This window comes from Mixta sp. Marseille-Q2659 (genome assembly GCF_940807255.1).
Lineage (GTDB): Bacteria > Pseudomonadota > Gammaproteobacteria > Enterobacterales > Enterobacteriaceae > Mixta.
Genome location: NZ_CALNWY010000021.1, coordinates 1 through 57671 on the forward strand (window position 1 = coordinate 1; position 57671 = coordinate 57671).

Here is a 57671-nt window from a genome sequence, read left to right on the forward strand (position 1 = left end):
GACCAGACCAGACCAGACCAGACCAGACCAGACCAGCACCGTTCTGCTTTATAACCATCCTCTCTTCTTTTCCTGCTATTAATTTCCTTTTTGCTTTCTTGTATGAAACATTTTCAATTTCTGGCTGAAACCTCGACATTTTCACTGCATCACGCTATCTTCGGGCATCTGGATGTCTAAACGTATAAACGTATGTAGTGAGGAAGAGAGGCTATGCCAATTCGGGTGCCCGATGAATTACCAGCCGTAAACTGTTTACGCAACGAAAATGTGTTCGTTATGACCCATTCTCGCGCCAGCGTTCAGGAAATCCGACCGCTTAAGGTGCTGGTATTAAACCTGATGCCAAAAAAGATCGAGACGGAAAACCAGTTTTTACGTCTGCTCTCTAACTCCCCGTTACAGATAGATATTCAATTGCTGCGCATCGACAGCCGTGAATCCCGCAACACGCCAATGGAGCATCTCAATAACTTCTACTGCAACTTTGAAGATATCGAGCATGATAACTATGACGGACTCATCGTTACCGGCGCGCCTTTAGGGCTGGTAGATTTTCATGATGTCGCGTACTGGCCGCAAATAGAGCGTGTTTTGCACTGGGCGAAAGAACACGTCACTTCAACGTTATTTGTCTGTTGGGCGGTACAGGCGGCACTCAATATTCTGTACGGCATACCGAAACAGACCAGAGCGACGAAATTATCGGGCGTTTATGAACATCAGACGCTGCATCCTCACGCATTATTAACGCGTGGTTTTGATGACACCTTTCTTGCGCCGCACTCACGCTATGCTGATTTTCCTGCGCAGCTGATTCGGGATTACACCGATCTGGAGATCTTCGCCGAATCAGAGCAGGCCGGGCCTTATCTGTTGGGCAGTAAAGATAAACGGTTAGCCTTCGTTACCGGCCATCCTGAATATGATGCGCTTACCCTGGCCGGTGAATTCCAGCGCGACAGGGAAGCGGGGCTCAATCCGGTGGTTCCCTGGAACTATTTCCCACAGGACAATCCTGAACTGCCGCCGCGCGCCAGCTGGCGCAGCCATGGCAATTTGCTGTTTTCCAACTGGCTTAACTATTACGTTTACCAGATCACGCCATACGACTTACGTCGTATGAATCCCACGCTTGAGTAAAAGATAATATTCAGTGCATGAGTCGGATAAAAACTATGCCAGACTGTGCGGCAGACAGCAGACATAATAATCAGAACAGGTGAAGCAAGAGTGAGTAACAGAATCGACGCGCTGCATCAGCAGCTGGCGCAGCGCATTATGGTGCTGGATGGCGGAATGGGCACCATGATCCAGAGCTATCGACTGGAAGAGCAGGATTATCGGGGCGAGCGTTTCGCTGACTGGGCCAGCGATCTTAAAGGCAACAATGACCTGCTGGTACTGACCCAGCCAGACATTATTCGCGCTATCCATAATGCCTATCTTGAAGCTGGCGCTGACATTCTGGAAACCAACACTTTCAACGCGACCACCATTGCAATGGCGGACTACCATATGGAGTCGCTGTCGGCAGAGATTAACTACGAGGCGACAAAGCTGGCGCGCGCCTGCGCTGATGAGTGGAGTGCAAAGACGCCGCATCGCCCGCGCTACGTTGCTGGTGTGCTTGGCCCAACGAACCGCACCTGTTCCATTTCCCCTGATGTTAACGATCCCGCGTTCCGTAACGTTACCTTTAATCAGCTGGTGACGGCCTATCGTGAATCGACGCGCGCGCTGGTTGAAGGTGGCGCGGATATCATCATGATCGAAACCATCTTTGACACGTTGAACGCCAAAGCTGCTGTTTTCGCGATTCAAAGTGAATTTGAGGCGTTAGGGGTTACGCTGCCGCTGATGATTTCCGGCACCATTACCGATGCCTCTGGCCGCACGCTATCCGGCCAGACAACCGAAGCTTTTTACAACTCTTTGCGTCATGCGGAACCGCTCTCTTTTGGACTGAACTGTGCGCTGGGCCCGGATGAGTTGCGTCAGTACGTTGCGGAAATGTCGCGTCTGGCGGAATGCTACGTGACCGCCCATCCTAACGCTGGTTTACCCAACGCCTTTGGTGAATACGATCTGGACGCGCAAATCATGGCGGAGCAGATCGGCGAATGGGCGCAGGCCGGCTTTCTGAACATTGTCGGCGGCTGCTGCGGCACCACACCCGCGCACATTGCCGCTATCGCTCAGGCTGTAGAAGGCGTAGCGCCGCGTCAATTGCCAAAGGTTCCGGTTGCCTGTCGCCTTTCTGGTCTGGAGCCATTGAACATCGGCGCGGAAACGCTGTTTGTGAATGTCGGCGAACGTACCAACGTCACCGGTTCAGCAAAGTTTAAGCGGCTCATCAAAGAAGAGAAATACAGCGAAGCGCTGGATGTCGCGCGGCAGCAGGTTGAAAGCGGCGCGCAAATCATCGACATCAATATGGATGAAGGGATGCTCGACGCCGAGGCAGCGATGGTGCGCTTCCTGAATCTGATCGCTGGCGAGCCGGACATTGCGCGCGTGCCGATTATGATCGACTCCTCGAAATGGGAGGTGATTGAAAAAGGGCTGCAGTGCATTCAGGGCAAAGGTATCGTCAACTCTATCTCGATGAAAGAGGGCGTGGATGCCTTTATTCATCACGCACGGCTGGTGCGTCGCTATGGCGCGGCAGTGGTGGTAATGGCGTTTGATGAAGTGGGCCAGGCCGATACGCGCGCCCGTAAAATTGAAATCTGTCGGCGGGCGTATCGCATTCTCACGAAAGAGGTTGGCTTTCCGCCGGAAGACATTATTTTTGACCCAAACATTTTCGCCGTGGCGACCGGCATTGAGGAACATAACAACTACGCCATGGACTTTATCGGCGCCTGCGAGGACATCAAACGCGAGCTGCCACATGCGCTTATCTCTGGCGGCGTTTCCAACGTCTCCTTCTCTTTCCGCGGCAACGATCCGGTACGTGAAGCGATCCATGCCGTCTTCCTTTATTACGCCATTCGCAACGGCATGGATATGGGCATCGTTAACGCCGGTCAGCTGGCGATTTACGACGATCTGCCCGCCGAGCTACGCGATGCGGTAGAGGATGTCATTTTAAACCGGCGCGGCGACAGCACCGAGCGTCTGCTGGAACTGGCGGAAAAATATCGAGGCAGCAAGGCGGAAGATGACAGCACCAAACCGCAGGCGGAATGGCGCAGTTGGGATGTGGCGAAACGGCTGGAGTATTCGCTGGTTAAAGGCATTACTGAATTTATTGAAGAAGATACCGAAGCGGCGCGTCTGGCAGCGGATAAACCCATTGAAGTGATCGAAGGGCCGCTTATGGCGGGCATGAACGTCGTTGGCGATCTGTTCGGTGAAGGGAAAATGTTCCTGCCGCAGGTAGTGAAATCGGCGCGCGTAATGAAACAGGCGGTCGCCTGGCTGGAGCCTTATATTCAGGCCAGCAAAGCGGTCGGCAGCACCAACGGCAAAATCGTGCTGGCCACGGTAAAAGGCGACGTGCATGACATTGGCAAAAACATTGTTGGCGTCGTCTTGCAGTGTAATAACTACGAAATCATCGATCTTGGCGTGATGGTGCCAACGGAAAAAATCCTGAAAACCGCGCGCGATGAAAAGGCAGATATTATCGGCCTGTCGGGACTGATTACGCCGTCGCTGGATGAGATGGTCAACGTGGCAAAGGAGATGGAGCGCCAGGGCTTTACGCTGCCGCTGCTGATCGGTGGCGCTACCACCTCTAAAGCGCATACCGCCGTAAAAATCGAACAGAACTATAGCGGGCCAACGGTTTACGTGCAGAACGCTTCACGCACCGTTGGTGTGGTCTCCGCGCTGCTGTCGCCTGTGCAACACGATGAGTTTGTCGCGCGTACGCGCAAAGAGTATGAAACGGTACGCATTCAGCACGGCCGTAAAAAGCCGCGCACGCCGCCGGTTACCCTGCAGGCCGCGCGCGAAAATGATTTCGCCTTTGACTGGGAGCAGTACACGCCGCCGGTGGCGCATCGCCTGGGCGTAAGCGAAGTCAAAGCCTCGATTGATACGTTGCGTAATTACATCGACTGGACGCCGTTCTTTATGACCTGGTCGCTGGCGGGCAAATATCCGCGCATCCTTGAAGATGAGGTGGTTGGTGAAGAAGCGCAGCGCCTGTTTGCCGACGCCAATGCGATGTTGGATCGGCTCAGCGCCGACGGCAGCCTGACGCCACGCGGCGTGGTCGGCATTTTCCCGGCGAATCGCGTCGGTGACGATATTGAAATCTATCGGGACGAATCGCGTTCGCAGGTGATTGCCGTCAGCCATCATTTACGTCAGCAGACGGAGAAGGTGGGATTCGCCAACTACTGTCTGGCGGATTTTGTAGCGCCGAAGGCCAGAGGTAAAGCGGATTATCTCGGCGCGTTCGCCGTTACTGGCGGCCTGGAGGAGGATGCGCTGGCGGAAGCCTGGGATCGTCAGCATGATGATTACAACAAAATCATGGTAAAGGCCTTGGCCGATCGGCTGGCGGAAGCTTTTGCGGAATATCTGCATGAACGGGTGCGTAAAGTTATCTGGGGCTACGCTGCGAATGAAAACCTCAGTAACGAGGAACTGATCCGGGAAAACTATCAGGGAATCCGTCCGGCGCCAGGCTATCCAGCCTGCCCGGAACATACTGAAAAAGCCACTATCTGGCAGCTGCTGGATGTCGAGCGTCATACTGGCATGAAGCTGACTGAATCCTTCGCCATGTGGCCTGGCGCGTCGGTTTCCGGCTGGTATTTCAGCCATCCTGACAGCCGTTATTTCGCCGTGGCGCAGCTACAGCGCGATCAAATTGAGGATTACGCCGCGCGTAAAGGGATGACGGTCAGCGAAGTTGAGCGTTGGCTGGCACCTCACCTTGGCTATGACGCCGATTGATTTCTCTGGAAAAAGGGATAAATGCCAGCCGCAGGGCTGGCAACGATCGCCCTGGTGAAGCAGCATCGGATTAACGGATTAACGGACTAACAGGTAAACGGGTAAAGGGGTAAATGGACTAACGGCTAATGCTGCCTGATGTGCAGCGTGCCCGAACGTCGGAAACACTTATTCTTTTTTCGCCGGAAACTTGCCGCAGATAAAGCACAGCTGTGATCAACTTTACTTCCCGCCTGGATCTATTGGTCTACATTTAATAGGTTCGTCCCCGCATTAACTCACCTGAAAAATAAGCCAAAATATGCCCCAGCGAAGTACGCCGGGGAAAAGAACCGCTTCATTTGCTGCTTTTCCCGCCGGGCTGGCAGCAAAGGTTATTGCAGCCCGGCGTGAAGGAGCAGAAATCTGTGTTAATCCTGTTGAATCTACTTTCCGCTGTCGCGCTGCTGGTTTGGGGAACGCATATTGTGCGTACCGGGATCATGCGCGTGTACGGCGCCGATTTGCGGCGCGTTCTCAGCCGCAGCGTAGAAAAGAAACCGATGGCCTTTATCGCCGGGATTGGCGTGACGGCGTTGGTTCAGAGCAGCAACGCGACCACGCTGCTGGTCACCTCCTTTGTCGCACAGAACCTGGTCGGCCTGACGCCAGCGCTGGTGATTATTCTCGGTGCCGATGTCGGTACCGCAATCATGGCTCGCGTACTGACCTTCGATCTCTCCTGGCTGTCGCCGCTGCTGATCTTTCTGGGCGTGGCCTTTTTTCTTGGGCGAAAACAAACGCGAGCAGGACAGTTAGGTCGCGCCAGCATTGGTCTTGGCTTGATTTTGCTGGCGTTACAGCTGGTGGTGGAAGCGGCGCGCCCGATTACCGAAGCATCTGGCGTTCAGGTTATTTTCTCTTCGCTGACCGGCGATATTATGCTCGATGCGCTTATTGGCGCGGTATTTGCCATTATCAGTTATTCCAGCCTGGCGGCGGTGTTGTTGACGGCAACGCTGACGGCGACCGGCGTTATCTCTTTTCAGGTTGCGCTCTGCCTGGTGATTGGTGCCAACCTCGGCAGCGGGCTACTGGCGATGCTGAACAACAGCGGATCCAACGCGGCGGGCAAACGCGTGGCCCTTGGCAGTCTGTTGTTTAAAGCAATTGGCTGTGTGCTGGTGCTGCCGTTTATTCATGTGCTGTCGCCGTGGCTGGATAAGTTACCGGTACAGGATCAAGAACTGGTGATCTTCTTCCACGTTTTCTACAACCTGATCCGCTGTCTGGTTATGGTGCCATTTGCCGAACCGATGGCGCGGCTGTGCAAAAGGCTGATCCGCGACGATCAGGAAAACGATACGCGCCTCAAGCCAAAACACCTCGACCGCAGCGCGCTGGATACGCCTGCGCTGGCGTTAGCTAACGCGGCGCGCGAAACGCTGCGCATGGGCGACGTGCTGGAGATGATGCTGGATAACTTTAACAAAGTGATGCACGGCGAGCCGCGTCAGGAGCGCGAGGTACGGCGGCTGGATGATGATGTGGACGTGCTGTATACCGCCATCAAGCTCTATCTGGCGCGCATGCCGAAGGAAGATTTGCCGGAGGAGGATTCACGCCGTTGGGCGGAGATTATCGAAACGGCGCTTAATCTTGAGCAGGCGGGCGATATTATCGAACGTATGAGCGGCGACGTAGCTGACAAATCGTTGGCTGCGCGTCGCGCCTTCTCGCCGGAGGGACTGAGATCGCTGGAGCAGCTGCAGGAACAATTGCTGAATAACCTGCGGCTGGCGCTGTCGGTCTTTTTGTCACGGGATATCGCCAGCGCAAAGCGCCTGCGCCGCGCCAAACATCGCTTTCGCATTATGAATCGTCGCTTTTCCCATGAGCATGTCGAACGGCTGCATCAGAAAAACGTGCAAAGTATTGAAACCAGCTCGCTGCATTTGGGACTGCTGGGCGATATGAAAAGGCTGAACTCGCTGTTCTGCGCTGTAGCCTACAGCGTACTGGAACAGCCGGATGATGAGCGGGACAAAGAGTGAAAAGCGGCCAGCCTGCGCGGCTGGCCGTCTCTGTTATTTTTTATCGACCGGTTTGCCGGACCAGTAACCCGCCAGCAGCGAGCCGGACAGGTTATGCCAGACGGAAAATAGCGCGCCGGGCAGCGCCGCGAGCGGAGAGAAGTAAAGCTTGCCCAGCGTGGCTGCCAGCCCGGAATTCTGCATGCCGACCTCCAGCGCCAGCGTGCGGCAGGTTGACTCATCAAAGCCGAACAGCTTGCCGCCCCAGTATCCGCCCAACAGACCAATGGCGTTATGGAGAATAACCGCGGCAATCACCACCAGACCCACCGAACCGATAAAGCTCTGGCTACCGGCCACCACGGCACTGATGATCAGCAGAATACAGATCATGGAAAATGCGGGCAGCCAGGGTTCGATGCGCTTCACCACGCGGTTCATGCTGTGATGCACAATCAGCCCCAGGCCAATAGGGATCACTACGATTTTAATAATGCTCAGCAGCATCCCGACCACGTCTACTTCAACGTGCGTATCCACATAAAAACGCGTCAGCAGCGGCGTGGCAAACACGCCAACCAGCGCTGACACCGAAGAGATGGTAACCGACAGCGCCACGTCGCCCTTGGCCAGATAGATCATCACGTTGGACGCGGTACCGCTGGCTACGCTGCCGACCAGAATCATGCCGGCTGCCAGATCGGGCGGCATCTGAAACAACTTCGCCAGCAGCCAGGCGGCCAGCGGCATCACCAGATAATGCAAAAAAGTGCCGGCGATGACCGGAGCCGGACGCACCAGCACGCGTTTAAAGTCATCAATATGCAGGGTGACGCCCATGCCGAACATAATCAGCATCAGCAGCCAAGAGACCCAGGGGCCGATGCCAGTAAACGTGCCGGGAGAGAAATAGGCCGCCACGGAGAGCAAAATAGCCCATACCGGGAACAGCCGGGTGATTTTGGCGAGCATAGCCAGACTTCCTTATTAGAATGTAATGTTGGTTTGCCAATAGACAGTTCGCCTTAAGCCCGGAACCTGAGCAAAAAGCGAACGGAAAATCATAGCATTACGGTCGTCTGGGTAAAGGGGCGACAGAACGCCGCCCGAAAAAGAGGATTTATTCCTTCGTTTGCAGCAGTCCGCGGTACAGCAGACCGCCAACCACGCCGCCAGCCAGCGGGATTAACCAGAACATCCAGAGCTGATTCAGCGCCCAGTCGCCCTGGAAAAGCGCGACGCCGGTACTGCGCGCCGGATTAACCGAGGTATTGGTCACCGGGATTGAGATGAGATGAATTAAGGTTAATGCCAGGCCGATAGCTATTGGCGCAAAGCCCGCAGGCGCACGTTTATCGGTCGCGCCCATAATAACAATCAGGAAAATCGCGGTCAGCACCGCCTCGATCAGCATACAGGCTTCCAGTGAGTAGCCACCCGGGGAATGTTCGCCGTAACCGTTGGCGGCAAAGCCGCTCGCGACCGCATCGAAACCAGGCTTACCGCTGGCGACCAGATAGAGGACGCAGCTTGCCGCAATCGCGCCCAGCACCTGAGCGGCAATATAAGGAATAACCTGCGCCAGGCTGAAACGGCCGCCCGCCCACAGACCCAGCGTGACCGCCGGATTAAAATGACCGCCTGAAATATGGCCTACCGCGTAAGCCATCGTCAGCACGGTTAAACCAAACGCCAGCGCCACGCCGGTAAAACCGATCCCTAATTCCGGCCAGCCTGCCGCCAGCACCGCACTTCCGCATCCCCCTAATACCAAAACAAATGTTCCCAAAAATTCCGCCATTAATTTACGCATGTAAAAACCTCACTCTTATTATGTTTAAGCGAGGCGCATTATCTTTTTCTGCAATAAGTCTGCAATCGCTAAAACGCGTTAACAGCACCTGCATCAATATATGGCTAATATTCGAGACAGGTCCTGTAAGAAACGTCGCAAGCAAAGCGGGGCGGGAGAAGCAATACGTGCAGGTGAACAACAAAATGCCGGGCTTTTGGCCCGGCATTAATTCACTATTTTAAGCGATTATAGCGCCGCGTGTGCGCAACCTGAGTCAGCATTTGAACAGATTATGGTGCAGCGTACGCACCACCTGTTCGGCATCGTTGCCGGGCACTAAAAAGCAGAGATTGTAGCTGCTGGCGCCGTAACAGATCATGCGCAGATTGAAAGGTTCCAGCACGCCGAATACCTCTTTTCCCACGCCGCACGCCTGCGACAGCTTATTGCCAATGAGCGCGATCAGCGCCAGGTTCTCTTCCACTTCAACCCGACAGAGCGAGGAAAGTTCGGTCAGTAGCGCCTGCGTCAACAGGCTGTCGCCGGTGGAGGTTGAGCCGGTAGTATCCAGCGTCAGCGCCACGCTGACTTCAGACGTGGTAATCAGATCGACCGAAATATGATGGCGCGCCAGAATGGCAAACACCTCGGCCAGAAAGCCACGCGCATGCAGCATATTCAGGCTGTGTAAGGTCAGCAGCGTCTGTTTGCGGCGTAGCGCCAGCGCCCTGAACAGCGGAGGATTTTCCGTTTCATTACAGACCAGCGTTCCACCTGCTGCCGGATCCTTGCTGGAGCCGACAAACACCGGAATATCATTACGTACCGCAGGCAGCAGCGTGGCCGGATGCAACACTTTCGCGCCAAAGGTCGCCATCTCCGCTGCTTCTTCAAAAGTAATTTTATCGATGCGCTGCGCCGCCGGAACGATACGCGGATCGGTGGTGTAAATACCCGGCACGTCGGTCCAGATATCAATACGCTGGGCCTGCAACGCCTCGCCCAACAGCGCGGCGGTATAATCGCTGCCGCCGCGACCCAGCGTCGTAGTGCGGCCGTTGGCTTCGCTGCCGATAAAGCCCTGGGTGATGATCAGCGCCTTTTCCAGCCGGGGACGCAGTTGCTGTTGGCTCAGTTCGGCCAGCGCGCTCACGTCCGGTTCGGCGCGGCCAAAACGATCGTTGGTGCGCATAATTTTGCGCACGTCGAACCATTCGGCCGCGACATGACGTTCACGCAGAATTTCGACAAACAGCAGGGAGGACATCAGCTCGCCATGGCTAACCAGCTCATCGGTCAACGCCGCTGAAGGGTTAAGCGCCGCCGTTTCCGCCAGCATGGCAATATTTTCCAGCATGCGGTCGATCTCTTCGCGGATCACTTCCGGCTGCTGCAGGCGATCGACAATGGCGTACTGAATAGTACGAATGTCATTGAGCAGGGCATCGCGCTGCGGCGGCTGGTGGCCTTCGGCCAGCGCCACCAGCAAATTAGTGATGCCAGCGGAGGCGGACAGCACCACCAGACGCACATTAGCATTGGACAGCACCACATCGGCGCTACGGTTCATCGCGGTAAAGTCGGCGACGCTGGTGCCGCCGAATTTGGCGACTATCACTTCAGATTGCAACATAGATACCCCGTGTCAGGTTAAATTCCATCAGCCTTGGCACAAGGGAAGAGCAGAAACGGGGCAGACGTAGAGAGGACAACTACGATCACCCAGAAGCGCCCCACCTTGCGGCGCGTCCGACTGTCGCACGCGCCTGGTGACAACCCAGGGGATTCAGCCCCTGTAGTCGACATTTTTTCTGCCGTGGAAAAAACGCCTCGGCGTCGCTCCCCCTGATGTGTCTTCACCGGATACGGCTCCTCTGACACACTACCTGGGCGACGCGCCTCTTCTGGCCTGCGCACTGCTGCGCAAGTAACCGCTTACAAATATCGGGTTCTCGCGCCGCTGTCAACGGCTGGCATTTGAAGAATTCTCATTTTGTACCAGCGCAATCAGCGTACAGGGCGCCTCTGGCGGCGCCGAATTGCCTAAAATCTCCAGCTTTCCGCTCTCTTTTAACGCAAACAGCGGAATTACGCCGGGATGCTTTTCCAGATAATCGAGCCAGCCAAAATTTTCCGTCAGCTGGGTGGCTTTGATAATGGCGCCCTTTGCCAACAGCGCGCTGAGGTGGGAATAGGTTTGCTCGGCGCCGAAGAGAGTTTCATGGCGGCGGAAACGCGGGCTTTCGGTATCGCGCCGGCCCGCCAGCGTAGAGCCGGAACGGATAGAGGCGACTTTGCCCGCGCCGAAAATATGGCTGAAGTGATAAACGCCCAGCGCGTTTTGATGGCGATTCGGCGAAAGCGCCAGTACCTGGGCAATATCGCTCAGATCAAGGTAGTTCTCCGCATGTTCCGACCAGGCATTGCCGTAATAAGCTGGGATGCCGTCCATGCGCGCCTGACGATAATATTCCCAACTGCTGTCGGTGAGCATCACCGGAATATTGAGCCGCTGAAGCGCCAGCGCCAGCGCGCGCGCCACGGCGTTAGCGCCGATAATCAGCACGCCGCGCGGTTTTTGTTGCTGAACGCGCAACCAGCGGGCAAAGGGCGCGCTGGTCAGGCTCTGCAATACCACGGTGCCGATAATTATCGCAAACACCACCGTGACCAGACGATCCGCCTGCTGATAGCCGCTGCGCGCCAGCGTCAGGGCAAACAGCGAACTCACCGCCGCCGCCACAATGCCGCGCGGCGCAATCCAGCTCAACAGCACGCGGTCGCGCCAGTGCAGCGATAAGCCCCAGGTCGAAAAGGCGATACAGAGCGGCCGGGCGATAAACTGTACCACCAGCAGTACCGCTATCAGCGGCCAGCCCAGCGCCAGCAGCGCATGAATATCGAGCCGCGCGGCCAGAATAATAAACAGGCCGGAAATCAGCAGCGCCGACAGCTCCTCTTTAAAGGCGATAATGTCGCGTAAATCGACGTCGCGCATATTCGCCAGCCAGATGCCCATCACGGTTACGGTCAGCAAGCCTGATTCGTCCGCCAGCGCATTAGAAACGCCGAAGGTAGTCAGCACAATCGCCAGCACGCCAAAATTTTGCAGGTAGCCCGGCAGCCAGACGCGTTTTAGCGCCACGCCCAACAGCCAGCCGGCCAGCGCGCCGACGCTCAATCCGACTGCCGCCGTTACGCCTAGCGTCCAGAGCAAATGCGATAACGATTCAGCATGCTGACGCAGCACAATGAATTCAAATACCAGCAGGGTAAAAATAGCGCCCACTGGATCGATGACGATGCCTTCCCAGCGCAGAACCTGATTAATCGCGGCATTGGGGCGCACGACGCGCATTAGCGGTGCAATCACCGTTGGGCCGGTAACCACCGTTACCGCGCCAACCAGCGCCGCCAGTTCCGGCGGAAAATCCAGCAGCAGCCAGCAGGCGAGGCTGATAATGACAAAAGTGATCGGCATCCCAATGACTATCAGGTTGCGCACCACGCCGCCGAGACCGCGAATTTCATCGATGCGCAGCGTTAGCGCGCCTTCGAAAAGAATAATGGCGACCGACAGCGAAACCAGCGGGAACAGTAGATCGCCGAACAGCGCATCAGGCTGCAAAACATGGGTTATCGGGCCCAGTATGATTCCGAAAACCAACAGCGGTAAAATCGCTGGAAGCCGCAGTAACCAGGCGATCCACTGGGCTATCAGCGAGCTGAAGCCAATGATCACCAGTAATAACGGAGCAGAGAGCGGCATAAAAATTTTTCCTTTCAAGGGTAAGAATCGTCATACTGAAATACCTGGCGGCCATCATTGCCGCAGCCTGAATTATAATGAGTCCCGGGCAAAGGGTGAGAAAATGCCAGCGAGCGCTCACCGCTTCGATAGTCGTAACCTGTTGCAGGAAAAGGAAAGTGAGTCACGGTCAACAGGTAAGATGACGTCCGGTCAGAATTACGGTTGTTAAAACATAAGAGTGTTGCCATGAAAAATATCAATCCGACGCAAACCGCTGCCTGGCAGGCCTTGCAGCAGCATTACGAACAGATGAAAGATGTGCGCATTGCTGACCTGTTTGCCAAAGACAGCGATCGTTTTGCGAAATTCTCCGCCACCTTTGACGACCAGATGCTGGTGGATTTCTCAAAAAACCGCATCACTTCTGAAACCCTGGAAAAGCTACAGGCGCTGGCGAAAGAAACTGACCTGGCGGGCGCGATTAAGTCGATGTTCTCCGGCGAGAAGATCAACCGCACGGAAGATCGCGCGGTGCTGCACATCGCGCTGCGTAACCGTAGCAACACGCCAATTCTGGTTGACGGCAAAGATGTGATGCCGGAAGTGAACGCGGTGCTGGAGAAGATGAAATCCTTCTCTGAGCGCATCATCGGCGGCGAGTGGAAAGGTTACACCGGCAAGCCGATTACCGACGTGGTTAACATCGGTATCGGCGGTTCCGACCTCGGCCCGTACATGGTGACCGAAGCGCTGCGCCCGTACAAAAACCATCTGAACATGCACTTTGTTTCCAACGTTGACGGCACCCATATCGCCGAAACGCTGAAAAAAGTCAGCCCGGAAACCACGCTGTTCCTGGTGGCGTCAAAAACCTTCACCACCCAGGAAACCATGACCAACGCCCACAGCGCGCGCGACTGGTTCCTGAAAGCGGCGGGCGATGAGCAGCATGTAGCGAAACACTTTGCCGCGCTTTCCACCAATGCCAAAGAAGTGACTAAATTTGGTATCGATACCGCCAACATGTTTGAGTTCTGGGACTGGGTTGGCGGCCGTTATTCTCTGTGGTCGGCGATTGGTCTGTCCATCATCCTGTCCGTAGGCTTTGACAATTTCGTGCAGCTGCTGAGCGGCGCGCATGCGATGGATAAGCACTTCGCAGAAACTCCGGCGGAACAGAACTTGCCGGTACTGCTGGCGCTGATCGGCATCTGGTACAACAACTTCTTCGGTGCCGAAACCGAAGCGATCCTGCCGTATGACCAGTATATGCACCGCTTTGCTGCTTATTTCCAGCAGGGCAACATGGAGTCCAACGGTAAGTATGTCGATCGCAACGGCAATCCGGTTGATTACCAGACTGGCCCGATTATCTGGGGCGAGCCGGGCACCAACGGTCAGCATGCGTTCTATCAGCTGATCCATCAGGGCACCAAGCTGATCCCGTGCGACTTTATCGCGCCGGCCATCACCCATAACCAGCTGGGCGATCATCACGCGAAACTGCTCTCTAACTTCTTCGCGCAGACCGAAGCGCTGGCGTTCGGTAAATCACGTGAAGTGGTCGAAAAAGAGTTTGCCGATGCCGGTAAAGATGCCAAATCCGTAGAACACGTCGCGCCGTTTAAAGTGTTTGAGGGCAACCGTCCGACAAACTCCATTCTGCTGCGTGAAATTACGCCGTACAGCCTGGGTGCGCTGATTGCACTGTATGAACACAAAATCTTCACGCAGGGCGCAATCCTCAACATCTTCACCTTCGATCAGTGGGGCGTTGAGCTGGGCAAACAGCTGGCTAACCGTATCCTGCCTGAGCTGGAAGGCGCAGAGAAAGTCACCAGCCATGACAGTTCGACTAATGGTCTGATCAATCTCTACAAAGCCTGGCGTTAAGCGAAGCCGGTCTAAAACAGGGCGCCCTGCGGGGCGCCTTTTTTATGAGGTGGTCAAAGAGGCTATTATCAGAAACTATTTTTGCGACTGCTGTGGCGTTTTCGTTGCTGAATAGTAGCGAAACTGATTATTTTGCTCTAAGCATTTTCTTAAAATGTCGATTAGCGCCGAAAATTAACGCAGGATTAGTCCTAAACGGCTCTGGTTAAAATTGGGTCTAAAAAGAAAGAGTTAACAACTTAATTATTTGAAAATAAAACATAATAATGAAATTAATAGTTTAAAAATTACTTTATTAGGTTAATATTCATTCAAAAATCATATGAAATTAAAATAATCTAATTTTCCTCATTTAATTGGCATTATATTTTATTAATTTGATGTTATTTAGTTTTAAAAAGAACAAATATTTATTTTATCCAGCATAAAACACCACAAAAAACGTCCTGCCTGCTGCCCTCTTTATATCCTGATTTCTGGTAATTTGTTGCCCTATACTGGAGCCGCCTGAAACCATCCAGGCAGATAATCCATTCATTTCATGAAGGAAACTTCAGTATGAAAAAAATCGTTTGTGCCACAGCGGCTGCGCTGTTTCTGGCCTCAGGTTCGGCTGCATTTGCCGCTCCGGTTGAAGCTGGTGCCGCAGCGGGTGCTGAAGCGGGAGCTATCTCCGCCGGCAGCACCACCGCCGTGGGTATCGGCGCCGTCGGCGCGCTGTTAGGTGTCGGTTTAGCGGCATCCGGCGGCGGCGATGGAACCAATACCGGTACCACCACCACGACAACGACCAGTACCACCCGCTAAGGCGGTTTTTAATCATAACCACACGCCCGTGTGGTTATTTTCTGATTTGGCAGACTTCACACAGGGATACACAGGTGCGCCATATTCCATTGCTGTTTCTTTGCCTGCTGCTGCAAGCGTGTACAACAACGCAACAGGGGCTGGTTGATACCGCGAAGCTGGCGGTCATGGGCCCGGACGATGTGACCGTTGCGGATGAAGAGATAGCCTCCTTACCGTACGCCAGCATGTATTTACGCATTAATGACGGTCAGCGCATCTTCCTGGTGCTGGGCTATGCCGAAAACGGCCAGCAAAAATGGATAACGCAGGATCGGGCGATGCTGGTAACGCAAAACGGGCGTCTGGTTAAAACTCTGGGGCTGAGCGATCACCTGCTGGAAGTGAGTAATCTGGCGCAGGACCCGCTGGCGCATCCGCTGCAACTTCGTGATGACGCAGGCTGGACGCGCATAATGAGCTGGACGGAAAACGGTCAACTGCGTTCGGCCACGCTCACTTCGCGCTTCAGTCGTGGTCGGGATGAGGTGCTGAAACTTGGCGGCCATGAGATTGCCTGCCGCGTCTGGCATGAAACCATCACCAGCGCGGCAAACGGTGCCGAATGGCAAAACACCTTCTGGATTGACGCCCTGAGCGGCGAAATCCGTCAGAGCGCGCAGCGGGTGGGAGCGGATACGCTGCCGGTTGAAATCACCATTCTGAAGCCAGCCAAATCATGAAAAAGATGCACTTTTTAGCGGGCCTGGTTGCCTGCCTGTCATTTAACGCGCTGGCGGATAGCCAGGTTACCGTTTACTACCCTGATTCAGCGCAAACAGCCGTGGTCAGCCATGCGCAGACGCTGTCGCAGCTGCTTGCCAGTCCGGCGTTGGCGAATCGTAGCTGGTGGCCCGGCACGGTTATTGCGGAGCCGCTGGCGACGGCAGCGGCGCAACAGCAGTACCAGCAAACGCTGGCGCGGTTGCGCGCCTGGACAGCCAGCGAGGAGGGCGAGCGGGCGGCGGCGATCAATGCCGTTATTCAGCAGCTGACGCCGGTGCGGGTGACCGGACGGCAGTTCACCTCGCTCGATCCTGACTGGATCCGCCTGCGCCCTGAAGCGAATCGTCGGCTGGAGGGAGAATACAGCCTGTATACCCTGCAACGGCCCGACAGCATTATGTTGCTGGGCGCTATCGCCGGTAGTGGCAAAGCTGCATGGCAACCGGGGCGCGATACGCGTGATTATCTGGCCGGTCATGCACGTCTGAGCGGCGCGGAACGCAATATCGCGATCGTTATCGCGCCTGACGGATCTACTCAGGAAGCGCCGGTCGCTTACTGGAACCATCGTCACGTGGAAGTCGCGCCGGGCAGCATCATTTACCTCGGCTTTTCTTCCTGGGCGCTGCCGGACGAATACCGTGACCTTAACCAGCAAATCATCTCTGTTTTGACGCACCGGATCCCTGACTGATGAAAACAAAAATGCTTCTCAGCCTGCTCGCTGTGTCCGTCGCGTCTGCCTGTCAGGCTCAGGCGGCGACCTGGGGCGAACCCATTGGCCCGTCACAATCAGATTTCGGCGGCGTCGGCCTGATGCAGGTGCCAACGGCGCGCATGGCGAAAGAGGGCGAATTCAGCCTTAACTACCGTGATAACGATCAGTATCGTTTCTATTCCGCATCGCTGATGCTGTTTCCCTGGCTGGAAACTACCGTGCGCTATACCGATGTACGCACGCGCCTTTACAGCCGGGTTGAAGGCTTTAGCGGTGATCAAAGCTATAAAGACAAAGCCTTCGATCTGAAGCTGCGGCTGTGGCAGGAAGGCTACTGGCTGCCGGAAGTGGCCGTAGGAACGCGCGATCTGGGCGGGACCGGACTGTTCGACAGCGAATATCTGGTCGCCACCAAAGCCTGGGGACCGCTCGATTTTACGCTGGGAATCGGCTGGGGCTACCTTGGCAACAGCGGTAATATCAAAAACCCGTTCTGCTCTTATGACGATAAATTCTGTCATCGTCGTACCGGTTTCGGATCGGCGGGATCGGTAAACGGCGACGATCTCTTTAAAGGCCCGGCATCGATCTTCGGCGGTATCGAATACCAGACGCCGTGGCAGCCGCTGCGTCTGAAACTGGAGTATGAAGGCAACGATTATCAGGGCGACTATGCCGGCCGTCTGGAACAGCGTAGCAAGGTCAACGTGGGGGCGATTTATCGTCTGACCGACTGGGCCGACATTAATGCCAGCTACGAGCGCGGCAATACCTTCACCTTCGGCTTTACGCTGCGCACCAATTTCAATGCGCTGCATACCAACCATCTCGACAGTAAAAAACCGAGCTATCAGCCTAATCCGCAGCCGGAAATCCTGCAGCATACGGTAGCGGCCAACCAGCTGACGCAGCTGAAATATAACGCCGGGCTGGATGCGCCAAATCTGCAGGTTAAAGATCGCACGCTCTACGTGACCGGTGAGCAATATAAGTACCGCGATACGCAGGAAGGCGTTGACCGCGCAAATATCATTTTGATGAATAACCTGCCGGAGAATATCGATACGTTGCGCGTTACCCAAACGCGCTACAACCTGCCGCAGGTCACCACCGAAACCCGCGTTAGCAGCCTGCGCCAGCAGCTGGAAGGCTATCCGCTGGGGCACGAGCAGCCGCTGGAACAGCGCCGCATCGATCCGGTCGATCCGGGCAAAACCGAGCAGGGTTACTATATCGAAAAAGGGCGCTTCAGCTACGGCCTCTCGCCGGTACTGAATCAGTCGGTCGGCGGCCCGGAAAGCTTTTATATGTATCAGGCGGGCGTCAACGCCAATGCCGATTACTGGCTGACGCAGCATCTGCTGGTGGGCGGCGGCGTGTTTGCCAACCTCGCCAACAACTACGACAAATTCAACTACGACGGTCGCCCAATCGACTCCTCGCTACCGCGCGTGCGCACCCATATCCGCGACTATGTGAAAAATAACGTCTACGTGAATAACCTACAGGCGAACTGGTTCCAGTCATTTGGCAACGGCTTTTATGGTCAGATGTACGGTGGTTATCTGGAGACGATGTACGGCGGCGTGGGCGCTGAAGTGCTGTACCGTCCGCTCGATGCCAGCTGGGCAGTGGGCGTCGATGCCAACTACGTGAAGCAGCGTGACTGGGACAACATGATGAAGTTCACCAACTACAAGGTGCCGACCGGTCATCTGACCGCTACTGGCAGCCGTGGTTTATGAACAACGTGCTGGTGAAAATGAGCGTCGGCGAATACCTGGCGAAAGATAAGGGCGGTACCATCGACGTCTCGAAACGCTTCGACAGCGGCGTAACCGTCGGCGCGTACGCCACCTTAACCAACGTCTCCGGCGATGAGTATGGCGAAGGTGACTTTACCAAAGGTTTTTATATTTCGGTGCCGATGGATCTGTTCACTGTCACCCATAACCGTGGCCGCGCTCAGGTTAACTGGACACCGCTGACGCGCGACGGCGGCCAGATGCTGGGCCGTAAATATCAGCTGTACGATATGACCAGCGATCGCGATATTCATTTCCGCTAACCGCATCATTGCTTATCATTTGCTCAACGCCCTGGCTTTTGTCAGGGCGTTTTTTTTACGCTGGCTATACTGTGATCCTGGTCACATTCTGTCATGATGCTGATACGGCATTCGCCGGAAACATCGCATCGCAAAGGATACGAATAATGATGAGTGGAAAAATTATTGCCGCTGTTTTGCAGTGGGTATTAAACGTAGGCCTGCTTATTCTGGGCGTTATTTTAATCGTCTTTCTGGGCAAAGAGACGATTCATCTGGCCAATGTATTACTCAATACCGGTGAGGCGGCTTCCGCTTATTTGCTAGTGGAAGGTATCGTGATTTGGTTTCTTTATTTCGAGTTCATTGCGCTTATCGTGAAATATTTCCAGTCGGGCTACCATTTTCCGCTGCGCTATTTCGTCTATATCGGCATTACCGCCATTATTCGCCTGATTGTTGTCGATCATAAAAATCCGTTTGATACGCTCTGCTATTCCGCCGCCATTTTAATTCTGGTGGTTACGCTATGGCTGGCGAACAGCAACCGGCTGAAGCGCGAATAAAAAAAGGCGGCCAACGGGCCGCCAGAATATACACAGGGAACAACATAGCAGTGGCAATAACAACAAAGGCAACAAAAACAACAATGGCAATAAAAAACGGTTAACCCTTCACGCCGCCCGCGGTCAGGCCGCTAACCAGCCAGCGCTGGGCCAGCAGGAACACCAGCGTAATCGGCAGCGCCGACAGCACCGCGGCGGCGGCAAAATCACCCCACAGATAGTTCTGCGGATTCAGATACTGCTGCATCCCAACCGCCAGCGTGTAACTGTTCACATCACGCAATAGCAGCGACGCAACCGGCACTTCCGTCACGGCGGCGATGAAAGACAAAATAAATACCACGGCGAGAATCGGCACGGAGAGCGGCAACAGAATCAAGCGGAAAGCCTGCCATGGCGTCGCGCCATCCAGCGCTGCTGCTTCCTCCAGCGAACCGTCGATGGTTTCAAAATAGCCTTTAATCGTCCAGACGTGTAACGCGATACCGCCGAGGTAGGCAAAGATCAGCCCGGCATGGGTATTCAGGCCGATAAAAGGAATGTACTGCCCTAAACGGTCGAACAGAGCGTACAGGGCTACCAGCGAAAGTACAGCGGGAAACATCTGAAATATAAGCATTCCTTTCAGCAGCGTCGCCTTACCGCGAAATCGCATACGAGCAAAAGCATAGGCGCAGGTTGTGGAAAGCGCAACAATACCAATTGCAGTAATGGCCGCCACTTTTACCGAGTTCCACAGCCACAGCAGCACCGGAAATGGCGGCGGCGTTACGTTGCCGTTTTCATGCGTAACCGACATGCCGAGCGCCAGCTTCCAGTGATCCCAGGAGATATGCTCCGGCAACAGGCTGCCGATGGCATAGTTGCCGGGACGTAGCGAAATCGCCAGCACCATTAATAGCGGATACATGATCAGCGCGATAAAGCCGAGCAGCAGCAGGTGCGTAAGCGCCAAGCGCAGCTTTTGTGATTTAGGGGTAACCATCGCCATGTTTCGCTCCTTAATCCGTTTTAATGCGGGTGAAACGCAGGTTAAACAGCGCCAGCGCGCCAACCAGCAGGAAGATCAGCGTGGCGATTGCCGCTGCCAGGCCGAAGTCCTGTCCGCCGCCGCCTTCAAAGGCGATGCGCCACGTATAGCTCACCAGCAGATCGGTATAGCCCGCCGGCGTCGTGGTGCCCAGGCGATCCGGGCCGCCGTCGGTCAGCAGCAGAATCAGCACAAAGTTATTAAAGTTAAAGGCGAAGCTGGCAATCATCAGCGGCGTCAGCGGTTTGATCAGCAGCGGCAGCGTAATGCGGAAGAAATTCTGCATCGGCGTGGCGCCGTCCAGCGCTGAGGCTTCGTAGAGATCGTCCGGTATCGCCTTCAGCAGCCCCATACAGAGAATCATCATGTAAGGGTAGCCAAGCCAGGTGTTGACGATAACCAGCATGGTGCGCGCCATCGCCGGATCGCTGAACCAGGCGGGTTTAATGCCGAACAGGCCATCGAGCATCATATTGATCTCGCCAAAGCTCTGGTTAAACAGCCCTTTAAAGATCAGGATAGAGATAAAAGCGGGCACCGCGTAGGGCAGAATCAGCAGCAGGCGATAAACCGCGCGTCCTTTCAATGCTTCCCACTGCATCAGGCAGGCCAGCACCATGCCAACCGCGACGGTCAGGAACACCGTCAGCGCGGCAAAAATCACCGTCCAGATGAAGATAGCGATGAACGGCTGTTGAATGCCTTTATCGGTCAGCACGCGCAGGAAATTATCCCAGCCGACGGCGACCGTATAGCCGGGGCTCAGCTTTTCGCTGGTCCACTGCTGGTTAGCATCTTTGGTTTGCCAGAAGCCGGTATCGTCATTGGGATACCAGATTTTGCCGGTCTGCTTATCGGTCAGCGAGTTATCTTCAGCGAGGCGATAGAGCGGCTGGGTGCCGGAGAACTGACGCAGCGAACTCATGCGCAGCTGCGTGCCGTCGGGCAGCTGGGCGGTCAGCTGGGAAAGCGCCTGGCGGTTTTTGGTTATGTCGCGCAGCATAGCGCGTTCGCCTGTTGGCGGTTGCTGCGTTTCGGAAAGAGTAAGTGTTTGCTCACCTTTGCCAGAGAGTGCAAAGGGCGGAGAGATAAAGTGCTTACCTGCGCTGTCCAGCTGCAGCCGCCACTGATTATCTGCGGTTGACCAGAGCGAGAATGGATAGCTTTCCCCAGCCTGAAACTGGCGATCCAGCAGAACCTGACGCGCCCGCTCAAAAGAGAGCTGGTTGGTGCTGCTGTAGTTAGTAAAAGCGATGGCGATAGTACAGGCGAGTGGAAACAGGACAAACAGCACCATGCCCGCCAGCCCCGGCCAGACGTAGCGCCACGCCTGTGCGCGACGGCGGAAAAAGATCACCAGGCCGCTGCTAAGCAGTATCAATGTAACGATAGCGAACAGGTATTCGCCCTGAGCATACATCAGGACAACCAGGTAACCGGTTATCATCACACACAGGGCAAGAACCAGCCACTTCAGGGCGTCACGCTGCCACCACAATGCGGATTTTGCCATTTCAGGGTCCCTCTGGAACAGATTAAAAGAATACGGGCCAGCCGTAGCATCAGGTAAAATCCGGTCACCTGACGGTATAAACCGCAGGTGACCGGAAGCGAAGCGATAGCAAGTCCTTACTTAGTCAGACGGTTTTCCGCATCTTTCAGCGCAGCTTCTACAGACTGGCGGCCGTTAATCGCATTCAGTACCGCGCTGCGTTCCGCATACCAGAAGGCGGCCATTTGCGGCACGTTCGGCATAATTTCGCCTTTCTGCGAGTTCTCCATAGTGGCGGAGATTTTTTCATCCTTCGCCAGCTTCTCCTGGTAGGATTTCAGCGCCACGGCGCCCAGCGGTTTATCCGCATTCACTTTTGCCAGGCCATCGTCGGTCAGCAGATAGTTTTCGAGGAACTCTTTCGCCAGTTCTTTATTCGGGCTGGCAGCGTTAATACCGGCGCTCAGTACGCCAACAAATGGCTTCGACGGTTTGCCTTTAAAGGTGGGAAGCAGGGTGACGCCATAATTCACTTTGGCGCTGTCGATATTATTCCAGGCCCAGGGACCGTTAATGGTCATGGCGGTTTCGCCTTTATTAAACGCCGCCTCGGCAATGGCGTAATCGGTATCCGCATTCAGGTGTTTATTTTTAATCAGGTCGACCAGAAATTTCAGACCTTCCTGAGAACCCTGATTATTAACGCCCACCTCTTTTACGTTATAGCTGCCGTTCTCTTTCTTAAAGGCGAAGCCGCCGTCCGCTGCGATAAGCGGCCAGGTGAAATAGGGCTCCTGCAGGTTAAACATAATCGCGCTCTTACCTTTGGCGCGCAGCTCTTTATCCAGCGCCGGGATCTCTTCCCAGGTTTTCGGCGGATTCGGCAGCAGGTCTTTGTTATAAATCAGCGACAGCGATTCTACCGCCACCGGATAACCGATCAGCTTGCCGTTAAAGCGCACCGCCTCCCAGGTAAAGGGATAGATTTTTTCCTGCAGCGCTTTGTCCGGCGAAATTTCCGCCAACAGGCCGGACTGGGCATAGCCGCCGAAGCGATCGTGCGCCCAGAAAATAATGTCCGGGCCGTCGCCGGTAGCGGCAACCTGCGGATATTTCTCTTCCAGCTTGTCGGGATGTTCAACGGTAACTTTAATGCCGGTATCCTGCTCAAACTTCTTGCCCACTTCCGCCAGGCCGTTGTAGCCCTTGTCGCCATTAATCCAGATAACCAGCTTGCCTTCTTCGATCTTTGCCAGCGCTGCGCCCGGTAATAGCGCAGCGGTCATGGCGCATAACAACAGCGTTTTGCTATTCAGTTTGAACTTTGACATTTCCCTTACCTCTAAACGTGAGTGGTTGTCGTTAGGCAGAAGTCTGCTGATAAGCGACGGCTGACTCATCCTCCCTGTTTCTACGCCCCACCAGCAAGAAGTGTGATCCCGTTAGCTTTTTTGCCGCTTTCTGCGGGTCGGGACACAAAAAAGAGCCTCTTTTCCTGCCGTTTCGATCACGAAAAAGCCTGTCGGGCCTGCGGATCCCCCCTTTTCGCCATCCACTCATCCTCCTGCCTCCTCCCCCGCAAAAAAGCGCATGGTGGAGGATTTTTCCTCCCCGGCCTTCACGCACACTCCTGCCATTCGAAGGAAGTCGTGGAGACGGGAGAAGCCAATGACGAATGTGGTGCTGAAAGAGGTCACCAAATCCTGGGGCGATGTGGTGGTATCGAAAGATATTAATCTGACCATCACCGAAGGAGAGTTCGTGGTATTTGTCGGGCCGTCAGGCTGCGGCAAGTCAACGCTGCTGCGTATGATTGCGGGACTGGAAGAGATTACGTCCGGCGAGCTGACTATCGGCGGCAAGCGCATGAACGAGGTGCCGCCCGCAGAACGCGGCGTAGGAATGGTCTTTCAGTCTTATGCGCTTTATCCCCACCTGACGGTGGCGGATAACATGTCATTTGGCCTCAAGCTGGCTGGCACCAGCAAAGGTGAAATTCAGCAGCGCGTTTCGCAGGTCGCTGAAGTGCTGCAGCTGGCGCATCTGCTCGATCGCCAGCCGAAAGCGCTTTCCGGCGGCCAGCGTCAGCGCGTAGCCATCGGCCGTACGCTGGTGGCGGAGCCGCAGGTGTTCCTGCTGGATGAGCCGCTGTCCAACCTGGATGCCGCGCTGCGCGTGCAGATGCGTATTGAAATTTCCCGCCTGCATAAGCGCCTGCAGCGCACCATGATTTATGTCACCCACGATCAGGTCGAAGCGATGACGCTGGCGGACAAAATCGTGGTGCTGGAAGGCGGAAATATTGCCCAGGTCGGCAAGCCGCTGGAACTCTACCACTATCCCGCTAACCGCTTTGTCGCCGGCTTTATCGGCTCGCCGAAGATGAACTTCCTGCCGGTGAAAGTCACCGCGACCGCCATCGACCAGGTGCAGGTCGAGCTGCCGAACCGTCAGCAAATCTGGCTGCCGGTGGACAGCACCGGTGTGCAGGTCGGCGCCAATATGTCACTGGGCATTCGCCCGGAACACCTGCTGCCCAGCGAGGTAGCAGACGTCACGCTGCAAGGGACAGTACAGGTGGTCGAACAGCTCGGTCACGAAACGCAAATCCATATCCAAATACCTGCGCTGCGTCAGAACCTGGTTTATCGCCAGAACGACGTGGTGCTGGTTGAAGAAGGTGCCCAATACGCCATCGGATTGCCGCCACAGCGTTGCCATCTGTTCCGCGAAGATGGACGCGCCTGCCGTCGGTTACACAGCGAACCCGGCGTAGAAGCACACATAACAACAGTAAAATCATAACAGGAGAATCGCGATGATAACGCGCTCTAAGTACCCTCTGGCCGTGGCAGTGGCCCTCGCAGTTGTGGCTCCGCACGCCAGCGCGGTGGATTTCAAAGGTTATGCTCGTTCCGGTATCGGCTGGACCGGCAGCGGCGGCGAGCAGCAGTGCTTCCAGGCAACCGGTGCCAACTCTAAATACCGTCTCGGCAACGAATGTGAGACCTATGCGGAAGTCGAGCTGGGGCAGGAAGTCTGGAAAGAGGGCGAAAAAAGCTTCTACGTCGATACCATGATCGGCTACAGCGTTTCTCAACAGAATGACTATGAAGAAGATTCTCCGGCCGTGCGCCAGATGAACGTGGTGGGTAAAAATCTGTTTGATGCGCTGCCGGGCGCCAATATCTGGGCCGGTAAGCGCTACTACAAGCGTCACGACGTGCATATGATCGACTTTTACTACTGGGATATTTCCGGTCCTGGCGGCGGTATTGAAGATATCGATCTCGGCTTCGGCAAGCTGTCACTGGCGGCTACCCGCAGCAGCGAGTCTGGCGGCTCTTCAGCCTTCGTTACCGGCAATACGCGCGGTACGCCCAAGGATCGCGCTAACGATATTTTCGATGTGCGTTTAGGCGGCATGGAAGTCAACCCAGGCGGCTCGCTGGAGCTGGGCTTTGACTACGGCAGCGCTAACGATACCGACGGCTACAGCCCCAATAACGAAGACGCCTCTGATGATGGCTGGATGGCGACGCTGGAACATACCCAGACCTTCTACGGCACCAGCCTGAACAAATTCGTTGTGCAGTACGCTACCGATGCGATGACACAGAACCGCAACGGTCGTCCGGGCACCGCAGAGAACAATAACGGTTCTATGATCCGCGTGATCGACCACGGCGCCATTGACTTTAACGATACCTGGAGCCTGATGTACGTAGGTATGTACCAGGATGTGGATCGCGATAACAACAACGGCACCACCTGGTACACCGTGGGCGTGCGCCCGATGTACAAATGGACGCCGATCATGAGTACGTTGCTGGAAGCGGGCTATGACAACGTGAAGTCACAGCGTACCGGCGAACGCAACAGCCAGTATAAAGTCACCCTGGCCCAGCAGTGGCAGGCAGGCAACAGCATTTGGTCACGTCCGGCCATTCGCGTGTTCGCCACCTACGCCAAGTGGGATGAGAAATGGGGCTACGCCTCTTCTAACGAAAACGATCAGAACTACACCGGCAACCTGCCGGGCACCACTGCTGGCGTCGCCTACAGCGATAACGCTGCGCATACCTTCAGCCGTGGCGATAACGATGAAGTTTCCTTCGGTATTCAGATGGAAGCCTGGTGGTAAGAAACAATCTGAAAGGGTGTAATTAGCCCGGCGTCCTACCTTAGCCCGCCTCCCTATTGCCTGAGAGAGGCGGGTTTCTCTTGAGGATAAAAAAATGAAAAAACATCTACTCGCGCTTTGCCTGTTTCCGGCCCTGAGTTTTACCGTGCTGCCTGCCTTCGCCGCCAGCACCAGCCTCAATCCGCAAAATGTCGCGACCGCGCCATCTATTGCGCCGGAAAAACTCCAACGCCTCTCCTGGCTGCCGATGACGCCGCCGGCGAGTCAGGACATTGTATTGAACGCCGCCTCGGTGAGCCTGAATGAAGGCGACATCAGCGGCCCGGTAGCCGCGATCGCGCTGCCCGCCGATCAGGGCTCGCTGGAAGTAACGCTGGCCAGCATTATGAAAGATCAGCGCGTCTATGCGCCGAACGTGCTGGTGCTGGATAGCCAGCTTCAGCCAGCGGCCTTTTTCCCCAGCAGCTATTTCACCTATCAGAAGCCGGGCATCGTCGCCACTAACCGGCTGGAAGGCACCATGAAGTTGACGCCGGTGCTGGGACAGAAACAGATTTACCTGCTGATCTACACCACCACGCGCGACCTGGCGCAAACCTCTACCATGATCAATCCGGCCAAACTCTATGCGGAAGGGGCGAGCAACGCCATTCCTGACGTGCCGGATCCGGTGGTGCAGCATGTGAATACCGGTACGCTGGCGCTGAAAGTGAAAAGTGAGCAGAACAGCGGCAACATCATGATCGGCAAGATCTTTGGTTCCGGCGATGCGAAACCGGTGGTAGTCGGCAGCACCGCCGCCACGGCAGCGAGCCAGCCGACGGTGAACGCACCGGCACCTGTTGCTGCGCCAGCGCCAGCCGCGAAATCTGAGCCGATGCTGAATGATACCGAAAAATATTTTAACGATGGCATTCGCAAAGCAGCAAAAGCGGGCGACATCGATAAAGCGCTTAAGCTGATGAACGAGGCGGAACGCCTTGGCTCTACATCGGCGCGCGCAACCTTTATCAGCAGTGTGAAAGGCAAGGGATAACATCCCCATATTGCTGATCTTGCTGGACGATTGGTGCGCCTTCGGCGCACCCTTTTTCGCCCGCTGACCGGGCGGTTTTTCTGCGGCGTTGCGTGTTCTGCGCGAGGCTCTGCGCTACACTATGGCACCTGTTTTTTACCGGAGATGCCGTATGTCCGATAACGCGCTTTCTCAGCTGCGCGCCCTTGAATGGCTTCCCTCGTCATCACCTTTATTGTCCGCGCCTTTGCTGGATTGGCTGCTGGAAGAAGATTCCATGACGAAGCGCTTTGAGCGCCACTGTCGTAAAGTGACCGTTGAGCCGCAGTTTGAAGGTTTCGTTACCGCAGATGACATTCCTCAGGAGCTGACCTTCCTGCCGTTGGAGCCGCGCTATTGGCTGCGTGAGATCATTCTATCCGGTGATGGCGTTCCCTGGCTGGCTGGGCGCACGGTGGTGCCGGAATCGACGCTGAACGGGCCGGAAACGATGCTCAGCCAATTGGGTACGCGTCCGCTGGGCCGGTATCTCTTTTCATCCTCAACGCTGTCACGTGACTTTATCGATCCCGGCTGCGCCGCCGCGCTGTGGGGACGTCGCTCGCGCCTGCGTTTGTCAGGCAAGCCGCTGCTGTTAACCGAACTGTTTTTGCCTGCGTCGCCGCTTTATCAAAGTTTGTCTGGAGAATGCCGTGAGTAATAGTGAACAAGGAGTGACGCTGAATAAGCTGCAGGCCTGGAGCCGCCTGATGCGTATCGATAAGCCGATCGGCTCGCTGCTGCTGCTGTGGCCGACACTTTGGGCGCTGTGGCTGGCGAACAGCGCCGTACCGCCGTTGCAGGTACTGGTTGTCTTTGTGTTGGGCGTCTTTTTTATGCGCGCGGCGGGCTGCGTGGTGAATGATTTTGCCGATCGCAAAATCGACGGGCACGTAAAACGCACGCAACAGCGGCCGCTGGCCAGCGGCGCGGTAAGCGAGAAAGAGGCTAAGGTGCTGTTTGCGGCGCTGGTGCTGGTCTCCTTTGCGCTGGTGCTGACCATGAATGCGCTGACGATTTGGCTGTCGTTCGCCGGGCTGGCGCTCGCCTGGATCTATCCTTTTATGAAGCGCTACACCCATTTACCGCAGGTGGTACTGGGCGCGGCTTTCGGTTGGGCGATTCCTATGGGCTGGGCGGCGGTCAGCGGCAGCGTGCCGCTTAACTGCTGGCTGCTGTTTTTTGCCAATATCTGTTGGACGGTGGCCTATGACACGCAGTATGCGATGGTCGACAGGGACGATGATCTCAAGATTGGCGTGAAATCAACCGCCATTCTGTTTGGTCGTTTCGATAAGCTTATTATCGGACTGCTGCAGCTTTCGACGCTGCTGCTGCTAAGTATCGTTGGGTTGCGCATGGGGCTGGATGGCGCCTTTTACTGGTCGCTGCTGTTGGCCGCCGCGCTGTTTGTGCATCAGCAGCGCTTGATCGCCGAGCGCCAGCGTGAAGCCTGTTTTCAGGCCTTTTTGAATAATAACTATGTCGGGCTGGTAATTTTTATTGGCATCGCACTGAATATGCCGCCGTTCAGCCAGTGGTAGTTTTGAGCGGCCAGCAAGCAGAGATACCAGTTAAGCAGTGAATGAAGCTTCAGGCAGGTCAATTAATCTAAAAAAAAGCGGGCGCCATTGGCGCCCGCTTTTTTACCTGTCGGCTCACGCTTAGCTGGGCGCGACCGCATTTTCTATGGTCTGGCGTACATCGCTGGTAATCAGCTCGTTCAGCAAACGCGAGGTGCTTTGCGTCTGCTCCAGCGCGGCATCGCCGGTATCGCTGATATAGCCTTCATCACGTAGCGTCAGCACCAGCGTGGAGAACACCGCCTTGTCAAAAAATTCCGGCGCATTGATGCCGTGCAGAACCGACAGACGCTGAGCCAGCGTGCGGCTCTCTTTCTCCAGCGAACCGCGGTTAATTGTCGGGTTTGCGCTGAGGATAGAGAAAGTGATCGCATAACGCTGTAGCGTTTCACGCATGCCCGCCGCCAGCAGCTGTAGCGTGCGGAAACGTGTGGCGTTCAGACGAATTATGTCGTTTTCGATAATAATCAACTGCTGACGCGCCAGCTCGGCAACCAGCTGTTGCAGCAGCTGCGGCAGCGCTTCCTTATCCCAGCGCAGAAACAGCTCGCTCTTCAACAGCGGATAGATGACCTTAACCTGACGCAGCAGCTCGGCGGCTGAAATCTCGCTGTGTTGCTGCACGATGGCGGCAATCAGCGACGGCATCACCAGCATATGATGCACGTTGTTGCGATAGTAGGTCATCAGCACCGCCTGCTCGCGCGGCAGAATAACAATATCACCGATATTGTCTTTCTCGGTTTCGAACTTGTTCATGTTCAGCGCGTGTTCCAGCAGCGCTTCCGGCGTCATATCCGGCACGGTCGCGTCTGATGAGTAAGGCACGTTGCGCAACAGTTCGAGATAACACTCCAGCTGTTCAATAAGCTGTTCGCGGGTTAGCGAGCGCTGACGCGAAGCGAGCAGGGCGGTTACGCACAGGTTCATGGCATTGGCGGCGCCCGCATTATTGATACGCACCATAATCTGCTGGGCAATATCATTCACCGCCGGCGTCAGCCAGTGCGGACGCTGCGCGACAATCGGATCGATTGAGTCGCGCCATTCCGGCACCTGCTTATTGAGGTAGTTCACCAGCGGCAACGGTTCGCCGAAGTTAACGTAGCCCTGGCCCAGGTTGCGTAGCTTACTCAGGCCGCGCAGCATCTGCATAAAGCCTTCTTTCTCTTTAGCCGCGCCGCGCAGCTCTTTAGCGTACGTACCCACTTCCATAACGTGTTCGTAGCCGATATAAACCGGCACAACGGTAATCGGACGGTTGCCGCCGCGCAGCATCGCCTGAATAGTCATCGCCAGGGTGCCGGTTTTCGGATCGAGCAGACGGCCGGTACGCGAGCGTCCGCCTTCCACAAAATACTCCACCGAATAGCCGCGGCTGAACAGCTCACCCAGATATTCGCGGAACACCGTGGAATAGAGCTTATTACCCTTAAAGGTGCGGCGAATAAAGAATGCGCCAAGACGACGGAAGATCGGACCGGCAGGCCAGAAGTTAAGGTTGATACCTGCGGCGATATGCGGTGGCACCAGGCCCTGATGATAAAGCACGTAGGAGAGCAGCAGATAATCCATATGGCTGCGATGGCAAGGCACGTAAACCAGGCCGTGCCCGTCGAGCGCCAGCTGACGCACGCGCTCACCGCCGCTGACGTTAATGCCCTGGTAGATTTTGCTCCAGGTCCAGCCGATAACGCGATCGGTCAGGCGGATCATCTCGTACGAGAAGTCGGCGGCAATCTCTTCCATCAGCTCGATGGCGTTCTGCTGCGCTTTCTCCTGCGAGATTTTCTTTGTGCGCGCCTCATCTTCTACCGCTTTAGCAATAGCTTTCGACTGAAGTAGCTTATTGAACAAATCGTGACGTACCGGCAGACGCGGGCCGACGGCGGCCAGTCGCTGACGGGCGAAATGAATACGCGCCACGCGCGCCAGCTTTTGCGCGATGGTTTTATCGGTGCCATGTTCCGTTGCCATGCGGCGCAGAGAAACCATGGGCGAGAAGCGCACAAAGCTGTCACGTCCCAGCCACAGCACGGCAAAGAATTTCTGTACGCCGTTCAGCTCGCGCAGATGAGGCGTTTGTTCGCCCTGCACCTCGCGCCCCGGCGCACGGCCAAACATCACCGATACCGGCACCATTTGCACATCCAGATCGGGATTGTTGCGGTGCAGATCGAGATAATCGTGAAACAGCTTTACCGATTCCTGATTCGGCACGAAATAGGGGAAAACGCGTGGCCCGTCATGAATAAAAACGTAACGCGGCAGCAGCGTGCCGTCTATCTCCAGGGGTTCAAGCGGATCGGGCAGATCGTGCAGACGGCACTGGGTGCGCAGCGCAAGGAGATCGGCCTTTGAATCGTAAGGCAGCACATACATAATGGGACGCGATGTATCGAGCCCCAGTTCTGCGACCGGATCGCCCGGAATCGCCTTACTTTTAACTAAAAATGTAAGTGGTAAATTCAGTAACTTATAATAAAGTTTACGCCAACCTGACATAGACAACATGAAGCCTCTTGTTAGCAAAGCGCCGCAAGCATACCAGAAAGCGCATTGAAGATCTGTGGTGTTGCAATTAGTGCTGCACCCCTGACATTGACGTTAAACATTGCAAAGGGTTCCCTGGACATGGCAAATAACGTAACGGGCCTGACTCGCATTATTAAAGCGGCCGGATATTCCTGGAAAGGCCTGCGGGCGGCCTGGCAGCATGAAGCGGCCTTTCGCCAGGAGGCGGTGATGGCGCTGGTGGCCATCATTATCGCCTGCTGGCTCGATGTCGATGCAATGACGCGCGTTTTGCTGATCGGCTCCGTCTTTCTGATTATTATTGTTGAAATCCTTAACAGCGCTATCGAAGCGGTGGTCGATCGCATCGGCAGCGAGTTCCATCCGCTGGCTGGGCGGGCGAAAGATATGGGCTCGGCAGCGGTTCTGCTCAGCATCATACTGGCCGTTTTCGTCTGGGCAAGCCTGCTCTGGCCATATTTGCGATAACGCTTCCGCAACTGACAATGTGTTGTTTTTTACACAGCATTTGGTTTCCATTCCGCTGATACCTGTATATACTCACAGCGACTGTATAAACAACCAGGGGGCGGGATGAAAACCTTAACGGCTCGGCAGCAGCAGGTTTATGACCTGATTCGCGATCATATCAATCAAACGGGCATGCCGCCGACGCGTGCGGAAATCGCCGCCCGGTTAGGATTTCGCTCCCCTAACGCCGCAGAAGAACATCTGAAAGCGCTGGCGCGTAAAGGCGTTATTGAGATGGTATCCGGCGCTTCGCGCGGGATTCGTCTGATGGCGGAAGAAGAAAACGGCCTGCCGCTGATTGGCCGCGTCGCCGCAGGAGAGCCGCTGCTGGCGCAAGAGCATATTGAAAGCCGCTTCCAGGTCGATCCTAATCTGTTCAAGCCCCACGCTGACTTCCTGCTGCGCGTTAGCGGTATGTCGATGAAAGATATCGGCATTGTTGATGGCGATCTGCTGGCAGTGCATAAAACGCAGGATGTGCGTAACGGCCAGGTGGTGGTCGCACGTATTGATGACGAAGTGACCGTTAAACGTCTGAAGCGTCAGGGCAATACGGTGCAGCTTCTGCCTGAAAACAATGATTTCCAGCCGATTGTCGTCGATTTGCAGCAGCAAACGCTGACTATTGAAGGCCTTGCCGTTGGCGTTATTCGTAACGGCGACTGGCTTTAAATTTACCGCGCTGCGGATGGTATTCATCACGGCGAGCGGCGTTAACCCGCACTTGCCGTTAATGTTATTCGCAGCGGTAAAAAGTGTTAAGACCGGCTTGCCGGTAACATTCTCTGTTCTGTCGACAAGTTTGCCTTCTGTGCGTCGGCCCGAGCCTCGTCGCACTATATGCTGTTATTCCCCCCTTTTGGCGATAAGCTTTACGGCTTATTGTCCGCTTCATGTTGTACACAACTATGCGCTTCTTCTCTAAGACCGATAAGCACCTCTGGCGGCTGGCGCTGCCAATGATCCTGTCAAACATTACCGTACCGCTGCTGGGCCTGGTAGATACCGCCGTGATTAGCCATCTTGATAGTCCCGTCTATCTGGGCGGCGTCGCCGTCGGTACGACGGCTACCAGCTTTCTTTTTATGCTGCTGCTTTTTCTGCGCATGAGTACCACCGGCCTGACGGCGCAGGCCTTTGGTGCTGGCGATAAAGCGGCGCTGGCGCGGGCGCTGGTGCAGCCGTTATTGATTGCTGTCGTGGCGGGGTTGGCCTTTATTGTGCTGCGAGGGCCGCTAAGCGCGCTGGCGGCGCAGATTGTTGGCGGCAGTCCAGCGGTACTGGAGCAGGCACAGCGCTTTATTCATGTTCGCTGGCTGAGCGCGCCCGCAACCCTGGCAAATCTGGTATTACTCGGCTGGCTGCTGGGTGTTCAGTATGCCCGTGCGCCGGTTATTCTGCTGATCGTCGGCAACCTGGTGAATATCCTGCTCGATTTGTGGTTCGTGATTGGTCTGGGCTGGGGCGTTATCGGCGCGGCGGCGGCCACGGCGATAGCCGAATATATTACGCTGCTGGTGGGGCTGATGATGGTATGGCATGTGCTGCGCCTGCGTCAGATAACCCTGGCCCATTTAAAACAAGGGGTAACCGGCAATGTGCGCCGCCTGCTGCGTCTGAATCGCGACATTATGCTGCGTTCACTGCTGCTTCAGCTCTGCTTTGCCTCAGTAACGATTTTTGGCGCCCGCATGGGCAGTGAAATCGTTGCGGTTAACGCCGTATTGTTGATGTTTTTGACCTTTACCGCCTATGCGCTGGATGGTTTCGCCTATGCGGTCGAGGCGATCTCAGGTGAAGCCTTTGGCGCGCGCGATGCCTCAAAGCTGCATCAGGTCTGGCTTGCTGCCTGTCGGCAGGCTGGGTTGGTCGCACTGCTGTTTGCGCAGGTTTACGCCTTTTTCGGTCAGGAAATTGTGGCGTTATTAACCTCGCTACCGGAGTTGCAGTCGCTGGCGAATCATTATCTGCCGTGGCAAATCCTCTTACCGCTGGCGGGTGTCTGGTGTTATTTGCTGGACGGCATGTTTATCGGCGCCACGCGCGGGCGCGAAATGCGTAACAGCATGGCGCTGGCGGCGCTGGGATTCGCGCTGACTTTATTAACCGTGCCGCTGCTGGGAAATCATGGTCTGTGGCTGGCCGTTACGCTGTTCCTGCTGCTGCGTGGCGTAACCCTTGGCTGGATATGGCGAAATTATCAGCGTCGTGGCGTCTGGTTTACGCTTTGATACAGTTGTTACGGCTACGCTTATTTGCTGAAACCACAGGGTTTTCAGCACAACTGCCGCTTTTTTGCCGCTGTTTTTAGTTCATCTGCCTGGCTTTTTAAGCAGAGCCGCCTCTTCCTGCTACACTTAAAACTGTAACAAACAGGGAGTCAGCGCTTTTCTGATGAGGATTGCTGCTGAAGGCCATCAAGCTGTTAGCACCTAAGGTAGAGGATACAACTATGAACAAAGACGAAGCCGGCGGTAACTGGAAACAGTTTAAAGGTAAAGTGAAAGAAAAATGGGGCAAGCTGACCGATGATGATATGACCGTCATCGAAGGTAAACGCGATCAGCTGGTCGGTAAAATTCAGGAACGCTACGGCTATGCCAAAGACGAAGCGGAAAAAGAAGTCAGCGACTGGGAAACCACAAACCGCGATCATCGCTGGTAAGCTGCGTTTTTCAGGAAAAGGCTCCTGCCCAGGCACACGGAAAGTGCCGTTCCTTTCCTTTTTTACAATCTCCCGTTCCGCGAACCCTCGTTTACTTTTAGAGGATTTGTATCTGCATTAAGCCACACGTCACGCTTCTACTAAATTTCCATCGCTTTTGCCGCCTGCAATAAGGCTCCCTTATTTTTTCCTGTTAATCCCCTTACGTTCAAACGCACGTCCCGTTATTTTTTGCTGGCGCTATTTCTTCCTGCAGCGGCCTGGCTTAACGTCCGCGTTTTTTGTTGGTCACGCTGTGATCGTGGCTACAGCTTTCTGGTTGCTGGCAGCTCTCCACATCCTTACAGCCGGCACATAAGCCGTGAGCTTCAATCACCATGTTGCGTAAGGAAAAACCGCTCTGCTGGGAAAGCAGCTGCAGCATCGTTTCAACGCCCTGCGCATGCTGCTCATTGACCGCGCCGCAGCGGTCGCAGATCAACATGGCTGATGTATGTTCCGGCTCTTCGAAATGATGACAAACGACATAGCTGTTGTTCGATTCAACGCGGTGAATAAAACCCTGTTCAAGCAGGAAATCCAGCGCACGATAAACGGTAGGCGGTTTGGCCTGCGGCTCAGAAACGCGCAGCAAATCCAGCAGATCGTAAGCGCTGATTGCACCGTTTTGCTCAGTCATCAGACGCAGCACCTCCAGACGCTGCGGCGTCAGGCGCACGTTGCGTTGCAGACAGATTTTCTCAGCCTGCGACAGAATCTGTTGAGAAGGCGATACGCTCATAATTTTTCTCCGGGCGAGTGAAATGTTATTTTATCACGTCGCTTAAAAAACGCCGACTCCTTCCTTAACCTTGTCTAAAAGCGCATAAAACTGCCTGAAGTCACTAAAAAACCGTAAATACCGTACCGCGTATCATCGCGGTAACGCGTTGATACGGCTTGAAGAAATAACAATCTTATTTAGATCCGGCTGGAACTGCTGTTTTCCTGTTTGCATGCGAAAAAATATCCAGCTAATGTTCAATCAGGCTTAAGAACAGCAGAAAAGTTAAACTGCCAAAATAAGATAACAGCTAAGCCACCGATTGCTTATAAAAGCAGCAATCCACTGATAAGTCGGGGAAAAAGGCCTGAGTTCCGGGCAATAAAATGGGCGATTGCTGGTCATCATTTACTCAGCGATCTCCTTCTTACATTCAGCTTATTTTGGTGGCGTCTGAAAATGGCAATGAAAAACATTCAAGGTTTGAAACTTTCCCCGGTAGCGGTATTAACGTCGTTAATCTTTACCTCATTTTCTTCCTTTGCAGGCGGCAGCTATTTTGATGCGCGTAACGATGCCATGGGCGGCACCGGCGTGGCTTCATCTAACTATACGACCGCGCCTTTATCTAACCCGGCTTTACTGACGAAAGGGCGCGCAGAAGATCGCGTTAGCGTTATCCTGCCGTCAGTCGGCGTGCAGATAACCGATAAAGACAAAATGGTCGATAAGATTGACGATGTCACCGATACCGTTAATTACTACCAGAATGTGTTTAGAGATTTCGACCTTATCGATCTAATCACTAACTCTTCAGACATCCGTTTCGCTTCTGGCGATCTGGCCAATCAGCTGCGTGATTTACGCGGCAATAAGGCGGACGGCGCCGCTGGCGCGGCGATTGTAGTCGCCGTGCCGAATGAAACCCTGCCCTTTGCTTTTGTCGCGAAAGCCTACGGTACGGCGCATTTACAGACCGACGTAGTGCAAAGCGATATTGACTATCTTGATTCCGTGGCGGCGGGCACACTACCTGGCGACCCGTATCTGCTGCGTTCCAGCGCGACCGGCGTGGCGGCGATTGTGGCGGACTATGGTATTGCTGTTGCCCACGAATTTATGATCGGCGAACAGCCGGTTTCTGTGGGTATTACGCCTAAGTTGCAACAAACGCGTCTCTATAATTATCGCGCCTCGGTTTACAATTTTGATAAAGATAAAGTCACCAACAGCGAATACCGCACCAACGATACCGGTTTCAACATTGATGCGGGCCTTTCTACTGACGTAGGTGAAAACTGGACCTTCGGCCTGAGCGCGCAAAACCTGATTTCGCGCGATATCGATACCAAAGAGGTAAATGGCTATCGCGATACTTACCAGATTCGCCCGCTGGTGACTGCAGGCGCCGCCTGGCATACAGAAAAGCTGACGGCATCGCTGGATGTAGATGCGACCCGTACTAAACGCTTTAAATCACAGGATGACAGTCAGTATGCTGGCGTGGGTGTGGAATACCGCGTGCTGGACTGGCTGCAGCTGCGCGGCGGCTATCACGCCGATATGAAATCAAACGATACCAACGTGGTCAGCGCCGGCTTTGGCATTTCACCATTTAATAACCGCGTTCACCTCGATCTGGCAGGTTCAGTAGGCGAAGACAATACCTGGGGCGCAATGGCGCAGCTGGGCTTCTCTTTCTAAGCGTACAGGGCTGCGTCGTTTCTGGCGCAGCCCTACAGCCCGCGCAGCAAGCTGTGTTATCATTGCGCATAATTTCCACGAACGCGCCGAGTTTCCCGTTTTATGTCCCAGGTTTTTTCTTCCCAACGCTTTTCCATCGCGCCGATGCTTGACTGGACCGATCGCCATTGCCGCTATTTTCATCGCCAGCTTACGCGCAATACGCTGCTCTATACCGAAATGGTGACCACCGGCGCCATCATTCATGGTAAAGGCGATTATCTGGCCTATAGCGAGGCGGAGCATCCGGTTGCGCTCCAGCTGGGCGGCAGCGATCCAGCCGCGCTGGCGCAGTGCGCGCAGCTGGCGCAGGCGCGCGGCTACGATGAGATCAATCTCAACGTTGGTTGTCCTTCCGATCGCGTACAGAACGGCCGTTTCGGCGCTTGTCTGATGGGCGAGGCGGCGCTGGTGGCGGATTGCGTGAAGGCGATGCGCGATGTGGTGTCAATTCCGGTAACGGTTAAAACCCGTATCGGCATTGACGATCAGGATAGTTATGAGTTTCTGTGTGATTTTATCGGTACGGTGGCTCAGCAGGGTGGCTGCGATACCTTTATTATTCATGCGCGCAAGGCCTGGCTTTCTGGCCTGAGTCCGAAAGAAAACCGTGAGATCCCACCGCTTGATTATCCGCGTGTCTATCAGCTGAAGCGCGATTTTCCGCAGCTTACGCTGGCGATCAATGGCGGCGTGAAAACACTGGAAGAAGCGAAAGAACATTTACAACATCTGGACGGCGTGATGATGGGCCGCGAAGCCTATCAAAATCCAGGGCTGCTGGCGCAGGTGGATCGTGAACTGTTCGGCAGCAGCACGCCGGATGCCGATCCGGTTGCCGTAGTACGCGCGATGTATCCTTATATTGAGCGCGAGCTGGCGCAGGGAACCTATTTGGGGCACGTTACGCGCCATATGCTGGGCCTGTTCCAGGGCATTCCCGGCGCGCGACAGTGGCGACGCTATTTAAGTGAGAATGCGCATAAGCCAGGCGCGGGCATCGAAGTCGTGGAAAAAGCGCTGTCGCTGGTGGCTGATAAAATGACAGCAACCGCCTGATTTGTTTTGGAATTGTTAAAGCCCGTGCGTTAACCGCATGGGTTTTTCTTTTTTTGGCGCTACGTAAAATGAGTTATAACGATTATTGGTATCGTGTTATCAATGAGTTAACTAATAAAGAAGCCGGATGCGCGCTGGATCACAGAGTGGCGTTTTGCTTAGCTATTTTTCGCAATTAAACATATTTTTTACTTATGAATTCTGCGAGACTGTTTTCGTTGAGTCGAAAACAATCCCTCGCCGCTGTCCCCTACAACAGTGCGAACGATAAAAAAGAAAAAAGGGCTTCCTTCGGGAAGCCCAATTTATATCTGTCGTCAGCTAACTTTGTTACGGAATCAACAGGCTGGAGCCTTGCGTCGAGCGGCTTTCCAGCGTGGTATGCGCCCGCTGCGCCTCGCTTAACGGAAAACGCTGGTTCTCCGGCACCTCAACCTTAATCGCGCCGCTGGCAAGCATCGAAAACAGGTCGTTACTGGCGCGCTGTAGCTCATCGCGCGAGGTGATGTAGCCGTTCAGCGAAGGGCGCGTCAGATAAAGCGATCCTTTCTGATTCAGGATTGCCAGATCGATGCCGGTCACCGGGCCGGAAGAATTGCCGAAGCTGACCATCAGGCCGCGCCGCTGCAGGCAGTTAAGCGAAGCTTCCCAGGTTGCTTTACCTACTGAGTCATAAACCACCCGTACTTTTTTACCGTCGGTCAGTTCGCTGACGCGTTGGGCAATATCCTCTTCACGATAGTTAATCGTCGCCCAGGCGCCGCGATCTTTCGCCAGCTGTGCTTTTTCCGCTGAGCCGACCGTTCCGATCAGATGCGCACCCAGCGCTTTCGCCCACTGGCAGGCAATCAACCCGACGCCACCAGCGGCTGCGTGGAATAAAAAGGTTTCGCCGGGCTGCACTTTATAGGTCTGGCGCAGCAGATAATGTACGGTTAGTCCTTTCAGAAACGAGGCCGCCGCCTGTTCAAAGGAGAGCGCGTCCGGCAGCAGCGCAATTTTGTCCTGATGAACGTTATGAATTTCGCTATAGGCGCCCAGCGGCGACTGCGCGTACACCACGCGATCGCCCGGCTTGATGGCTGTCACCTGGCTGCCTACTTTCACCACCACGCCAGCGGCTTCGGTGCCGATGCCCGACGGCAGTTCAGGCACCGGATAAAGCCCGCTGCGTACATAGGTATCGATATAATTAATCCCGATCGCTTTGTTCTCTACCTGCACCTCATTTTCTGCAGGATCGGCCGGTTCGAAGTCGATCAGCTGAAGTTCTTCCGGCCCGCCGTACCGGGCAATTTGAATACGTTTTGCCATTACCACTCCTGTCGCTTTCCAGTGATGACATGACGCCAGGCAGACGAAAAACGGGTATACTTGCGCGTCACTCACAGATTCGGTATTGCATTCACTATGGCAGGAAATAAACCCACCAACAAATCCAACGAGGTTCGCGATCGCCAGGTAGAAGGGCTGAAATTGCCGCCCCATTCGCTGGAAGCGGAGCAGTCGGTGCTGGGCGGGTTGATGCTGGACAACGAGCGCTGGGATAACGTCTCAGAGCGCGTCGTGGCCGAAGACTTCTACAGTCGCCCTCATCGTCTGATATTCAGTGAAATGCAGCGTCTGCTGGAAGGTGGCCAGCCCATCGACTTAATTACGCTTTCCGATTCGCTGGAGCAGCGCGGCGAGCTGGATATGGTTGGCGGCTTTGCTTACCTGGCTGAGCTGTCGAAAAATACGCCCAGCGCCGCCAACATCAACGCCTACGCCGACATTGTGCGCGAGCGCGCGGTGGTGCGCGAGATGATCGCGGTCGCTAACCAGATCGCCGATGCCGGTTACGATCCACAGGGCCGCAGCAGCGAAGATCTGCTCGATTTTGCCGAGTCGAACGTCTTTAAAATCGCTGAACAGCGCGCCAATAAAGATGAAGGCCCAAAAAACATTGAGCAGATCCTGGAAGCGACGGTTTCACGTATCGAGTCGCTGTATCAGAAGCCGCATGATGGCGTAACCGGCGTCGATACCGGTTATCAGGATCTCAATAAAAAAACCGCCGGTCTGCAGGGTTCCGACCTGATTATCGTGGCGGCGCGTCCGTCGATGGGTAAAACCACCTTCGCCATGAACCTGTGCGAAAACGCCGCGATGCTGCATGAAAAACCGGTATTGATCTTCAGTCTGGAGATGCCCAGCGAGCAGATTATGATGCGTATGCTCGCTTCGCTGTCGCGCGTCGACCAGACCCGTATTCGTACCGGCCAGCTGGATGATGAGGACTGGGCGCGAATTTCCGGCACCATGGGCGTGCTGCTGGAGAAAAAGAACATCTATATCGATGATTCTTCCGGCCTGACACCCACCGAAGTCCGCTCGCGCGCGCGCCGTATTTTCCGCGAAAATAACGGCCTGAGCATGATTATGATCGATTACCTTCAGCTGATGCGCGTGCCGTCGCTTTCTGACAACCGTACGCTGGAGATCGCCGAGATTTCCCGCTCGCTGAAAGCGTTGGCGAAAGAGCTGAATGTGCCGGTGGTAGCGCTGTCGCAGCTGAACCGCTCGCTGGAGCAGCGTGCCGATAAACGCCCGGTCAACTCCGATCTGCGTGAATCCGGCTCGATCGAGCAGGACGCCGATTTGATCATGTTTATCTATCGTGACGAGGTTTATCACGAAAACAGCGACCTGAAAGGGATCGCCGAGATCATTATCGGTAAACAGCGTAACGGTCCAATTGGTACGGTGCGCCTGACCTTTAACGGCCAGTGGTCGCGTTTTGACAACTACGCCGGACCGCAGTACGACGACGAATAACATGCACGTTTTGTGCATCGCTCCCGCGTCATCAGAAAATTGTGTTGGACATTTGCCGCCCGGCTGCGCTTATCTGTAACGATCGTAGCGCTAAAAGCGGCAAATGCAGATGACACAGATTGACGATTACGACCTGAAAATTCTTACCCTGTTGCAGGCCAATGGACGTTTAACCAATCAGGAATTAAGCGATCTGGTCGGCCTGTCTGCTTCGCAATGTTCCCGTCGTCGCATCAACCTTGAGCAGGCAAATCTGATTCTGGGCTATCACGCCCGCGTATCGCCCGATGCCGTTGGGCTCGGGATGATCGGTCTGATTGAAGTACGCCTGATTAATCACACTTCTGATTATGTGGAGAGCTTCCATCAGATGGTGGCGGAGCAGGACGCGATCGTCGATGCCTATAAAACTACCGGTGATGCTGACTATTTGCTTAAGGTTGCCGTGGCGAGCCTGGCGGAGCTGAGCGCCTTAATCAGCGAGCTGGTGGCCGGACACCGCAGCGTGGCGCACGTGAAAACCTCCGTGGTGTTAAACCGCCTGAAAGAAAATGGCCTGACGATAGCCGTACCCGCGCCGCGACATCAAAAAAATGCCTGACGCAGGTAAAAGTGCATCGATACTGCTTACAACGGACGTTATGCTGTCTGACCAATAACAAAATCACTATGGAGATTCATCGTGTTTCAGAAAGTTGATGCCTACGCTGGCGATCCAATCCTTACTTTAATGGAAACTTTCAGGCTGGATCCGCGTCCGCACAAGGTTAACCTGAGCATTGGCCTCTATTACAACGAGCAGGGCATTATTCCGCAGCTGCAGGCGGTCGCCGCAGCGGAGACGCGTCTGAATGCACAGCCGCAGCAGGCTTCGCTCTATTTACCGATGGACGGACTGGCCAGCTATCGTCAGGCGATTGCGCCGTTGCTGTTTGGCGCCCAACACGCGGCGCTGCAGGCAAACCGTATCGCTACCATTCAGACCGTTGGCGGCTCCGGCGCGCTGAAAGTTGGCGCAGATTTTCTGAAACGTTATTTCCCGCAGTCGCAGGTATGGGTAAGCGATCCGACCTGGGAAAACCACGTGGCAATCTTTGCCGGTGCCGGTTTTGAGGTGCATACCTACCCCTGGTACGACGCGCAAACCAACGGCGTAAAATTCGATGCGTTCCTCGCTAAACTGGCCTCACTGCCTGCGCAAAGCGTGGTGCTGCTGCATCCCTGCTGCCATAACCCGACCGGCGCCGATTTAACTAACGAGCAGTGGGATCGCGTGGTCGAGGTGCTGAAAGCGCAGCAGCTGATCCCGTTCCTGGATATCGCTTACCAGGGCTTTGGCGCTGGCATGGAGGAGGATGCGTATGCGATCCGTGCCATCGCCGCCGCCGGTATTTCAGCGCTGGTCAGCAACTCGTTCTCAAAAATTTTCTCATTGTACGGCGAGCGCGTCGGCGGCTTGTCGGTGGTTTGCAGCGATGCGGAAGAAGCGGCGCGCGTCCAGGGACAGCTCAAGGCGACGGTACGTCGCAACTATTCATCGCCGCCAAACTTCGGCGCACAGGTTGTCGCCTGCGTACTGAATGACGAGGCGCTGAAAGCGAGCTGGCTGGCGGAAGTCGAAGCGATGCGCCTGCGTATTCTGGAGATGCGCCAGTCGCTGGTCGCGGCGCTGAGTACCGCGCTGCCGGGCAGAAATTTTGACTATCTGTTGCAGCAGCGCGGTATGTTCAGCTACACCGGCCTGAACGCGCAGCAGGTCGATCGCCTGCGCGACGAGTTCGGCATCTACTTGATCCACAGCGGACGCATCTGCGTGGCTGGTCTGAACAGCAAAAATGTTCACCAGGTCGCGGAAGCCTTCGCGGCGGTGATGTAAAACTGCCAGCTTCTTGCTGCGGTGACAGAAAGCAATGACAGTGGCAGCACTAAGGGATTACCGAATAAAAAAGGCGGCGCAGGCCGCCTTACTTTTGCCGCCAGTTCTTCGCTTCAGATTCAGATGCCGCCTGTTTTCCTGCTGGTAAAAGCGGGTCAACTGTTGAAACGGCGCCGGTCTCTTTTCTGCGGTTCCCCTCTTTTTCTGCACTGCGGGTTTACCTTTGCGCCACATGCTGCACACTTAACAGAGTCATTCAGTTAAGGAGCAAGTGTTATGTGGCAACAACAAACCCTGTCGCTGGGCGCTAAAGCGCGCGGCTTTCACCTGGTTACCGATGAAATTCTCGAACAGCTGCCGGTACTACGTGACATCAATACAGGGTTACTGCACCTGCTGCTACAGCATACTTCCGCTTCGCTCACGCTAAATGAAAATTGCGATCCCACCGTGCGTAGCGATATGGAGCAGCATTTTCTGCGTCAGGTGCCGGAAAGCGCGCCTTATGAACACGATTACGAAGGCGCGGACGATATGCCTGCGCACATCAAATCATCATTGCTTGGCGTTTCGCTGCTGCTGCCGGTTAGCCGTGGACGTCTGGTATTAGGCACGTGGCAGGGGATTTGGCTGGGAGAACACCGCGTTCGCGGCGGTTCACGTCGCATTGTCGCCACGCTGCAAGGGGAGTAACCATGAATACCTCAGATCTGTTGTCTTACTGCATGAGTAAAGAAGGCGCTGAACAGCGCGTCCACAGCGACTGGAAGGCGACCCAAATCCAGGCGGACGGCGTCCTGTTCGCCATGGTGCATGAGTCGGAAGGGCGACCGGCGCTCTCGCTGAAAACCTCACCGGCGCTGGCTGATTTATTGCGTCAGCAGCATGCGGATGTGTTTCCCAGCGCCCATCTGAATAAATCGCACTGGAGTACGCTTTACCTGGACGGCAATTTAAAGGATTCGCAGATTTACTATCTGGTGGATGCGTCGTTACAGCAGGCGCTGGCGACCAAAGCGGCGGGGAGTCATTAAATTGTCGCTGCGGGGACAGGCCGCAGCGACAGCGTGATTACGCGGCGGTTTCCTGACGCAGCGTATCAATATCGATGACGAAACGGTATTTCACGTCGCTTTTCAGCATACGCTCATAGGCCTCGTTAATCTGATTCATAGCGATCAGCTCAATATCGGAGGTGATATTGTGCTGGCCGCAGAAATCGAGCATCTCCTGGGTTTCATTGATGCCGCCAATCAGCGAACCGGCAACGCTGCGACGTTTGAAAATCAGATCGAACACGTGCGGTGCAGGATGATCGTTTTCCGGCGCGCCCACCAGCGTCATATTGCCGTCGCGCTTCAGAAGGTTAATGAACGGGTTGAGATCGTGCTGAGCCGCCACGGTATTCAGAATAAAGTCGAAGCTGTTGGCGTGCTGCGCCATCTGATCGGCGTCTTTAGAAATTACCACTTCATCGGCGCCCAGACGCTTACCGTCCTCGATTTTAGAGGGCGAGGTGGTGAACAGCACCACATGCGCGCCCATCGCGTGCGCCAGTTTCACGCCCATATGACCCAGGCCGCCTAAGCCGACGATGCCGACTTTTTTACCAGGCCCGGTGTTCCAGTGACGCAGCGGTGAGTAAGTGGTAATGCCCGCGCACAGCAGCGGCGCAACGCCTGCCGGATCGAGGTTTTCCGGCACGCGCAGTACGAAATCTTCGTTGACTACGATGCTGGTGGAATAGCCGCCGTAGGTCACTTCCTGGGTTTCGCGGTCCTGACCGTTATAGGTCGGCACCATCCCGTTCTCGCAATACTGTTCCAGACCTTCCTGACAGCTTGGGCAGGTGCGGCAGGAGTCAACCATACAGCCCACGCCAACCAGATCGCCGATGCGATATTTTTGTGTATGTGCGCCGACTGCGGTGACGCGTCCGACGATTTCATGGCCCGGCACCACCGGGAAAATGGTGTTCTGCCATTCATTGCGGGCCTGGTGCAGGTCAGAGTGACAAACGCCGCAGAATAGCACTTCAATTTGTACATCATGCGCGCGCAGTTCACGCGGCTTATAGTCAAAAGGCGCGAGTTTAGATTTCGCATCCTGGGCAGCATAAGCGTGCGTAATATTCATGGTGTCTCCTGTTATTGAGGCCGTTGTGAAGCGTAAGGAAAAACAATCAGATAAACTGACGCTCGCCATCAGAGGGCGAGCCAGTGAGCGAACCAGCATAAACAGCGCGGGGAAGGGTAACCAGACCTGAAAGTGTCTAAATCTTGCCTGATCCTGCACGATTGCCATGGAAAGAGGCAAGACCGGAGGTATGCGCCTCGATAAGAGCGGAATGAGTGAAGTAAGGCGGGAAAGCAGCCCGTGGCGATCATAAAAAAAGCCCCCGACGCGGGCGGCGTCAGGGGCGTTAAATCAGCCGGTTAGCGCTGTGCTAACAGTGGCTTCAGGAAGCGCGCGGTATGGGACTCTTTGCAGTTCGCTACTGTTTCCGGCGTACCGGCAACCAGAATCTGTCCGCCGCCGCTGCCGCCTTCCGGGCCGAGATCGACAATCCAGTCGGCGGTTTTCACCACGTCCAGATTATGCTCAATCACCACAATGGTGTTGCCCTGATCGCGCAGCTGGTGCAGCACCGTCAACAGCAGCTGAATATCGGCAAAGTGCAGGCCGGTGGTCGGCTCATCAAGAATATAGAGCGTCTGACCAGTGCCGCGTTTCGACAGCTCGCGCGCCAGCTTAACGCGCTGCGCCTCGCCGCCCGACAGCGTGGTCGCAGACTGGCCGAGTCGAATATAAGAGAGACCGACATCCATTAGCGTTTGCAGCTTACGCGCCAGCGCTGGCACCGCATCGAAGAACTCGCGTGCTTCTTCGATGGTCATATCCAGCACTTCATGGATGCTCTTGCCTTTGTATTTAATCTCCAGCGTCTCGCGGTTATAACGCTTGCCTTTACACTGGTCGCACGGCACATAAATATCCGGCAGGAAGTGCATTTCCACGCGCAGCACGCCGTCACCCTGACAGGCTTCACAGCGTCCGCCGCGCACGTTAAAGCTGAAGCGGCCTGGATTATAGCCGCGCGAGCGCGACTCCGGCACGCCCGCAAACAGCTCGCGAATCGGGGTAAAGATGCCGGTATAGGTAGCCGGGTTAGAGCGCGGCGTACGGCCGATCGGACTCTGGTCAATATCGATAACCTTATCGAAATTCTCCATGCCGATCACTTCACGATACGGTGCCGGTTCGGCAATGGTTGCGCCGTTCAGCTGGCGTTGAGCAATCGGAAACAGCGTATCGTTAATCAGCGTCGATTTCCCTGAGCCGGACACGCCGGTAATACAGGTAAACAGGCCCACCGGCAGCGTCAGCGTGACATCCTTCAGGTTGTTGCCGCGCGCGCCGGTGATTTTCAGCACTTTGTTCGGATCGGCAGGCACGCGCTGTTCCGGCACCGCAATTTTACGTTTGCCGCTCAGATACTGACCGGTCAGCGATGCTTCCACCTGCATAATTTCTTCAGCGGTGCCTTCCGCCACCACCTGACCGCCATGAACCCCAGCGCCCGGCCCGATATCAATAATATGGTCGGCGGCGCGAATGGCGTCTTCGTCATGCTCCACCACGATGACCGTATTGCCGAGGTTACGCAGATGGATCAGCGTATCCAGCAGGCGTTCGTTATCGCGCTGATGCAGGCCGATTGACGGTTCATCCAGCACATACATCACGCCGACCAGACCGGCACCGATCTGGCTCGCCAGACGAATACGCTGCGCCTCACCGCCCGACAGCGTTTCGGCGGAGCGCGACATGGAGAGATAGTTCAGGCCGACGTTAACCAGGAAGCTCAGGCGATCGCCAATCTCTTTCAGCACTTTTTCAGCGATTTTGGCGCGCTGGCCGCTCAGCTTCAGATTGCGGAAAAAGTCCATCGCATGACCGATGCTCATATCGGAAATGGTCGGCAGCGTGGTGTCTTCGACATAAACGTGGCGCGCTTCACGACGCAGGCGCGTCCCTTCGCAGGTGGCGCAGGCGCGGTTGCTGATAAATTTCGCCAGATCTTCACGTACCGCGCTGGATTCCGTCTCTTTATAACGACGTTCCATATTGTGCAGCACGCCTTCGAACGGATGACGACGCACCGAGGTATCGCCACGATCGTTGATATATTTGAACTCGATGCTTTCCTTGCCGGAGCCGTACAGGATCACCTGGCGCGCTTTTTCGCTCAGGCTATTAAAAGGCGCTTCGACATCGAATTTCAGATGTTCCGCCAGCGAGCGCAGCATCTGGAAGTAGTAAAAGTTACGGCGATCCCAGCCACGAATCGCGCCGCCGGCCAGCGACAGCTCGCCATTTTGCACCACGCGCTCAGGATCGAAATATTGCTGCACGCCAAGGCCGTCGCAGGTCGGGCAGGCGCCCGCCGGGTTGTTGAATGAGAACAGGCGTGGTTCCAGTTCGCTCATGCTGTAGCCGCAGATCGGGCAGGCGAAGTTCGCGGAGAACAGCAGTTCATGCGCATCGGCATCGTCCATATCAGCAACAATCGCCGTGCCGCCAGAGAGTTCCAGCGCGGTCTCAAACGATTCCGCCAGCCGCTGCGCAAGATCTTCACGCACCTTAAAGCGATCGATAACCACTTCAATGGTATGTTTCTTTTGCAACTCCAGCTTTGGCGGATCAGAAAGGTCGCAGACTTCACCGTCAATACGGGCGCGAATGTAGCCCTGCGTCGCCAGGTTCTCCAGCGTTTTGGTATGTTCGCCTTTACGATCTTTCACCACCGGTGCCAGCAGCATCAGACGCGTGCCTTCCGGCTGCGCCAGTACATTATCCACCATCTGACTCACCGTCTGTGCCGCCAGCGGCACGCCGTGATCGGGGCAGCGCGGCTCGCCAACGCGGGCGAACAGCAGGCGCAGATAGTCGTGAATTTCGGTAATGGTTCCCACCGTCGATCGCGGGTTATGAGAGGTGGATTTCTGCTCAATAGAAATGGCTGGCGACAGGCCTTCTATATGATCGACATCCGGTTTTTCCATCAGCGACAGAAACTGACGCGCATAGGCGGAAAGGGATTCCACATAGCGGCGCTGTCCCTCGGCATACAGCGTATCGAACGCCAGCGAGGATTTCCCGGAACCTGACAGGCCGGTGACAACGATCAGTTTGTCGCGAGGGATGATCAGGTTGATGTTTTTCAGGTTGTGGGTGCGGGCACCCCGGACTTCAATCTTATCCATTCACATTTCCCGGATTAACGCAGACTCACCATGCCCGTAACGCTACGGCAGGACTAAACAGGTCATTATGGCACAAAAAATAACTGAATGTATATCCAGTAGTCTGTTGCAACGGTGCAAAAAGATCTTCATTATTGGAAGCTTGCTCGGAAGTATGATCGGGCAGGCTAGCGTGGTAGAATTTACCGTTTAGACTTTAGTGAATACTCATCGGGAGACGCGAACATGGCCAGCAGAGGCGTTAACAAAGTGATTCTTGTCGGGAATCTGGGTCAGGATCCGGAAGTGCGTTATATGCCGAATGGTGGAGCCGTAGCGAATATTACGCTGGCGACTTCCGAAAGCTGGCGTGACAAGCAAACCGGCGAGACCAAAGAGAAAACGGAATGGCACCGCGTTGTGCTGTTCGGCAAACTGGCAGAAGTGGCGGGTGAATACCTGCGTAAAGGTTCTCAGGTTTATATCGAAGGTTCTCTGCAAACGCGCAAATGGCAGGATCAGAGCGGCCAGGAACGTTACACCACGGAAGTGGTAGTTAACGTCGGCGGCACCATGCAGATGCTCGGCGGCCGTCAGGGCGGCGCGGGCGCGCAGGCCGGTGGCGGCATGGGCGGCGGCAACAGCAATAACAACGGTTGGGGCCAGCCTCAGCAGCCGCAGGGCGGTAATCAGTTCAGCGGTGGCGGGCAGCAGGCACCGGCTCGTCCGCAGCAGAGCGCCCCTGCGAACAATGAACCGCCAATGGATTTCGACGACGATATTCCGTTCTGATAAGCCGCTTTTTGTTCTGGCGATCGCTTAAGAAAACCTGCTTCGGCAGGTTTTTTTTAAGCAAAAATAAACGGCTGGGCGTATATAGCGAGACACGTTCTTTTATAGGGATATAAATCATGCAACGTAAATTTTGCCTTTCCGTTATTCTTACTCTTCCGCTCCTGCTTACGGCGTGCGCAGGATCTCAAACCAGCGTGGATAAAAATGCCCGTCATATGGCTCATCAAATAGCCCGCGTGCATTTTGATCCCAATACGCGTCCGCTGACCGCCGACAACATCCGCTTAATGGCGCAATTCCTCAGTCAGTTTTATGACCAGGGTAAAAAAGATCGGGCCGCTGGCCTTACGCTGGCGCAGGCACAACAACGGGTAAATTGTTTTCGCCAACAGCAAGCTGGCGACGCTGCGGGACATAGCCCCTTTGCGCTTGAAGCGCAAAAAAGCTTTTTTCTTACGCATCAATACACCGCCGATCAGCCGGAAAAACGTCGCACAATCTTGCTGGATGGCGCTATCGCTACTTATTGGGATGGCTATAACGGCAAGCCGTAACGTCAGTGCTGGCTTCTATTGCCGCTGAGTGATTTAAAGCGGCTCGCGACAGCAGCATATTTCGGTAATGCTGCCAACTTACTGATTTAGTGTATGATGGTGATTTTAAGGTGCTTGCGTGGCTTCCATTTCCATCAGATGTCCTTCCTGCTCCGCTACTGAAGGCGTGGTGCGTAACGGCAAAAGCACTGCCGGACATCAGCGCTATCTCTGCTCTCATTGCCGTAAAACATGGCAACTACAGTTCACTTACACCGCCTCTCAGCCCGGTACGCACCAGAAAATCATTGATATGGCCATGAATGGCGTCGGATGTCGCGCCAGTGCACGCATTATGGGCGTTGGCCTCAACACGGTTTTACGTCACTTAAAAAACTCAGGCCGCAGTCGGTAACCTCGCGCATACAACCGGGCAGTGATGTGATTGTCTGCGCTGAAATGGACGAACAGTGGGGCTACGTCGGTGCTAAATCACGTCAGCGCTGGCTGTTTTACGCGTATGACAGGATACGGAGGACGGTTGTGGCGCACGTCTTCGGTGAACGCACTCTGGCCACACTGGAGCGTCTTCTGAGCCTGCTGTCGGCCTTTGAGGTCGTGGTATGGATGACGGATGGCTGGCCGCTGTACGAATCACGCCTGAAGGGAAAGCTGCACGTTATCAGCAAGCGTTACACTCAGCGCATTGAGCGACATAACCTGAATCTGAGACAACATCTGGCAAGGCTGGGACGGAAGTCACTGTCGTTCTCAAAATCGGTGGAGCTGCATGACAAGGTCATCGGGCATTATCTGAACATAAAACACTATCAGTAAGTTGGAGTCATTACCGAAGGATGTTGGGCTATTTAACGCAGCGAATATTATTTCCGCTTCATGGATATTTATTCCTGCGGCAATCATTACCTCTAGTTTTACGGAAATATTCAGGGAACAGTCAGAAAGGGCATTAAAACTGACTGCGCGTTTGAATGGTTATGTCATGGTTATTTCACTATTAATGCTGCTTATCGTAACCCTGTACGGTGAGAACATTATTATTACCCTTTATGGGCAAGATTACACACAGTCGGGAAGTCTCATTACGTTATTGTCATTAGCAACCTGCTTTTCGTCAATGGGGACAGTTGCATATCGTTATATGGTCAAAGAAGGAGGTTTTAATTATCTGCTGAAGAAAATTCTCTGCCTGATGGCAATCAGCGTACCGTTATCCTGGGTTTTAATTACCAGCTTCGGACTGATCGGCGCGGCGTGGAGTGTTTTAATCACAGAAATCCTGTCCCTGACCGTAATGAATTACTTCTTCAAACATGGCGTCATCCACAAGATCCACGTTTCCTCACTCAACTACAAAACTTACAAATGAGGTTAAGATGTCTAAGTTTAAAGATGAATTAAGAAGAAGCGTTCTTTATTTTGTAAAAAAAATGCCGTGGGCATACCAGGACCGTATTCACTATTTTCATAAGTTTAAAAGACTACCCAATATTCGTGAACCCAAGCTGTTTAACGAGAAAGTGTTATACCGTAAGTTCGTCAACGGTGACTACGCGCGCTACGGCAAGCTCTCTGACAAATTCACGGTTCGCGACTATATCGCTGATACTATTGGCAATGAATACCTGATCCCACTGGTACACGAAACCAGCGATCCCACGACGCTGCTGAGTCTGCCAGGCCTGAAGAATACGGTGGTTAAGCCCAACCACGGTTCTAATATGGTGGAAATTCTGCTGGAAGAGCCGGACAGCCTGCAAAAGCAGCTGATCGTTAATCGCTGTCAGGAGTGGCTGCGCAAAGACTTTTCCGAAGAGGCGCGCGAGATACATTATCGTTATATCAAGCCGCGCATTCTGGTTGAACAGTATATTGGCGATGGGAAAAGCGCACCGATCGATTCCACATGTTCAATAAAAAGGACGGCAATTTTGAATATGTGCTGCAGGTTATCTATAACCGCAGTAATCCGGCGCTCTCGATGAATTTCTACGTGAATAATCTGAGCGAAGCCTGGTATAAAATCCGCGATACCGGTCTGGATATTCAACAGGTTATGCCGAAGCTGGAACAGGCACTGGAATTAAGTAAAACGCTGGCGAAAGAGTTCGATTACGTTCGCGTTGACTGGTATATCCATGAAGAACAGATCTGGTTTGGCGAATTAACCTTTACGCCAGGCGCCGGTCTGGTTACCGGACTCGATCGCGGCCTGAATAAAATGATGGGCGAAATGTGGTTGCAGGATCGGGTTAACCTTCCGACACCGCTGGGCTCTACAGATGTAACTGATGTAACGCTGCCGGGATTGCTGAAAAAGGTTTAACGCCTTTGACCGGAGAAATAATAAAAAAGCGAGCCGGGCAGCTCGCTTTTTTTATTGGTCAGCTATCAGGATAGCAACGGCTTTTATCAGACTACCGCTCAGGGCATCGGCCATTCAGGCGGCGTCTGGCTCATAATATTGATAAAGGTGTCTTTGGTAATGTTCAGAAAATTATTAACGTTTTCCATACTGAACGACATACCTAATAATCCGGCAACAAACCAGCAGGTCAGGCCGACGCCGATACCGCTACAGACAAAAGCCATGACCGGATGGCTGGTTTGACGGCACTTTGTTTTAAAGGTGCTGGCGAAAAACATCAGAACGGCGCTCAGCAATTCCCAACGCATTACAACAAGGCTGGCGGTAAGCGTAGCCATAACATGCAACCTCTGTCTCTTATTAACCCTGACGCCTGGAGTAAGAAGACGCGATAAAGATGCCAGAGAGTCTCTACCGGTCATGAACATGCAGCACTAAAGTGTGACTTGGGTCACATTATATCACTGCATTTTAAAAATTGAACAAAATTTACACCAGATAAGCTGCTTCTGAAGGCGGGAATAGCTGCGGTGCAGGCAGGGTAAGAAGGCGTTTAATTTCCTGTCTTTATTAGCAAAATAAAGAAACAACAGGGATTTGGGATGAATCTGACCCGCTGAATGATTGTACCTGCGACATCAGCCAGATACGCTTTTCAACCCATGCTGATCTGGTCAGCGCAGGCGTTGTTCGTGCCGTTTAGCCCTGCTTTCTCTTTTATTCAGGATCCTGATATGACTAAGTTGCTTCCTGCCTCTGACCTTCGTTCGGGGTATCGTCTGCTGCAACACGGCGCGTCATTTAACGGCACCTTTTTCGGAGGGCGATGTGATTAAGCCTTGCCTGCGTCTGTCTGACAATATGAAAACGGGATCGCGGCCAACACTGCGTAAATCGCTGCAGCGCATCCATCTGATGATCATTATTATTTCGATGATGATCTCCGGGATCTCTTTATCCACGCTTTCGCTTATCGCGCTACGAAACTATGCGGAAAATAATCTGCAGCTGCTGGCCTCCACGCTGAGCTATACGGTGCAGTCGGCGGTGGTAAAAGGCGAAGGGCAGGTTGTTCAGGAAGCGCTGGCGGAAATTGGCCGACGCGGCTGCTTTGCCTATGGACGGGTATATGACGACCACGGACAACTGCTGGCGGGTTGGCAAGCTTCGCCGCGTCCACAACAGAATCGCCTGGAAAAGCTGATCGCCCAGTGGTTTTTTCCGCAGCCGGTGACCATGCCGATCCTCCATCATCATAATAAGATCGGCCAGATCTGGCTGGTCGGCAACGCCAGCCAGGTAATCCAATATATTTATCAGATTCTCGCCTGGCTGATGGCCAGCCTGCTGTTGACCGCCACCCTGGCTTCGCTGCTGTCACGGCGCATGCACGCCGGTATTCTGGAGGCGTTGCAAAGCATCACCTCGGTTACGCGTGAAGTGCGCCAGCGTCGGGCATTTGCGCGCCGCGTTCCGGCGGCGGACATTGCCGAACTGCACGCCTTAAGCCATGACTTCAATACGCTGCTGGCGGAGCTGGATGAGTGGCAGAGCCATATGAAGCAGGAAAACGATCATCTGGCGCACCAGGCCAGCCATGACAGCCTGACCGGTTTACCAAATCGTATCGCTTTCGAACAGACGTTAGCGCAGGCGTTTGCCGACGGCGCCCAGCGCCAACAACTGGCGTTGCTGTTTATTGATGGCGATCGTTTCAAGCAGATCAATGATACCTGGGGACATGCGGCTGGCGATGCCATTATTACCGCGACCGCAGAACGGCTGCGCGCGCAGGTAAGAAAAACGGATATGGTGGCGCGGCTCGGCGGCGATGAGTTTGCGATTTTGCTGCGTGATATTACCCATCCCGATCAGATCACGCGCGTGGTGCAGCATCTGATGAGCGCCATGGAAAAGCCGCTAATTTTGCCGGACGGTCAGCCGATTGTCTGGTCGCTAAGCATTGGCGCCGCCATGGGGAAAAATGCGCGGTCGGCTGAAGGATTGCTGGCGCAGGCTGATGCCGCGATGTATCACATCAAAGCGCTGGGCGGAGGCTGGTATTTATCGCCGCTGAGACAGAGTCAGCCACAAATGGAAATCTTCTGAAGGCCCGACGGAGAATCGGGCCGTCATCTCTTTTCCCACATTGTTAGCCGCTTACCGGACAGCAGGCGCCGGTCGTACGCTGGGCGTAGCTGCCGAGCGCCTCGCTGCGGGAAAAGCTCACCGGACGCTGGCGCAGCGCGCTCTGACGGCGCATGTTGTGGCGATAAGCGGTGGGCGTCTGGGAAAACTGCCGACGAAAGACGCGCGAAAAGGTCTGTTGAGAATCAAAGCCGTACTGCATCGCAATATCAAAAACCGGGCGCTGCGTCAGGGAAAGCGCTTCCGCCGCCAGCGTGAGCCGACGTTCGCGAATATAGCTGCCCAGCGTCTGTTTCGTTACGGTACGGAACATACGCTGCAGGTGCCATTTGGAGTAGCCGGATTTGGCGGCGACTTCATCAATAGAAAGGTTTTTATCCAGGTTCTGATCAATCCAGTCAGTCAAAGAATGAATAATGTCGTTATGCATCATGACTATGTCCTTCTGATGAGATTTTGAGCGTTGCAGGTCGATGGGGTGGGAGTATAATTCCTCAAGTTAACTTGAGGTAAAGCGTAAAATGAAAAAAAACAGTTATCCGAAGCCGGTGTTGACGCCGGGTGAAGTAGCGAAGCGCAGCGGGGTGGCGGTTTCCGCGCTGCATTTTTATGAAGCGAAGGGGCTGATTGCCAGCACGCGCAATGCCGGAAATCAGCGGCGCTACAGCCGTGATGTATTGCGTCGCGTGGCGATAATCAAAATTGCGCAGCGCATCGGCATTCCGCTGGCGACCGTCAGTGAAAGCCTGTCGCATATGCCGACCGACAAGCGTATTTCGCCGAAAGCCTGGGAAGAGTTGACCGAACAGTGGCGCGCTGAACTGAACAAGCGCATCGAAACCCTGACTCATCTACGCGACGATTTGGATGGCTGTATCGGCTGCGGCTGTCTGTCGATGCGTGACTGCCCGCTGCGCAACCCCGGCGACCGGCTGGCGGAAAAGGGCACCGGCGCTATCCTGCTCGATCCCCATCGCGAAGAAGAGTAGCCGCTATACTGGAGGCTGGCGCTTAACTGCAGGACTCCGTCATGATCGTTGTGCATCATCTGAATAACTCCCGCTCGCAGCGGATCCTCTGGTTGCTGGAAGAGCTGGAGCTGCCTTACGAAATCAAACGCTATCAGCGTCAGGCCTCGATGCTGGCGCCGGACGCGCTGAAAAAAATTCATCCGTTAGGGAAGGCGCCGGTGATTACCGACGGCGATCGTGTGGTCGCGGAATCGGGTGCGATTCTGGAATATCTGGCGGGCCGTTACGATCGAAATAAACAGTTCACGCCGCTGGATGAAGAAGCCCTCCTGCAGTGCCGTTACTGGCTGCACTATGCAGAAGGTTCGCTGATGCCACTGGTGGTGATGCGTCTGATCTTTAGCCGGATGGGGAAAGCGCCGGTGCCCTGGCTGCTGCGTCCGGTTGGCGCCGCCTTTGGCAAAGGAGTACGCAAAGGCTTTATCGATCGCCAGCTGGCGACTCACCGTCAGTTTATCGAACAGCACCTTACCAGCCACGCCTGGTTTGCCGGCGAGCAGCTCACGCTGGCGGATATCCAGATGAGCTTTCCCATTCAGGGGCTGGCGGTACGTGGCGGCCTGCAGGATATGCCCGCGACGCAGGCCTGGCTGGATAAAATTACCTGCCGTCCGGCCTGGCAACGCGCTATTCAAAAAGGCGGAGAGCTGAACCTGGCGGCGGAATAAAGCCGCGCGCTAATCTTTCTGTTTAAAAAGTCAGCGGGGAAATAGCTCAACGCTGGACGGCCTGCTGCAGCAAAAAAACCATAGCTGCAGCGACGTTAGCCTGACTTGCCGCCCGGCCTTTTCGTTTAAACCCGCGTCTTTATCTCATCGACTCGTGAATTATGCTGAATTAGATCCATACAGCAGTTGAAAATATGTCACCAAAGGCAGGATAATCGTTTGCCTTTTTGACAGGCCGCTATGCGGCCTTTTTTTCGCGCGGTGAAGTAAACGTTTGCTTTTTGACTGGCGTCGGCTGTTCTTTTCTCGCCAGTGCTTATCCAGGGAAATAAAAAAACGGTGCATTCTGTTCGCCGCGCAGGCTGTTATCCAAAATAATGAGGTTTTTCCATGTCGACTCCAACACCACCGGCGCGTCGTTCGTTTGATGCCTGGTTCCAGATTTCCGCACGCGGCAGCAGCGTGCGCCAGGAAATCCTTGCCGGCCTGACGACGTTTCTGGCTATGGTTTATTCCGTCATTGTCGTGCCGGGCATGCTCGGCAAAGCGGGTTTCCCGCCTGCGGCGGTTTTTGTTTCCACCTGTCTGGTCGCCAGCTTCGGCTCGATTATCATGGGACTGTGGGCCAATCTGCCGATGGCGATCGGCTGTGCGATCTCCCTGACCGCCTTTACTGCGTTTAGCCTGGTGCTGGGGCAGCAGATCAGCATTCCGGTCGCGCTGGGTGCCGTATTCCTGATGGGCGTGTTATTTACGCTGATTTCCGCCACCGGCATTCGCGCCTGGATCCTGCGTAATCTGCCGATGGGCGTGGCGCACGGCACCGGCGTCGGCATTGGCCTGTTTCTGTTGCTGATCGCCGCTGACGGCGTTGGCCTGGTAGTGAAAAACCCGGCGCCTGGCCTGCCGGTCGCGCTTGGTCACTTCACCTCGTTCCCGGTCATCATGTCCTTAATCGGTCTGGCAGCCATTTTCGGCCTGGAAAAACGCCGCGTGCCGGGCGGCATTCTGCTGACGATTATCGCCATCTCGCTGATTGGCCTGGCGGTCGATCCGGCGGTGAGCTTTAAAGGATTATTTGCCATGCCCAGCCTGCGCGACGCCAACGGCGAATCGCTGCTGTTCAGTCTGGACATTGGTGGCGCGCTGCAGGCTGCGGTGCTGCCGAGCGTGCTGGCGCTGGTGATGACCGCCGTCTTCGATGCCACTGGCACCATTCGCGCCGTGGCGGGGCAGGCGAACCTGCTGGATAAAGAGGACAGATCATTAACGGCGGCAAGGCGCTGACCACCGACTCGGTCAGCAGCATTTTCGCCGGGCTGGTCGGCGCATCGCCAGCGGCGGTTTATATCGAATCGGCGGCGGGTACCGCCGCGGGTGGTAAAACTGGCCTGACGGCGATTGTGGTCGGCCTGCTGTTCCTGCTCATCCTGTTTATGTCGCCGCTGGCTTATCTGGTGCCAGCCTACGCGACGGCACCCGCGCTGATGTATGTAGGCCTGCTGATGTTAAGCAACGTGGCAAAAATCGACTTTAACGATTTTGTCGATGCGATGTCCGGCCTGCTGACGGCGGTATTTATTGTGCTGACCTGCAATATCGTCACCGGCATTATGCTGGGCTTTGGCTCGCTGGTGATTGGTCGTCTGTTTGCCGGTGAATGGCGCAAGCTGAATATCGGCACCGTGATTATCGCCATCGCCCTGGTGGTGTTCTATGCCGGAGGCTGGGCCCTCTAATCTCCTCGCGCGGCGTCCCTGCCGCGCGTGCTTTCCACCGCTGCTTTTTCTCCCATTTGGTTTATGCATAGAGAATTATCCTGAAGCTTAACGAAATGTCCGCCTTGTTTTTAACAGGCTTAACGTTTTGTTTTACACTGCTACGGGGCTTACCCCAGGGGTAATTGATTCACATATGCCTGTTGGAAGGGGCTATAAGGAAAGCATGGAAATCTTTTTTACTATTCTCATCATGATGCTGGTGGTGTCGCTCTCTGGCGTCGCCGCCCGCATTATTCCGTTCCAGATCCCGCTGCCGCTGGTACAAATCGCTGCTGGCGCACTGCTGGCCTGGCCGACCTTTGGTCTGCATGTGGATTTCGACCCGGAACTCTTTCTGGTGCTGTTTATTCCGCCGCTGCTGTTTGCCGACGGCTGGAAAACGCCAGTTAATGAATTTCTGCATCATGGCCGTGAAATCATGGGGCTGGCGCTGGTACTGGTGCTGATCACGGTGGTCGGTATCGGCTACCTGATCTACTGGATGGTGCCGGGCATTCCGCTGGTGCCGGCCTTTGCGCTGGCGGCGGTGCTGTCGCCG

Annotated in this window: 45 protein-coding genes, 4 pseudogenes and 1 riboswitch (1 of these 50 running past the window's edge); of the genes and pseudogenes, 35 read left to right on the forward strand and 14 right to left on the reverse strand. The window is 54.9% G+C overall.

Annotated elements, in window-relative coordinates; all coding sequences use genetic code 11:
• Nucleotides 1-213 precede the first annotated feature (213 nt).
• The 3 genes from metA (at nt 214) to P3C52_RS14540 (ending at nt 6950) form a co-directional block, all read left to right on the forward strand.
• Nucleotides 214-1143, forward strand: a complete 930-nt coding sequence (gene metA / locus P3C52_RS14530; protein ID WP_275555690.1) for a homoserine O-succinyltransferase — start codon at nt 214-216, stop codon at nt 1141-1143.
• Nucleotides 1144-1233: 90 nt separating this feature from the next.
• On the forward strand, nt 1234-4917 hold the full coding sequence (gene metH, locus P3C52_RS14535; RefSeq protein ID WP_275555691.1) for a methionine synthase: 3684 nt from the start codon (nt 1234-1236) through the stop codon (nt 4915-4917).
• 407 nt (nt 4918-5324) lie between these two features.
• A complete protein-coding gene (locus P3C52_RS14540) occupies nt 5325-6950 on the forward strand; it encodes a Na/Pi cotransporter family protein (protein WP_275555692.1) in 1626 nt (541 codons plus the stop codon).
• A gap of 33 nt (nt 6951-6983) precedes the next feature.
• On the opposite strand, the gene panS is transcribed toward P3C52_RS14540, so the two are convergent.
• The 4 genes from panS to P3C52_RS14560 all read right to left on the reverse strand — a co-directional run bounded on the left by panS (nt 6984) and on the right by P3C52_RS14560 (nt 12493).
• Nucleotides 6984-7901 carry a ketopantoate/pantoate/pantothenate transporter PanS gene (gene panS / locus P3C52_RS14545; RefSeq protein ID WP_275555693.1) on the reverse strand — a complete coding sequence of 306 codons (918 nt, stop codon included), beginning with the start codon at nt 7899-7901 and terminating at the stop codon, nt 6984-6986.
• Nucleotides 7902-8049: 148 nt separating this feature from the next.
• Nucleotides 8050-8742, reverse strand: coding sequence for an aquaporin Z (gene aqpZ, locus P3C52_RS14550; RefSeq protein ID WP_275555694.1), 693 nt, complete (start codon nt 8740-8742; stop codon nt 8050-8052).
• Between the two features lie 256 nt (nt 8743-8998).
• Nucleotides 8999-10354 carry a lysine-sensitive aspartokinase 3 gene (gene lysC, locus P3C52_RS14555; RefSeq protein ID WP_275555739.1) on the reverse strand — a complete coding sequence of 452 codons (1356 nt, stop codon included), beginning with the start codon at nt 10352-10354 and terminating at the stop codon, nt 8999-9001.
• 88 nt (nt 10355-10442) lie between these two features.
• Nucleotides 10443-10636, reverse strand: a riboswitch (Lysine riboswitch).
• A 51-nt stretch (nt 10637-10687) separates the two neighbouring features.
• Nucleotides 10688-12493, reverse strand: a complete 1806-nt coding sequence (locus P3C52_RS14560) for a sodium:proton antiporter (RefSeq protein ID WP_275555695.1) — start codon at nt 12491-12493, stop codon at nt 10688-10690.
• Nucleotides 12494-12721: 228 nt separating this feature from the next.
• Between P3C52_RS14560 and pgi the strand changes: the two genes are divergently transcribed.
• The 6 genes and pseudogenes from pgi (at nt 12722) to psiE (ending at nt 19271) form a co-directional block, all read left to right on the forward strand.
• Entirely contained in the window at nt 12722-14368 is a 1647-nt protein-coding gene (gene pgi / locus P3C52_RS14565; protein ID WP_275555696.1) for a glucose-6-phosphate isomerase, read from the forward strand.
• Nucleotides 14369-14926: 558 nt separating this feature from the next.
• Nucleotides 14927-15175 carry an exopolysaccharide production protein YjbE gene (gene yjbE / locus P3C52_RS14570; protein WP_275555697.1) on the forward strand — a complete coding sequence of 83 codons (249 nt, stop codon included), beginning with the start codon at nt 14927-14929 and terminating at the stop codon, nt 15173-15175.
• A 74-nt stretch (nt 15176-15249) separates the two neighbouring features.
• Entirely contained in the window at nt 15250-15897 is a 648-nt protein-coding gene (locus P3C52_RS14575; RefSeq protein WP_275555698.1) for a YjbF family lipoprotein, read from the forward strand.
• Nucleotides 15894-16634 carry a capsule biosynthesis GfcC D2 domain-containing protein gene (locus P3C52_RS14580; RefSeq protein ID WP_275555699.1) on the forward strand — a complete coding sequence of 247 codons (741 nt, stop codon included), beginning with the start codon at nt 15894-15896 and terminating at the stop codon, nt 16632-16634. The genes P3C52_RS14575 and P3C52_RS14580 overlap by 4 nt, the downstream gene beginning before the upstream one ends.
• Nucleotides 16634-18726, forward strand: a pseudogene (locus P3C52_RS14585) (YjbH domain-containing protein). The gene P3C52_RS14580 and the pseudogene P3C52_RS14585 overlap by 1 nt, the downstream one beginning before the upstream one ends.
• Nucleotides 18727-18872: 146 nt before the next feature.
• The gene (gene psiE / locus P3C52_RS14590) at nt 18873-19271 is read left to right on the forward strand and encodes a phosphate-starvation-inducible protein PsiE (protein ID WP_275555700.1); all 399 of its coding nucleotides are present in this window, start codon (nt 18873-18875) and stop codon (nt 19269-19271) included.
• Nucleotides 19272-19371: 100 nt separating this feature from the next.
• Here the strand turns inward: psiE and malG are convergent, their stop codons facing one another.
• The 3 genes from malG to malE form a co-directional block, all read right to left on the reverse strand.
• Nucleotides 19372-20262: a maltose ABC transporter permease MalG gene (gene malG, locus P3C52_RS14595; protein WP_275555701.1), complete on the reverse strand. Its 891-nt coding sequence runs from the start codon at nt 20260-20262 to the stop codon at nt 19372-19374.
• Between the two features lie 10 nt (nt 20263-20272).
• Complete coding sequence (gene malF / locus P3C52_RS14600) at nt 20273-21814, reverse strand: maltose ABC transporter permease MalF (protein ID WP_275555703.1); 1542 nt, start codon at nt 21812-21814, stop codon at nt 20273-20275.
• A 116-nt stretch (nt 21815-21930) separates the two neighbouring features.
• Nucleotides 21931-23124 carry a maltose/maltodextrin ABC transporter substrate-binding protein MalE gene (malE, locus tag P3C52_RS14605; protein ID WP_275555704.1) on the reverse strand — a complete coding sequence of 398 codons (1194 nt, stop codon included), beginning with the start codon at nt 23122-23124 and terminating at the stop codon, nt 21931-21933.
• Nucleotides 23125-23461: 337 nt separating this feature from the next.
• Here malE and malK point away from each other — a divergent pair, with 337 nt between their 5' ends.
• The 5 genes from malK to ubiA all read left to right on the forward strand — a co-directional run bounded on the left by malK (nt 23462) and on the right by ubiA (nt 28535).
• A complete protein-coding gene (malK, locus tag P3C52_RS14610) occupies nt 23462-24598 on the forward strand; it encodes a maltose/maltodextrin ABC transporter ATP-binding protein MalK (RefSeq protein ID WP_275555705.1) in 1137 nt (378 codons plus the stop codon).
• Nucleotides 24599-24611: 13 nt separating this feature from the next.
• The gene (locus P3C52_RS14615) at nt 24612-25937 is read left to right on the forward strand and encodes a maltoporin (protein WP_275555706.1); all 1326 of its coding nucleotides are present in this window, start codon (nt 24612-24614) and stop codon (nt 25935-25937) included.
• Between the two features lie 94 nt (nt 25938-26031).
• A complete protein-coding gene (gene malM / locus P3C52_RS14620) occupies nt 26032-26973 on the forward strand; it encodes a maltose operon protein MalM (RefSeq protein ID WP_275555707.1) in 942 nt (313 codons plus the stop codon).
• Nucleotides 26974-27124: 151 nt separating this feature from the next.
• Nucleotides 27125-27652 (forward strand): chorismate lyase, encoded by a 528-nt coding sequence (ubiC, locus tag P3C52_RS14625; protein ID WP_275555708.1) that lies wholly within the window; start codon nt 27125-27127, stop codon nt 27650-27652.
• 19 nt (nt 27653-27671) lie between these two features.
• Nucleotides 27672-28535: a 4-hydroxybenzoate octaprenyltransferase gene (gene ubiA / locus P3C52_RS14630; protein WP_275555740.1), complete on the forward strand. Its 864-nt coding sequence runs from the start codon at nt 27672-27674 to the stop codon at nt 28533-28535.
• Between the two features lie 120 nt (nt 28536-28655).
• On the opposite strand, the gene plsB is transcribed toward ubiA, so the two are convergent.
• Nucleotides 28656-31079 (reverse strand): glycerol-3-phosphate 1-O-acyltransferase PlsB, encoded by a 2424-nt coding sequence (gene plsB, locus P3C52_RS14635; protein WP_275555741.1) that lies wholly within the window; start codon nt 31077-31079, stop codon nt 28656-28658.
• A gap of 129 nt (nt 31080-31208) precedes the next feature.
• Here plsB and P3C52_RS14640 point away from each other — a divergent pair, with 129 nt between their 5' ends.
• From P3C52_RS14640 to P3C52_RS14655, 4 genes are all read left to right on the forward strand, one after another.
• Complete coding sequence (locus P3C52_RS14640; RefSeq protein WP_275555709.1) at nt 31209-31577, forward strand: diacylglycerol kinase; 369 nt, start codon at nt 31209-31211, stop codon at nt 31575-31577.
• A 105-nt stretch (nt 31578-31682) separates the two neighbouring features.
• A complete protein-coding gene (gene lexA / locus P3C52_RS14645; protein WP_275555710.1) occupies nt 31683-32291 on the forward strand; it encodes a transcriptional repressor LexA in 609 nt (202 codons plus the stop codon).
• A gap of 236 nt (nt 32292-32527) precedes the next feature.
• A complete protein-coding gene (dinF, locus tag P3C52_RS14650; RefSeq protein ID WP_275555742.1) occupies nt 32528-33850 on the forward strand; it encodes an MATE family efflux transporter DinF in 1323 nt (440 codons plus the stop codon).
• Between the two features lie 221 nt (nt 33851-34071).
• Nucleotides 34072-34284, forward strand: a complete 213-nt coding sequence (locus P3C52_RS14655) for a CsbD family protein (RefSeq protein WP_275555711.1) — start codon at nt 34072-34074, stop codon at nt 34282-34284.
• Nucleotides 34285-34549: 265 nt separating this feature from the next.
• On the opposite strand, the gene zur is transcribed toward P3C52_RS14655, so the two are convergent.
• On the reverse strand, nt 34550-35065 hold the full coding sequence (gene zur, locus P3C52_RS14660; protein ID WP_275555712.1) for a zinc uptake transcriptional repressor Zur: 516 nt from the start codon (nt 35063-35065) through the stop codon (nt 34550-34552).
• A gap of 447 nt (nt 35066-35512) precedes the next feature.
• Here zur and P3C52_RS14665 point away from each other — a divergent pair, with 447 nt between their 5' ends.
• Both P3C52_RS14665 and dusA read left to right on the forward strand, forming a co-directional pair.
• A complete protein-coding gene (locus P3C52_RS14665; RefSeq protein WP_275555713.1) occupies nt 35513-36751 on the forward strand; it encodes a conjugal transfer protein TraF in 1239 nt (412 codons plus the stop codon).
• 102 nt (nt 36752-36853) lie between these two features.
• A complete protein-coding gene (gene dusA / locus P3C52_RS14670; protein WP_275555714.1) occupies nt 36854-37849 on the forward strand; it encodes a tRNA dihydrouridine(20/20a) synthase DusA in 996 nt (331 codons plus the stop codon).
• Nucleotides 37850-38179: 330 nt separating this feature from the next.
• On the opposite strand, the gene P3C52_RS14675 is transcribed toward dusA, so the two are convergent.
• Nucleotides 38180-39163, reverse strand: coding sequence for a quinone oxidoreductase (locus P3C52_RS14675; protein ID WP_275555715.1), 984 nt, complete (start codon nt 39161-39163; stop codon nt 38180-38182).
• A gap of 96 nt (nt 39164-39259) precedes the next feature.
• Here P3C52_RS14675 and dnaB point away from each other — a divergent pair, with 96 nt between their 5' ends.
• The 5 genes from dnaB to P3C52_RS14700 all read left to right on the forward strand — a co-directional run bounded on the left by dnaB (nt 39260) and on the right by P3C52_RS14700 (nt 43576).
• Nucleotides 39260-40666 (forward strand): replicative DNA helicase, encoded by a 1407-nt coding sequence (dnaB, locus tag P3C52_RS14680; RefSeq protein WP_275555716.1) that lies wholly within the window; start codon nt 39260-39262, stop codon nt 40664-40666.
• Nucleotides 40667-40775: 109 nt separating this feature from the next.
• Nucleotides 40776-41267: an Lrp/AsnC family transcriptional regulator gene (locus P3C52_RS14685; protein WP_275555717.1), complete on the forward strand. Its 492-nt coding sequence runs from the start codon at nt 40776-40778 to the stop codon at nt 41265-41267.
• A gap of 81 nt (nt 41268-41348) precedes the next feature.
• Complete coding sequence (locus tag P3C52_RS14690) at nt 41349-42542, forward strand: amino acid aminotransferase (RefSeq protein WP_275555718.1); 1194 nt, start codon at nt 41349-41351, stop codon at nt 42540-42542.
• 276 nt (nt 42543-42818) lie between these two features.
• Complete coding sequence (locus tag P3C52_RS14695; protein ID WP_275555719.1) at nt 42819-43235, forward strand: secondary thiamine-phosphate synthase enzyme YjbQ; 417 nt, start codon at nt 42819-42821, stop codon at nt 43233-43235.
• A 2-nt stretch (nt 43236-43237) separates the two neighbouring features.
• The gene (locus tag P3C52_RS14700; RefSeq protein WP_275555720.1) at nt 43238-43576 is read left to right on the forward strand and encodes an MmcQ/YjbR family DNA-binding protein; all 339 of its coding nucleotides are present in this window, start codon (nt 43238-43240) and stop codon (nt 43574-43576) included.
• Nucleotides 43577-43613: 37 nt separating this feature from the next.
• On the opposite strand, the gene P3C52_RS14705 is transcribed toward P3C52_RS14700, so the two are convergent.
• The gene (locus P3C52_RS14705) at nt 43614-44678 is read right to left on the reverse strand and encodes an NAD(P)-dependent alcohol dehydrogenase (RefSeq protein WP_275555721.1); all 1065 of its coding nucleotides are present in this window, start codon (nt 44676-44678) and stop codon (nt 43614-43616) included.
• Nucleotides 44679-44977: 299 nt separating this feature from the next.
• Complete coding sequence (uvrA, locus tag P3C52_RS14710) at nt 44978-47809, reverse strand: excinuclease ABC subunit UvrA (protein WP_275555722.1); 2832 nt, start codon at nt 47807-47809, stop codon at nt 44978-44980.
• Nucleotides 47810-48034: 225 nt separating this feature from the next.
• Here uvrA and ssb1 point away from each other — a divergent pair, with 225 nt between their 5' ends.
• From ssb1 to P3C52_RS14735, 5 genes and pseudogenes are all read left to right on the forward strand, one after another.
• Nucleotides 48035-48580, forward strand: a complete 546-nt coding sequence (ssb1, locus tag P3C52_RS14715) for a single-stranded DNA-binding protein SSB1 (RefSeq protein ID WP_275555723.1) — start codon at nt 48035-48037, stop codon at nt 48578-48580.
• A 119-nt stretch (nt 48581-48699) separates the two neighbouring features.
• Nucleotides 48700-49137 (forward strand): Exc2 family lipoprotein, encoded by a 438-nt coding sequence (locus tag P3C52_RS14720; RefSeq protein ID WP_275555724.1) that lies wholly within the window; start codon nt 48700-48702, stop codon nt 49135-49137.
• A gap of 118 nt (nt 49138-49255) precedes the next feature.
• Nucleotides 49256-49953, forward strand: a protein-coding gene (locus P3C52_RS14725; protein ID WP_094106546.1) for an IS1 family transposase whose coding sequence is annotated in 2 segments (ribosomal slippage) — nt 49256-49505 and nt 49505-49953 — 699 coding nt in all. Because the reading frame shifts where the segments join, the coding sequence is not laid out codon by codon here.
• A gap of 16 nt (nt 49954-49969) precedes the next feature.
• Nucleotides 49970-50506: pseudogene (locus P3C52_RS14730) on the forward strand (polysaccharide biosynthesis C-terminal domain-containing protein); the annotation flags it as partial.
• A 7-nt stretch (nt 50507-50513) separates the two neighbouring features.
• Nucleotides 50514-51463: pseudogene (locus tag P3C52_RS14735) on the forward strand (ATP-grasp fold amidoligase family protein).
• 98 nt (nt 51464-51561) lie between these two features.
• Here the strand turns inward: P3C52_RS14735 and P3C52_RS14740 are convergent.
• Complete coding sequence (locus tag P3C52_RS14740) at nt 51562-51843, reverse strand: YjcB family protein (RefSeq protein ID WP_275555726.1); 282 nt, start codon at nt 51841-51843, stop codon at nt 51562-51564.
• A gap of 490 nt (nt 51844-52333) precedes the next feature.
• On the opposite strand from P3C52_RS14740, the gene P3C52_RS14745 reads away from it, so the two are divergent.
• The gene (locus P3C52_RS14745; RefSeq protein WP_275555727.1) at nt 52334-53614 is read left to right on the forward strand and encodes a diguanylate cyclase; all 1281 of its coding nucleotides are present in this window, start codon (nt 52334-52336) and stop codon (nt 53612-53614) included.
• A gap of 43 nt (nt 53615-53657) precedes the next feature.
• Here the strand turns inward: P3C52_RS14745 and soxS are convergent, their stop codons facing one another.
• Nucleotides 53658-54086 carry a superoxide response transcriptional regulator SoxS gene (gene soxS / locus P3C52_RS14750; RefSeq protein WP_275555728.1) on the reverse strand — a complete coding sequence of 143 codons (429 nt, stop codon included), beginning with the start codon at nt 54084-54086 and terminating at the stop codon, nt 53658-53660.
• A gap of 88 nt (nt 54087-54174) precedes the next feature.
• Between soxS and soxR the strand changes: the two genes are divergently transcribed.
• From soxR to P3C52_RS14770, 4 genes and pseudogenes are all read left to right on the forward strand, one after another.
• The gene (gene soxR / locus P3C52_RS14755) at nt 54175-54642 is read left to right on the forward strand and encodes a redox-sensitive transcriptional activator SoxR (protein WP_275555729.1); all 468 of its coding nucleotides are present in this window, start codon (nt 54175-54177) and stop codon (nt 54640-54642) included.
• A 41-nt stretch (nt 54643-54683) separates the two neighbouring features.
• Nucleotides 54684-55352 (forward strand): glutathione S-transferase, encoded by a 669-nt coding sequence (locus P3C52_RS14760; RefSeq protein ID WP_275555730.1) that lies wholly within the window; start codon nt 54684-54686, stop codon nt 55350-55352.
• Between the two features lie 390 nt (nt 55353-55742).
• Nucleotides 55743-57091 (forward strand): annotated as a pseudogene (locus P3C52_RS14765) (NCS2 family permease).
• A 205-nt stretch (nt 57092-57296) separates the two neighbouring features.
• On the forward strand, nt 57297-57671 hold the 5' portion of the coding sequence (locus tag P3C52_RS14770) for a Na+/H+ antiporter (protein WP_275555731.1). Its footprint extends 1275 nt past the window's final position; 375 of the gene's 1650 nt are visible here — the first part of the coding sequence; its start codon is at nt 57297-57299; its stop codon lies beyond the right edge, outside the window.

What these genes read in the sequence shown, in the direction of transcription:
- dinF (WP_275555742.1), top strand. Translation starts at nt 32,528, where the DNA reads ATGCGCTTCTTCTCTAAGACCGATAAGCACCTCTGGCGGCTGGCGCTG.
- aqpZ (WP_275555694.1), bottom strand. Translation starts at nt 8,742, where the DNA reads ATGCGTAAATTAATGGCGGAATTTTTGGGAACATTTGTTTTGGTATTA.
- lexA (WP_275555710.1), top strand. Translation starts at nt 31,683, where the DNA reads ATGAAAACCTTAACGGCTCGGCAGCAGCAGGTTTATGACCTGATTCGC.
- P3C52_RS14760 (WP_275555730.1), top strand. Translation starts at nt 54,684, where the DNA reads ATGATCGTTGTGCATCATCTGAATAACTCCCGCTCGCAGCGGATCCTC.
- plsB (WP_275555741.1), bottom strand. Translation starts at nt 31,079, where the DNA reads ATGTCAGGTTGGCGTAAACTTTATTATAAGTTACTGAATTTACCACTT.
- P3C52_RS14580 (WP_275555699.1), top strand. Translation starts at nt 15,894, where the DNA reads ATGAAAAAGATGCACTTTTTAGCGGGCCTGGTTGCCTGCCTGTCATTT.
- soxR (WP_275555729.1), top strand. Translation starts at nt 54,175, where the DNA reads ATGAAAAAAAACAGTTATCCGAAGCCGGTGTTGACGCCGGGTGAAGTA.
- P3C52_RS14675 (WP_275555715.1), bottom strand. Translation starts at nt 39,163, where the DNA reads ATGGCAAAACGTATTCAAATTGCCCGGTACGGCGGGCCGGAAGAACTT.
- P3C52_RS14665 (WP_275555713.1), top strand. Translation starts at nt 35,513, where the DNA reads ATGAAAAACATTCAAGGTTTGAAACTTTCCCCGGTAGCGGTATTAACG.
- P3C52_RS14700 (WP_275555720.1), top strand. Translation starts at nt 43,238, where the DNA reads ATGAATACCTCAGATCTGTTGTCTTACTGCATGAGTAAAGAAGGCGCT.
- P3C52_RS14705 (WP_275555721.1), bottom strand. Translation starts at nt 44,678, where the DNA reads ATGAATATTACGCACGCTTATGCTGCCCAGGATGCGAAATCTAAACTC.
- P3C52_RS14740 (WP_275555726.1), bottom strand. Translation starts at nt 51,843, where the DNA reads ATGGCTACGCTTACCGCCAGCCTTGTTGTAATGCGTTGGGAATTGCTG.
- malF (WP_275555703.1), bottom strand. Translation starts at nt 21,814, where the DNA reads ATGGCAAAATCCGCATTGTGGTGGCAGCGTGACGCCCTGAAGTGGCTG.
- pgi (WP_275555696.1), top strand. Translation starts at nt 12,722, where the DNA reads ATGAAAAATATCAATCCGACGCAAACCGCTGCCTGGCAGGCCTTGCAG.
- P3C52_RS14560 (WP_275555695.1), bottom strand. Translation starts at nt 12,493, where the DNA reads ATGCCGCTCTCTGCTCCGTTATTACTGGTGATCATTGGCTTCAGCTCG.
- malG (WP_275555701.1), bottom strand. Translation starts at nt 20,262, where the DNA reads ATGGCGATGGTTACCCCTAAATCACAAAAGCTGCGCTTGGCGCTTACG.
- P3C52_RS14720 (WP_275555724.1), top strand. Translation starts at nt 48,700, where the DNA reads ATGCAACGTAAATTTTGCCTTTCCGTTATTCTTACTCTTCCGCTCCTG.
- uvrA (WP_275555722.1), bottom strand. Translation starts at nt 47,809, where the DNA reads ATGGATAAGATTGAAGTCCGGGGTGCCCGCACCCACAACCTGAAAAAC.
- malE (WP_275555704.1), bottom strand. Translation starts at nt 23,124, where the DNA reads ATGTCAAAGTTCAAACTGAATAGCAAAACGCTGTTGTTATGCGCCATG.
- malK (WP_275555705.1), top strand. Translation starts at nt 23,462, where the DNA reads ATGACGAATGTGGTGCTGAAAGAGGTCACCAAATCCTGGGGCGATGTG.
- ssb1 (WP_275555723.1), top strand. Translation starts at nt 48,035, where the DNA reads ATGGCCAGCAGAGGCGTTAACAAAGTGATTCTTGTCGGGAATCTGGGT.
- yjbE (WP_275555697.1), top strand. Translation starts at nt 14,927, where the DNA reads ATGAAAAAAATCGTTTGTGCCACAGCGGCTGCGCTGTTTCTGGCCTCA.
- zur (WP_275555712.1), bottom strand. Translation starts at nt 35,065, where the DNA reads ATGAGCGTATCGCCTTCTCAACAGATTCTGTCGCAGGCTGAGAAAATC.
- ubiC (WP_275555708.1), top strand. Translation starts at nt 27,125, where the DNA reads ATGTCCGATAACGCGCTTTCTCAGCTGCGCGCCCTTGAATGGCTTCCC.
- psiE (WP_275555700.1), top strand. Translation starts at nt 18,873, where the DNA reads ATGATGAGTGGAAAAATTATTGCCGCTGTTTTGCAGTGGGTATTAAAC.
- dusA (WP_275555714.1), top strand. Translation starts at nt 36,854, where the DNA reads ATGTCCCAGGTTTTTTCTTCCCAACGCTTTTCCATCGCGCCGATGCTT.
- soxS (WP_275555728.1), bottom strand. Translation starts at nt 54,086, where the DNA reads ATGATGCATAACGACATTATTCATTCTTTGACTGACTGGATTGATCAG.
- P3C52_RS14695 (WP_275555719.1), top strand. Translation starts at nt 42,819, where the DNA reads ATGTGGCAACAACAAACCCTGTCGCTGGGCGCTAAAGCGCGCGGCTTT.
- P3C52_RS14640 (WP_275555709.1), top strand. Translation starts at nt 31,209, where the DNA reads ATGGCAAATAACGTAACGGGCCTGACTCGCATTATTAAAGCGGCCGGA.
- dnaB (WP_275555716.1), top strand. Translation starts at nt 39,260, where the DNA reads ATGGCAGGAAATAAACCCACCAACAAATCCAACGAGGTTCGCGATCGC.
- panS (WP_275555693.1), bottom strand. Translation starts at nt 7,901, where the DNA reads ATGCTCGCCAAAATCACCCGGCTGTTCCCGGTATGGGCTATTTTGCTC.
- metA (WP_275555690.1), top strand. Translation starts at nt 214, where the DNA reads ATGCCAATTCGGGTGCCCGATGAATTACCAGCCGTAAACTGTTTACGC.
- P3C52_RS14655 (WP_275555711.1), top strand. Translation starts at nt 34,072, where the DNA reads ATGAACAAAGACGAAGCCGGCGGTAACTGGAAACAGTTTAAAGGTAAA.
- P3C52_RS14615 (WP_275555706.1), top strand. Translation starts at nt 24,612, where the DNA reads ATGATAACGCGCTCTAAGTACCCTCTGGCCGTGGCAGTGGCCCTCGCA.
- malM (WP_275555707.1), top strand. Translation starts at nt 26,032, where the DNA reads ATGAAAAAACATCTACTCGCGCTTTGCCTGTTTCCGGCCCTGAGTTTT.
- P3C52_RS14685 (WP_275555717.1), top strand. Translation starts at nt 40,776, where the DNA reads ATGACACAGATTGACGATTACGACCTGAAAATTCTTACCCTGTTGCAG.